Source organism: Streptomyces hygroscopicus subsp. hygroscopicus (assembly GCF_030269125.1).
GTDB lineage: Bacteria > Actinomycetota > Actinomycetes > Streptomycetales > Streptomycetaceae > Streptomyces > Streptomyces hygroscopicus_C.
The window spans coordinates 57,672-114,788 of sequence record NZ_BSSM01000023.1 but is presented as its reverse complement, the minus strand read 5'-3'; the positions used below and the strand labels follow the sequence as shown (position 1 = coordinate 114,788).

Below are 57,117 nucleotides of genomic sequence, written 5' to 3'. Positions count from 1 at the left end.
TGGTGAACTCGTCCGTGTTCACGATGATCTCGGCGCCCCGCGGCAGATCGCCGACGTTGGCCTTCAGCGCGGCCGGGTTCATCGCGACGAGGACGTTCGGCGCGTCGCCCGGCGTGAGGATGTCGTGGTCGGCGAAGTGGAGCTGGAACGACGACACCCCGGGCAGGGTCCCGGCGGGCGCCCGGATCTCCGCGGGGAAGTCCGGCAGCGTCGAGAGGTCGTTGCCGAAGGAAGCGGTCTCCGAGGTGAAACGGTCCCCCGTCAGCTGCATACCGTCACCCGAGTCCCCCGCGAACCGGATGACCACCCGGTCGAGGGTCCGGGTCCGCTTGGGACCGCGGGTCTGTTCGAGGCTCCGCTCGCGCCGAAGTGCGGCGGGCTCCACGGCGATGGTCACGACGTCCCCTCGTGGTCGGTCTCACCGAACACGGTGAGGAAGTAGTTGATGTCTCCGGTCAGATCGGCGAGGAGCGAGCGGAGACCGGGGTCCGCGGCGCCGCCGCCGGTTCGGGCGTCGCGTCGCAGCAACGCGTCGTTACGGCGCAACGCGCGCCCGGACAGCGGCAGCGACCCTGCGGACAGATAGCGGATCGCGCCCTCCGCGTCCCGCTTCGGGATGACCTCCGACTTCGCGTAACGGCTCGCGCTGAACGGGATGTCCAGCGTGCCGCGCTCCAGCGCGTCCGCCACGGCGGCCTTCAGGTCGGCCTGTTCCAGCAGGGGTTCGACGATGTCGGCGACCTCGGCGAGGATCCACTCCAGCTCCTCGGCGACCCGGTCCGCGTCCACCGCGACGAAGTCGAGCAGCGGGGAGTTGGCGCGGGCGGCGAGCCGGAGGCCCTCGATGTTGGCCCGGGTGTCGGGGATGCCGTACGCCTCCTGGTACGTCTTGGTGATCAGTTTGGAGGCGCCGCCGAGCCGGGCGACGAGGGCACCATAGAAGATGAGGTCCTCGGCGTGGGCACGGCCCTTGGGGAAGACGCCCATGAACTCGTGGAAGACGGCGTGGACCTGGACGCCGGGCGGCAGATAGCGGCGGGCCAGCAGCGGGATGCTGCGCAGCGCGGCGACGTCCTGGACCAGATGGCCGCTCTGCGGGTAGGCGACGGAGATGCAGCGCACCCCGGCGCGGGCGGCGAGCACGGCCTCCACGACGCTGATCGCGAGGCTGATCGAGGGCGGGACCAGGACGGCCGTCAGCGTGCCGAACAGCTCCCGGTCGACGATCAGGCCGAGTTCGGCGAGCCGGCCGCAGACCCGGTCCACCTCCTCCCAGGCGGCGAGGGACTCCGCGACCGGGACGGCCTTGGAGTAGGGCAGGTTGTACGAGATGCCGCCGCCCTCGAACGAGGTGATCCCGGAGGCCACCGAGACGTCGAAGAGGGCGCGGGCGTCGGGCGAGCCGTGGCGGATCTCCAGCGGTGCGGCGACGGACTCGTTCAGGTCCCGGCCGCGCTGCCAGCCGTGGGTGACCAGCGGGTAGCCGTTGAGGTCCTTCGGATCGCGGTTCAGGGTGCGCAGGGCCTGCTCGAACCGCTTGAGCCGGGTGTGGGAGTCGATGGTCAGGGTGAGGAGGTCGGGCGCCGCCTCGGTCTCCAGGTCCCGCAGCAGGGCCTTCATCTCCTCGTGGCCGCCGACGCCGCACCGGGGCTGGATGGCCACCCGGCCCGACTCGCGCGCCTTCTGGAGGACCTGGGCGGCGGTGGGCTTGCCGAGGCCGGCGACGTAGGCGACGGACTCCTCGAGGGAGGGCAGGGCCCGGTTGCCGTGGGGGGCCTCCCCGGCGCGGTCCGCGCCGAGGAGGACGACCTTGCCGCTCATGACACGGCCAGCAGCGGCTCGGCTGCCGAGCGGGCGGCGCGCAGCTCGTCGAGGACGGCGGGCAGCGCGGCCGGGTCGCTCACGATGCGGTCGACGCCGAGCCGGCGGAGCCGCTCCAGGGCGGAGGGGTCCTTCCTGCTGCCGACCGACAGGTTCCCGCCGACGACGACGGGGCACCGGATCGCGCCCTCGGCCTTGGCCGCAGCCAGATCGCGCAGGTCCTCGTGCGCATGGCCGTTGAGGCTGCCGATGACCACCGCCTCGGCATCGGGATGCTCACGGCAGGCTTCCGCGAACTCCTCGACCGGGGTGCAGGTGCCGAGATTGACGACGGTGTATCCGATACCGCGCAGGGCGTGGGCGATCAGATGGTTGGCCACGGCGTGGGCGTCGCTCGCGGCCACTCCCAGGATGATCTTCCGCTGCTGCATGGGTACTCCTCCGGTGGGGGGGGTGGTTGGCTGGCGGTGCGGATCGGGGTGGCGTGCGGTCGGCCGTGCGCGTCCGGGGTGGTGGACGGTCGGCCGGCGCGGTGCGCGTCTCAGTCGTCGAAGGCCGCGAAGAGCTCGCGCTTGCTCACCTGCGGGAGCCGGGCGATGTCGTACTCGGCCGGGTCGGCGCCCGCCAGGGAGTCGAAGACGTGGTTGATGGCGGGGACCAGTCCCCACACCTCGCGGTACTCCGGCCATCCCTTGTGGCCCGACTCGATGTCCCGCTTGCGGGCGAAGAGGTAGTCGGCCCAGTCCCGGCTGGACGGGTAGCGGTGGTGGAAGTCGTGGACCACGGTGTCGCCGGTGAGCACGAGGTAGCGGGTCGGGGCGTGCACGAAGAGCATGCGCAGCGCCCAGCGGGTCCAGGCGAGGGCTCGGTGACCGGCCGGCAGCGCCGCGGACGGCGCGGGCTCGCCGATGAAGATGGCGTTGGTCAGGCCCGCGAAGTAGTCGCGGCCGCGCCGGACTTCGGTGCCGGCCTCGGGGAAGGTGTGCTTGACGCACAGCCGCAGGGTGTTGCTGACCTGGAACAGCGGCAGCAGCGGAACGAACCAGGCGAGCAGCAGGGCGGGCCAGGTGCCGGTGGCGATGGTGGCGGCGGCCAGGGCCGCGTAGAGCGTCACGGCGGTGACCTTCTCGCTGCGCGCGGCGGTGCTCCAGAAGGAGCGCACCCGGGAGACGGAGAAGGCGAGGTGGAAGCGCGGGGACAGCAGCTTGCCGGTCACCCGGCGCCACATCTGGCCCCGCGTCATCCCGGGACGCAGTTCGAGGCTGACGAGGAACGCCTGGACGGTGGGGTCGCGCAGCGTCATGTGGTGGGCGGCGTGGTGGTCGCTGACGTGTTCACGGCTGTAGCGCTCGAAGTTCTGGATGACCAGCAGGCTGGAGATGGCCCGTCCGATGGCGGTGTCCAGTCGCCTGCGCCGGTACATGTTCCGGTGCGAGCACTGGTGGTAGACCATCATGCGCAGGTTGCGCAGTCCGTGCAGGGTGAGCGCCCAGCCGGGCAGCAGGGCGAGGAGCCACCAGCCGCCGAGCGACCAGGCGGCCGAGGAGACGGCCGCGCCGGCGAGCATCGCGAAGGCCGCCGCCGCCAGGTGGAAGGTGGGGGTCCACGGCAGCCGGGTCTGCTCGGCCAGCGGTTTGCCGGTGAAGACGGTGAGCGGGTACTGGAGGAAACCGGGCAGGGCCCGCATGGTTTCCCGGGGGTCGGCGGGTTCGGGGGCGCCGTCCGAACGGGCGCTCCTGATCTCGACATCGGTGAGGGACACGCGTCATCTCCTTGTCCGGGGAGTGTGCGTTCCGGCAGCGCAGACCGAAATGGCTGCGGAATTCCGCGAGGGAATGGAAAAGGGAACTCTGCCGACGGCGTCCTACGAGTGGCGCCGCGACAACAGGCGGGCCAGGAAGGCATGATGAGCCCCCTGGCCGCCTCGGGGACGGCTCAGCCGCTCCGACGCGATCCGGAGTGGTGCGCCGGGAACCATTTCTATCCCGAGTGCCGCGGGCTGTGAATTGGACTTTCGTTCATGACGCGGTAGGCGTGTGCGACGAGACCCGCCTGCAGCCGGGATTCCACCCGGAGTTTGCTGAGGACCTGGGCCACATGTGCCTTGACGGTGCGTTCGGTCACCCGGAGCCGCGCGGCGATGCTGCGGTTGGAATGGCCGGCGCCGAGCATCAGGAACACCTGGTGCTCGCGCGCCGAGAGGTCGACGACCCCGGCGAGCGCGTCCGACCAGTCGGGCAGCGCGTCGACGGGATCGGCGCCGTAACCGGCATACGCGACGACTCCCGACCTTAACGGCGCATCAGACATCATTGCTCCCCCGTCGTGGTCTGCTGGGCATTAATAAACGCCGAGGCAAGCGTAGACTGCCATGCATAAGAAGACGCAAGTACAAGTTCCTGGTGACCTGGGTCACAGTACAGAGTTCTGGAAACCGGGCATAGCTGCATGAATCACCACAGCACGTCTCGCATGTTGAGACAGATCCTGAGACATGGTCATGAGCCTCTGGGTCAATCTTGGTTGGCGGTGTAACTTTGCATCGCACTTGCACCGCGCACCTCAACCCGCCTTGCCCTCCTGCGGCGAGGCGGTCGTGTCTGTTCTCATCGGCTCTGATCGAAGGTGAACGTACGTGGAGCGCTTCCCGTGCGCAGGTGGCGTCCCCATAGCCGTCGTCGGTATGGGGTGCCGTTTTCCTCGCGCCAACAGCATCGAGGAATTCTGGGATCTCCTGATGGCCAACTCCCAGGCCGTCTCCCGGATTCCCGAGGACCGATTCAACATCGACGACCATTACGCCGGCCGGTCCCCCTCTCCCGGCAAGACCGTCTCCCGGGACGGCGGTTTCCTCGACGACGCGTTCTCGTTCGACGCGGGATTCTTCGGGATTTCGCCGGTCGAGGCCAGAAGCATGGACCCCCAGCAGCGGATCCTGCTGCACGTCGTATGGGAGGCGCTGGAATCGGCGGGAATCGCGCCGGCCGGTCTGGCCGGTTCCCGCACCGGTGTCTTCGTCGGCCAGGCCACCGCCGAATACGGCGAGTCCGGCTGCCCGGACGAGGGCCCGGGAGTCCGAGACACCGTGGGCGGCCGGCTGCGGGCGGTCACCGCCGGCCGGGTCTCCTACGCGCTCGACCTGCGCGGCCCGAGCCTGGTGCTGGACACCGCGTGCTCCTCCTCGCTGGTGGCCGTGCACGCCGCCCGACAGAGCCTGTTGACCGGGGAGAGCGGCCTGGCCATCGCCGCGGGCGTCAACATCATCGTGTCCCCGCAGGACTCCATCGCCTACTCGCAGGGCGGCATGCTGTCGCCGGACGGGCGGTGCCGGTTCGGGGACGCCGCGGCCGACGGGTTCGTGCGCAGCGAGGGTGTCGGCGCGGTCGTCCTCAAGCCGCTGCCGGACGCGCTGCGCGACGGCGACCCCGTGCTCGCCCTGCTGCTCGGCAGCGCCGTCACCAACGACGGCCAGGGCAGCGGGCTGTTGCTGAAGCCCGCGGTCTCCGGCCAGGCCCAGATGCTCCGCGACGCCTGCCGCAGCGCGGGCATCGAACCGTCCCAGCTGGACTACGTCGAGGCGCACGGCACCGGGACGCCCACCGGCGACACCGTGGAACTGCGGGCGCTGGCGGAGGCGGCGGGCGGCGGGCGGCCGCTGCGCTGCGGTTCGGTGAAGACCAACATCGGGCACGCCGAGGCCGCCGCGGGCATCGCCGGACTGATCAAGACGGTGCTGATCGCCCGCCACGGCGTCATCCCCGCCTCCCTGCACCTGTCCGACCCGCACCCGCTGCTCACCGGCGAGCGGCCGGCCGTCTCCGTCGTCACCGAGAACACCCCGCTCGCCAAGGCCGGCCCCAAGGGGCTGCTGGGTGTCAGCTCCTTCGGCCTGTCCGGCACCAACGCACACGTCGTCGTGGGCGAGTTCGTCGACGACCGGCACCCGGCGGAGCGGCGGGCGCCCGAGGGCCCCCACCTCCTGGTCCTGTCCGCCCGCTCGGCCGCCGCGCTGCGCCGGCTGGCGGGGTCGTACGCGGACCACCTCGGTCCGGACGGCGCGGGCCGCGACCAGGCGCTCGGCGCCGTCTGCGCGACCGCGGCGACCCGCCGCGACGCGGGCCCGCACCGGCTGTGGGCCACCGGCACCTCGCACGACGAACTGGCGGCCGTACTGCGTGCGCTGGCGGCGGGTGAGCAGACCGCCGACGGCGGTGTCGGCGAGGCGGGCTTTCGCGGCCCCCGCCGTTCCGTCTTCGTCTTCTCCGGCCAGGGCTCGCAGTGGCTCGGCATGGGCCGCGGCCTGCTCGCCTCGAACGAGGCCTTCCGCACCGCGCTGCGCGCCTGCGACGAGGCCGTCCGCGAGGAACTCGGCTGGTCGGTCGAGGAGTTGCTGACCCGGGACGCCGACCGCTTCCCCGGCGGGGTGGAGGTCGTCCAGCCCACGCTGTGGGCGGTGCAGGTGGCCCTGGCGGCGGCCTGGCGGGACCTCGGCGTCGAGCCGGAGATGTGTGTCGGGCACAGCATGGGGGAGGTGGCGGCGGCCTGCGTCAGCGGCGCGCTGTCGCTGCGGGACGCCGCCGCGGTGATCTGCCGTCGCAGCCGGCTGATGCGGCGCGTGGCGGGCGGAGGCGCCATGCTCGTCGTGGAGCTGTCCGCCGACCGGGCCCACGAGGCCGTCTCCCGGACCCCGTCGGTGTGCGTGGCCGCCGAGAACTCCCCTACCTGCACGGTGCTCGCGGGCGACCCGGACGCCCTCGCCGGCCTCTCGGCCCGCCTGGAGGCGGAGGGGGTGCTGTGCCGGCTGGTGGACGTCGACGTGGCCTCGCACTCACCGCAGATGCGGCCGCTGCACGCCGAACTGACCGCCGACCTCGCCCACTTGAACGCGATGACGGCCCGCACCGGACTGTTCTCCACGGTCCGCCGCGCGCCGGTGGCGGGACCCGAGCTGGACGCCGGGTACTGGGCGGACAACCTGTGCGAACCCGTGGAGTTCCGCGCGGCGGTCCGGCAACTCGCCACCGAGGGGGAGGCGTCGGAGAACGTCTTCCTGGAGATCAGCCCCCACCCGGTGCTCACCACCTCGGTCCTCGACACCCTCGCCCACGACGGGGCGCCCGGCACCGCCGTGCCCTCGCTGCGCCGCAACACCGACGAGGCGGCCGAACTCCTGCGTGCCGCGGGCCGGTTCTTCGCCGCGGGCGGCCGGGTGGACTGGACACGGTGGTACGGCCGTCCCGTGCGACCGGTACCCCTGCCTCACTACCCGTGGGAGCGCACCGAGTTCCGGCGGGCACCGGCCGTCCCGCGCCCGGCGCCGAGCGCCCTGACCGGCCGGGTGGAGCTGGGCCGGTGGGGCATCGCCGCCTGGGCGGAACAGCTCAGCGTGGCCGGAACGACCGCCCTGCCGCCGGCCGTCCAGGTCGCCGCCGTCCTCGACACGGCCGCGCGGAACCTCCCCGGGACGTTCGCGGTACGGGACGTACGGCTCGCCCCCGCCCCGGTCCTCCTCCCGGACCCCGACGCCGCCGTGCTCACCGTCGCCCTGGAACGGTCCGGCGGCGACACCTGGCGGGCGGTCGTGGAACTGGAGCAGCCGGACGGTGCCGAGCGGGTCTTCTGCTCGTCCGCGTCGCTGTGCCCGGTGGACGACGGCGCCGGGCGCCGGGCGCCGTCCGCGCTGGACCAGGCCCTGGCCCGCTGCCACGGATACCTGTCCGCCGCCGGGTTCCGCGAACTGGCGGGCGGTTACGGGCTGGAGATCGGCGAGGCGTCCGGCGCGGTGGAGCAGCTGTGGCGCCGACGCGGTGAGGCGGTGGCGCGGATCCGGCCGGCCAAGCCGGCACCGGGACTGTGGGAGACGGCGCTGCTGCCGCTGGTGGCGGCCTGGCCCGAGGCGCGGCGCGCGGGCGGGGAGGATCTCGGCTTCCTGCCCACCGCCATCGACAGCGTCCAGCTCTACGGCGAACTGCCGGACGACTTCTGGAGCCTGGCCGTCGTCACCCCCGGGCCCGACGCGGGTCAGGTGCGCGGCGAGGTGCTGGTGCTCGACGGGGACGGACGGGTGCTGGCGGAGTTCCGCGGGATCACCCTGCGCCGCCCGGGACACCCGGAACACCCCGGACGATCTGAGCGCCCGGCCCTCCCGGCGGCGGCCTCCCTGGTCCGCGCGCTGCCGGCCCGGCTGGGCGCGCCCCGGCTCGGGCCCGCGCGCCCGCTGCTGTCCCGGTTCGCCACCATGATCCGGCCCGCCGCGGCCCGGCGGGGAATCCGGCTCGGCGGCCGGCCGGCGGAGCCGGCCGCACCGCGCCGGGCGGAGCACCGCGCCCCGTCCCGGGCGGTGACCACCGCGAACACCGAGGCGGCGCACGCGGTCACCGCGAACACCGGCACCGCGCACCTGGTCGCCGCCCGCACCGAGCCCCCGGGCCCGTCCCCCGTCGACGCCGTCCTCGCCGCCGCCTCCGAGGTGCTCGGTGTCGCGCGGGCCGATCTCGACCCGCGCCGGTCGCTGCGTGACCTCGGGCTCGACTCGCTCATGGCGGTCCAGCTGCGCAAACAGCTGAAGACCGGCTGCGGTGTGGACGTCACCGCGGGTCGGCTGCTGGGCGCGGAGAGCCTGGAGCGGATCGCGCGCAGCGTGACGCTGGAGGCGGCGCCCGTGTGAGCGGGCCGGGCAGCAGCGTTCGTTGGGGGGCCGTCGCGCCGAACTGGCGTGACGGCCCCGGCGCTTGTCGTGAAGTCGAACTCGCTCCCATAGTTAGACTGTGGTATAAAAATCGTGTCGAAGCCTCGATACTTCCAGTCGTTGTCAGCCCCGTGAAGCGGAGATGAACATGGCTCCTGGTCCGTCAGGCGGGACGCAGTCGCCCGGTCGACGCGAACGCAACAAGCAACGCGTCAAAGAACGCCTCTACTCGTCCGCGCTGGCCCTGTTCACCGAGCAGGGCTACGACCGCACATCGGTGGACGAGATCGCCGAGCGCGCCGACGTCGCCCGGGGCACCTTCTTCAACTACTTCCAGCGCAAGGAAGACGTCATCAGCGCCTGGGGGGAGGAGCGGCGAACCAAGTTGCTCAGCTATCTGGAACAGGAAGACGTCCACAGCTCGCACGCCGTCGCCCAACTGGTGCGATGCATGTCGGTGCTGGCCCGGATCAACGAGGAGGAGCAGGAGGTCACCGCGGCCATGCTCTCCGCGTGGGTGAAGGCCGGGCGGCCGCTGAGCGAGGAGCCCTACGTCGCCCAGATATTCGCCGACATCGTCGAGTCCGGCGCCCGATCCGGCGAACTCGACCCCGGCCTCGTGCCCGAACGCGTCGGCAACCTCCTGCGGGACGTCTACTTCGGCGCGCTCTACCGCTGGTCGCAGCACGCGCAGAGCGGCAGGGCGGGCGAACTGGACGACGAACTCCAGGCGGTCCTCAAGGTACTGCTGCACGGCATCGCCACCGTGGAGCACGTCTGACCGGCCGAAGTCCCCTTCGGGTGCGGCCGGTCGGGGTGCGCCGCGCCCGTCAGAGCGTTCGCGGCACCCACTCGGGCAGCGCCTCGGCCCGCTGCGTCCACTCGGCGGGCGGTGCCCCCGTGTTGCTCGCGGCGAGCACGCCGCCCACGATCGCGCAGGTGGTGTCCACATCGCCGCCCACCCGGGCCGTCGTCCAGAACGCGGTCTCGAAGTCGCCGAGCCCCCGCGCGGCGGACCACAGGGCGAAGGGCACGGTGTCGTGGGCCGTCCTGCGGCGGCCGCAGCCCAGCACGGCGGCGACGGTGACGGCGTCGCCGTAGTCCAGCATGTCCCGGGCGCGGCGCAGGCCCTGGCCGACCGCGCTCTTCGGAACGAGCGCGACCACTCCGTCGAGGAGCGCCTCGGGCGCGGGCGGGCCGTCCGGCGAGCCGACGAGCGCCGCGGCCGCGGCGACCGCCATGGCACCGACGACCGCCTCCCGGTGCTGGTGCGTGGCATAGGCCGAGATCTCCGCCTGGTGGGTGGCCTGCTCGGGGTCGTCCGCGTACCAGGCGCCCAGGGGCGCGGTCCGCATCGCCGCGCCGCTGCCCCAGGAGCCCCGCCCGTGGAAGAGGGCGGCGGCGGGCCCGCGCCAGTCCTCGCCCTGGCGGACGAGGCTCAGCAGCCGGCTCGCCGTGGGGCCGTAGCCCCGGTCCGGGTCGTGGTGGTCGGCGAAGGAGCGGGCCAGGGCGTCCTGATCGATGCGCTGGTGCGCGGCGAGCACGGCGACCACGGAGCAGGCCATCTCGGTGTCGTCGGTCCACGGCCAGGGCCCGGCCGGCAGCTCGCGGCGCTTCAGCAGGGCGTGGTGGGCGGGGACGAAGAACTGGGCGCCCAGGGCGTCGCCGACGGCCAGTCCACGCAGGCTCGCCAGGGCGCGCTCATGGCGTGCGCGGGGGGAGAAGTGTGCGGTCATCGCTCTGCCACTCTATCCGGTGGCCCAGTCAGGCACCGGTTCACGCCAGCGTTCGAAGGGCCGGTCGAGTGTGTAGCGGCCGTCCTCGCCGAGCACCAGCATCCGCATCTCGGCGTTGCCCGGGTTGGACAGCGACTCGAATTCCGCGACGGTCCAGTGGAACCAGCGCATGCAGAACAGCCGCATCGCGAGCCCATGGGTCACCAGGAGCACGTTGGGCGGGTGGTCGGGGGCCTCGAAGCTGCGGAAAAGACTCTCCAGGAAGCCGCCGACCCGGTCGTAGACGTCGGCGCCGGACTCGCCCTGCGGGAACCGGAAGAAGAAGTGGCCGTAGGCGTCCCGGTACGCCTTCTGCAGGCGTACGTCGTCGCGGTCCTGCCAGTTTCCCCAGTCCTGCTCGCGCAGCCGGGGCTCCTCGCGGACGCGTATGAGGTCGGGGTCGAGCCGGAAGGCGCGGAGGGTCTCGTGGGTACGGCGGTAGGGGGAGACGTACACGCTCACGCGTTCGGAGCCGAACAGCTCCTGGAGGCGTTCGCCGGTCTCCTCGGCCTGCCGCCGGCCGAGCTCGGTCAGCGCCAGGGCGTGGTCCGGTTCGCGCTCGTACACGGAGTCGTCGGTGTTCCCGGTCGACTCGCCGTGCCGGACAAGGACGATGCGCCGTGGTCGTGCCATGCCGAAACCCTAGAGCGAGCCGCCGCGGACCGAGCACCCGTACCGGTCTTGTACGGCGTAAATCACAGGTTCGGCTTCCGGGCCGGCCGGCTTCCCGGTGCTAGACCGTCCAGGTCGGCTCCAGGTCCACGATGTCGCCGGAGAGGGCCGCGATGTCGGCCTCGGTCTGGGCGCGCAGGGCGAGGCGCTCCACCCGTTCGGTGCGGTACTTGCCGTGCTCGGCGGCCGCCCGCCACATCGACAGGATCAGGAACTCCTGCTCGGGGGCCTCGGCGAACATGCCGCGGATCATGCCGGGCGAGCCCGCCATGGCGGGGTTCCAGACCTTCTCCTGCATGAGGGTGAAGTGTTCGACCCGCTCCTCGTGGACCCGGCACAGGGCGAGCCTGAGCAGGTCGGCGTCGGTGAAGCGGGGCTCGAAGCCGGTCTTCACGTCGAAGCGGTACTCGAACAGTTTGACCTGGGCGTCCTTGAAGGTGCCGACCTGGGCGGCCGCCAGCCGGTCGTGGGAGCGGGCCATGAAGGAGTCGTAGAAGGCGCGGCTCTCCCAGAAGGCGACGATGTGCGCCACCTCCGGCCGCCGCCGGCTCCAGCCCCCGCCCTGTCCCCGGAAGCCCGGCTCTCCCGGGAGCCCCGCCCATTTCCGCTGCCCCCGCTCGAACCCCCGGCGGTCCACCACGGTGCAGCGAATCCACTTGACCAGCACCGCGCCATCGTAAGGCCACCGGGCGTGGCGCCGGTCACGCTCCGGTGGAGTTCGTCCGCGCGCGGGGGCCCGGGTACGTGGCACGATGGGCAAGGATCCTCGACCGCACGGGAGTTGGGGACGTGGTGTCCACAGGGAAGGGGAGGCCCGGTGACCGGTTTCAGCAAGGGGATGCGCAAGGTCGAGGTCGCAGTCAAATGGGACCCCAGTCCCGCGGGTACGGCGCCCACCGATCTCGACATCATCGCCGCGACGTTCGAGACGCGCGACCCGTACGGCGCCCCGGCCTACCTGGTGCACTTCGACAGCCGTTCGCCCGACGGCACGATCTTCCTCAACCGCGACAGCACCGACGGCCGGGGCTTCGGCTGGGACGAGGTCATGACCCTGGAGGTCGACCGGCTCAGCGAGCGCTTCGCCCGTGTGGTGGTGGGCGTCGTCATCCAACAGCAGCCCGCTCCCCGGACGTTCGCGGGCGTGCTCAACCCGGCGATGCGCGTGCGCGAGGGCTACACCGTCCTGTCCGAGGACGACTTCACCTCGGTGCACGACGCCACGGCCGCCACCATCGCCGAGTTCGTCCGCAACGACTCCGGCGAGTGGATCTTCCACCCCGGTGTCCGCGGTTTCCACGAGGACCCGGAGACCTTCACCCGCGTCATGGGCCGCGCCCACTGACGCGGGGCGCCGGCCAGGGGACCGGCGCCCCGCGCCCCCTCCGGTGCGCAGCGGGCACCGCGGTCCCGGCTCCGGCGCCCGGTGCTCCGCGGGCCACCGCGTCCGCCCGCCCCGCCGCGCGAGCGCCGACCGCGACCCGCGTCCACGCGTCGCGGTCGGGCACGCGGACGTGCCGCGCGCGGATCTCCTCGCGCTGCTCCGCGGTGCGCCCGGCGGCCTCGGCAGGCGTCGCGCCGAGGCGCTCGGCGGGCAGGGCGCCCATGAGGTACGGCCCGACCGCCGGACCGCGCGAGCCCGCGGCACGGGGGCGCCGCGAGGACCGCGCGGGTGCGGGGAGCGGGCGAGGAGGCGCCCCGTCCCTCCGCGATCCCTCGTCGCGCGCGGCGGCCGGCCGGCGCGGTCGGTCGTCTCGACGTCGGCACCGGACTCCCGATCGCCGCGTGGAGCCACGCGGCCGTGGCGCCCCGCCCGCGAAGTGCCCGTCGAGGAAGTCTCCGGCGCGGGCCCCGCCCGGCGGCCACCGCCGGACGGCCGGACCGTCCCGTCGGCACAGCGCCTCCACGACGTGGACTGCCCCCCACGTGGCGACCCGCTCGACGAGCCGGGCCTCGGCTCCTCCCGGCGCGCGCCACCACGAGCCCGAGGTGAGTCGGGATGCGGACGTCGTGGAAGGTGCCGTACGCCCCGGGGCCCGTCCTCGGGCCCCGGCCGGTGCAGCCGCGGCGCCTGTTCGAACGAGGCGGCCGGCGATCCGGGTGCTACCGCGGCGTCCCGCTCGGCGGCGGACGGCGGACCCGTCCCTGTCCGCGGACGACGGCGAGGGGCGCCGGCCCGAAGGCCGGCGCCCCTCGCTTCGGCGTGCCGCTCGGGGAGCGTCAGCTGCAGCCGCTCGTCGAGCCGCAGCCCTCGCAGATGTAGCAGGAACCGGCGCGCTGCATCTTGGTGCCGCAGGAGAAGCAGAGCGGGGCGTCGGCCTGGATGCCCAGCTGCATCTCCACCAGTTCGGCGCTGGTGTGGGCCTGCTTCGGGGCCGGCTCGGCGGACCCGGCCTCGGCCTTCGGGACCGCGATGGCCTTCGGCTCCTGCGCGCGCGGCGCCGACTGGGCCAGGCCCTCGACGTCGACCTCGTCATCGTCGAGGGACTGCTCGTAGGAACCGGTCTCCAGGTGCCGCTGGCGCTCCTCGGCGGAGTGGATGCCGAGCGCGGAGCGGGTCTCGAAGGGCAGGAAGTCCAGCGCCAGGCGGCGGAAGATGTAGTCCACGATGGACTGCGCCATCCGCACGTCCGGGTCGTCCGTCATGCCGGCCGGCTCGAAGCGCATGTTGGTGAACTTCGAGACGTACGTCTCCAGCGGCACGCCGTACTGGAGGCCGACCGAGACCGCGATGGAGAAGGCGTCCATCATGCCCGCGAGGGTCGAGCCCTGCTTGGACATCTTCAGGAAGACCTCGCCCAGGCCGTCGTCCGGGTAGGAGTTGGCGGTCATGTAACCCTCGGCGCCGCCGACGGTGAACGACGTGGTGATGCCGGGACGACCCTTCGGGAGGCGCTTGCGGACCGGGCGGTACTCGACGACCTTCTCGACCGCGGTACGGATCGTGCCCTCGGCCTTCTCCGCGATCTCGGCCTTCTCGTCCTCCTTCTTCTTGGCGGAGAGCGGCTGGCCGACCTTGCAGTTGTCGCGGTAGATCGCGAGCGCCTTGACGCCGAGCTTCCAGGCCTCGTAGTAGATCTCCTCGACCTCCTCGACGGTCGCCGTCTCCGGCATGTTGACCGTCTTGGAGATGGCGCCGGAGATCCACGGCTGGATCGCGGCCATCATGCGGACGTGGCCCATCGGGGAGATGGCCCGCTCGCCCATGGCGCAGTCGAACACCTCGTAGTGCTCCTGCTTGAGACCGGGGGCGTCGATCACGTTGCCGTTCTCGGCGATGTGGGCGACGACCGCCTCGATCTGCTCCTCCTGGTAGCCCAGGCGGCGCAGGGCCTGCGGCACGGTGCCGTTGACGATCTGCATCGAGCCGCCGCCGACGAGCTTCTTGAACTTCACGAGCGCGAGGTCGGGCTCGACACCGGTGGTGTCGCAGGACATCGCCAGACCGATGGTGCCGGTCGGGGCGAGTACGGACGCCTGGGAGTTGCGGAAGCCGTTCTTCTCACCGAGGCGGACCACGTCCTGCCACGCCTCCGTCGCGGCGGCCCACACCGGGGTGTCCAGGTCGTCCATGCGGACGGCCTTGCCGTTGGCGTCGGCGTGCTGCCGCATGACCCGCTTGTGGGCGTCGGCGTTGCGGGCGTAGCCGTCGTACGTGCCGACGACGGAGGCCAGTTCGGCGGAACGGCGGTAGGCGGTGCCCGTCATCAGGGAGGTGATGGCGCCGGCCAGGGCGCGGCCGCCCTCGGAGTCGTACGCGTGGCCGGTGGCCATCAGCAGGGCGCCGAGGTTGGCGTAGCCGATGCCCAGCTGGCGGAAGGCGCGGGTGTTCTCGCCGATCTTCTGGGTCGGGAAGTCGGCGAAGCAGATCGAGATGTCCATCGCGGTGATGACCAGCTCGACGACCTGCTGGAAGCGCTCGGTCTCGAAGGACTGGTGGCCCTGGCCGTCGTCCTTCAGGAACTTCATCAGGTTCAGCGAGGCCAGGTTGCAGGACGTGTTGTCCAGGTGCATGTACTCGCTGCACGGGTTCGACGCGGTGATCCGGCCGGACTCGGGGCAGGTGTGCCAGTTGTTGATCGTGTCGTCGTACTGGATGCCCGGGTCGGCGCAGGCCCACGCGGCCTCGGCGATCTTGCGGAAGAGCGCCTTGGCGTCCACCTGCTCGATGACCTCGCCGGTCATCCGGGCGCGCAGCCCGAACTCGCCGCCCGCCTCGACGGCCTTCATGAACTCGTCGTTCACGCGGACCGAGTTGTTGGCGTTCTGGTACTGGACGGAGGTGATGTCGTCCCCGCCCAGGTCCATGTCGAAGCCCGCGTCGCGCAGGACGCGGATCTTCTCCTCCTCCTTGACCTTGGTCTCGATGAAGTCCTCGATGTCGGGGTGGTCGACGTCGAGCACGACCATCTTCGCCGCGCGGCGGGTGGCACCACCGGACTTGATGGTGCCGGCGGAGGCGTCGGCGCCGCGCATGAAGGAGACCGGGCCGGAGGCGTTGCCGCCGGAGGAGAGCAGCTCCTTGGAGGAGCGGATGCGGGAGAGGTTCAGGCCGGCGCCGGAACCGCCCTTGAAGATCATGCCCTCTTCCTTGTACCAGTCGAGGATCGACTCCATGGAGTCGTCGACGGACAGGATGAAGCAGGCCGAGACCTGCTGGGGCTGCGAGGTGCCGACGTTGAACCAGACCGGGCTGTTGAAGCTGAAGATCTGGTGCAGCAGCGCGTAGGCCAGCTCGTGCTCGAAGATCTCCGCGTCCGCGGGCGAGGCGAAGTACTTGTGGTCCTCACCGGCCTTCCGGTACGTCTTCACGATGCGGTCGATCAGCTGCCTGAGGCCGGTCTCGCGCTGCGGGGTGCCGACGGCACCGCGGAAGTACTTGCTGGTGACGATGTTGACCGCGTTCACCGACCAGAAGTCGGGGAACTCGACGCCACGCTGCTCGAAGTTGACCGAGCCGTCGCGCCAGTTGGTCATGACGACGTCACGGCTCACCCACTCGACCTCGTCGTACGGGTGTACGCCGGGGGTGGTGTGGATGCGCTCGATGTGCAGTCCCTTGGATCCCGCCTTGCCGCCCTTGGCTCGGGAACCTCGTGCCGGACCGCTCGCCGTCTCTGTCATGCCGCCTCCCTGTACGGGCAAAAACGCCCTGAAGTGCCCCGATTGTTCCCGTGGCACGGTGTTCTGTCTGGTGTTGCGGGCACCCTCAGCTGCCACCCGCAACAGGTCTTCGGTCGCCGCCTCGCGGCTGGAGTCGGGGCCCTCTCCCCGTCTCCGCGCGCCGGTCAGTCGGCGGCGTGCGCGGGCTGGGGGACCTGGGTGGTCCCGCCGGTCCCGCGTTCGTCTTCCTGGCTCCCCGCGGCCGTCCCGTCCGCCTCGCCCGCGGCGGGGCCGTGCGTCGCCTGCCTCAGCTCCGCGATCGCGGCCTCGAAGTCCTCGAGCGAGTCGAACGCCCGGTAGACCGAGGCGAACCGCAGGTAGGCGACGAGGTCGAGCTCCTGCAGCGGACCGAGTATGGCCAGACCCACGTCATGGGTGGTCAGCTCGGCGCTCCCGGTGGCCCGCACCGCCTCCTCGACCCGCTGGCCGAGCTGGGCGAGCGCGTCCTCGGTGACAGGCCGTCCCTGGCATGCCTTGCGCACGCCGTTGATGACCTTGGTACGGCTGAAGGGCTCGGTGACCCCGGACCGCTTCACCACCATGAGCGAGCACGTCTCCACGGTCGTGAAACGACGGGAGCAGTCGGGGCACTGGCGGCGCCTGCGGATCGACGTGCCGTCGTCGGTCGTACGACTGTCGACCACACGGCTGTCGGGGTGCCTGCAGAAGGGGCAGTGCATGATCTCCAACCCTCCTCACAGCAGACTCAACAGCCTCGCCGAGCCCCAGGGGCCCCGCGAAGCAGCCCTAAGCATAGGCGATCGTGGAGCCGCCCCCGACCGAGGTCACCACAACTTGTGGGCCGCTGTAGCCATCCAACCACTAGATGTGGGGATCGGCCCATTCGCCGAGGCCGGGGCGCGTGTCGAGGGAGAACGGCGCCCGAAGCGCCCTCACCGCCGTCCGAAGCGCCCGCGCGGCCATCCGGACAGCCCGAGGCCGGCCCCCGGCACTCGCCCGCCGGAGCACGGCGGACACCGGGCCGCGGGGACACGCGGGCGCACAACCGTGTCGCCGTGACGCTTGCGGAGATACCGTGGGCGCCGCACGGAGGACGCGTAGGACTCCGGCGCAGAACGGACCCCTCGTCCCGGCGGACCGGGTCCCGGATGGCAGGATGGGGAAGCGCCCACGAGGCCGACAACCCCGGCGGGAAAGAGTACAACGACCCACAATGAACGCTTTCGCCCGCCGGATGCCGCGTCAGCCATACACCCAAGCACGCGATCGCAACAGGTGAATCGCACTTTTTCACTCGAACGTGTGTTTGGCGCAACCTTTCGAAAGCAACTACCGTTGTCCAGCAGGGAGACCATCGAGAGGGGCCGACGTGACCACCACCGCAGACAGTGCCACCATCACCGCCCAGGACCGCTCCCAGGGCCGAGTCGAGCCGGTACACGCGATGAACGAAGCCACGAATCCCGAGGGGCAGCGGCGCTCCCTGCCGGGCCGACCTCCAGGCATCCGGGCGGACAGCTCCGGACTCACCGACCGGCAGCGCCGGGTGATCGAGGTCATCAGGGACTCCGTGCAGCGGCGCGGATACCCGCCGTCGATGCGCGAGATCGGCCAGGCCGTCGGCCTCTCCAGCACCTCCTCCGTGGCACACCAGCTGATGGCACTGGAGCGCAAGGGCTTCCTGCGTCGCGACCCGCACCGCCCGCGCGCCTACGAGGTGCGCGGTTCCGACCAGGCGGTGTCGGTGCAGCCCACGGACACCAGCGGCAAGCCCGCCGCGTCGTACGTCCCGCTGGTCGGCCGGATCGCCGCCGGTGGCCCGATCCTCGCGGAGGAGTCCGTCGAGGACGTCTTCCCCCTCCCCCGCCAGCTCGTCGGCGACGGTGAGCTGTTCGTCCTCAAGGTCGTCGGCGACTCCATGATCGAGGCCGCGATCTGCGACGGCGACTGGGTCACCGTCCGTCGCCAGCCGGTCGCGGAGAACGGCGACATCGTGGCCGCCATGCTGGACGGCGAGGCCACGGTGAAGCGCTTCAAGCGCGAGGACGGCCACGTCTGGCTCCTCCCGCACAACGCGGCCTACGAGCCGATCCCCGGCGACGACGCCACCATCCTGGGCAAGGTGGTCGCCGTACTGCGGCGCGTCTGACGCCCGCGGCGAGCGGACCCGCTCGCTCCCTGACCGGGCCCCGGAACCCCTGCGCCGGTTCCGGGGCCCTGCCCGTTTCTCAGGGCACGCTCGGGCGCCTCCCGCTCACTCGGCCTCCGCCTGCTTCGCCGCCGCGTCGATCGCCGAGAGCGACCTGCGGACCTGGTGGGGGTCCGTGGTGTACCAGAAGTCCGGCAGGGACGCCTTGAGGTATCCGCCGTAGCGCGCCGTCGCCAGCCGCTGGTCCAGTACGGCGACCACGCCCCGGTCCCCCGACGCGCGGACGAGACGGCCGGCGCCCTGCGCCATCAGCAGGGCCGCGTGAGTGGCGGCCACCGCCATGAAGCCGTTGCCGCCCGCGTCCTCCACCGCCTTCTGGCGGGCGCTCATCAGCGGATCGTCGGGGCGCGGGAACGGGATCTTGTCCATGACGACCAGCTGACAGCTGGGCCCTGGTACGTCCACGCCCTGCCACAGCGACAGCGTGCCGAAGAGACAGGTCTTCGGGTCGGCCGCGAAGTTCTTGATCAGCTCGCCGAGCGTCTCCTCGCCCTGGAGCAGGATCGGGTACTCCGGGATCCGCGAGCGCAGCTCCTCCGCGGCGAGCTGGGCGGCCCGCATGGAGGAGAACAGCCCGAGGGTACGGCCCCCGGCCGCCTGGATCAGCTCGGTGAGCTCGTCGAGCATGTCGCCGCGCTCGCCGTCCCGCGCGGGGCGGGCCAGATGCTTGGCGACGTACAGGATGCCCTGCTTGCGGTAGTCGAAGGGGGAGCCGACGTCGACCCCCTTCCACTGCGGCAGGTCCTCGCCCTCGACGCCCTCGGGGCCGAGGCCCAGGGAGGCGCCGACGCCGTTGAAGTCACCGCCCAGCTTGAGGGTCGCGGAGGTGAGGACGACGGCGCGGTCGGCGAACAGCTTCTCGCGGAGCAGGCCCGAGACCGACATGGGGGCGATGCGCAGGGAGGCGCCGAAGCGGTCGTGCCGCTCGTACCAGACGACGTCCCACTCCGAGCCGTTCAGCACCCGCTCCGCCACGTCGTGGACCGTCTCGACCGAGGCCAGGGCCTGCTTGCGGACGGCGTCCTCGTCCTGGACGGACTTGTCGCGGGTGGCGCCGATGGCGGAGATGACCGTACGGGAGGCGTCCCGCAGGGTCATCAGGGCGTAGCCGAGGTCCTCCGGGATCTCCTCCAGGCGGCCCGGCAGGGCCAGCTCCATCAGCCGCTCGAAGCCCTCGGCGGCGGTCTGGAGCTGGTCGGCCGCCTTCTCGTTGACCAGTTTCGCGGCGCGGCGCACGGCGCGGTTGACCTGGCCGGGGGTCAGTTCGCCGGTGGCGACACCGGTGACCCGGGAGACGAGTTCATGGGCCTCGTCCACGATCAGCACCTCGTGCTGGGGCAGCACCGGGGCGCCCTCGATGGCGTCGATGGCCAGCAGCGCGTGGTTGGTGACGACGACCTCGGCGAGCTTGGCGCGCTCGCGGGCCGCCTCCGCGAAGCACTCGGCGCCGTACGCGCACTTGGTGGCGCCCAGGCACTCCCGCGAGGACACCGACACCTGCGCCCAGGCGCGGTCCGAGACACCCGGGGTGAGGTCGTCCCGGTCGCCGGTCTCCGTCTCGTCGGACCAGTCGCGCAGCCGCAGCAGGTCCTGGCCCAGCTTGCTGGTGGGCACGGCGGCCTCGAACTGGTCGAAGAGGCCGTCCTCCTCGTCCTGCGGCATGCCTTCGTGCAACCGGTGCAGGCACAGGTAGTTGGAGCGGCCCTTGAGCATGGCGAACTCGGGGCGGCGGCGCAGCAGCGGGTGCAGGGCGTCGACGGTGCGCGGCAGGTCGCGCTCCACCAGCTGGCGCTGGAGGGCGAGGGTGGCCGTCGCGACGACGACTCTCTCCCCGTGCGCGAGCGCGGGCACGAGGTAGCCCAGCGACTTTCCGGTGCCGGTGCCGGCCTGGACCAGCAGGTGGGATCCGTCGTCGATCGCCTCGGCGACCGATTCGGCCATGGTCACCTGGCCGGGGCGCTCCGTGCCGCCGACCGCGGCGACGGCGGCGTGCAGGAGTTCGGGGAGGGAGGGCTTCGTCATAGCCCGACCACCCTACGGCCCGGGACCGACAAACGGAGGCGGTTCACACCCATGGTGAGACCCCGCTCACTCGACGCTACAGCACATCGCGCAGCACCCGGTCCCGGATCATGAGCGCGGCCCGCTTGCCGGGCAGCTCGACCTCGGCCGCGTACCGGAAACCCGCGCCGAGGAACGCGGCGAGGGACGGCGTGTTGCGGTGATCGGGTTCGGCCACGACGCGGGCGCAGGCGGGGCGCCGGTCGAGCACGAGGTCGGCCACGGCCCTGAGCAGGGCGGAGCCGAGCCCCCGGCCGCGGTCGCCTGCCGCGCCGAGGAGCAGGTGGATGCCGGTGTCGTGGGGCAGCACGGGGTAGTGCAGGGCCAGGGGATCGAGGTCGGCCCGGTAGATCTCCCAGTAGCTCATCGGGGTGCCGTCCAGGACACCGAGGCAGGGCACGCTGCGGCCGTCGCCGTCGAGTTGGGCGCGCAGGTGGCCGGCCGTGCGGTGCCGGGGACCGGCCAGCTCCCAGAACTCGGCGACGGCGGGGTCGTTCATCCAGCGGTGCACGAGCGGCAGGTCCCGGTCGAGGCGCACGGGCGTCAGCCGGAAGGTGCCGACGGGGGTTCGCGCCGGCCCCCAGGCGTGGAGGCCGTCGAGGGCGTCGTTGGCGAACTCCGCGGACCGGCCGGTGAACTCCGCGGCCCGGCCGGTGAACTCAGTGGTCCCATCGGTGAACTCGGCTGTCCGGCCGGTGAACTCGGTGGTCCCGTCGGTGAAGAGGTCCAGGAACTCGGTGGGGGCGGTGCGCACGTCGGTGGGCGGCACGGCGGGTTCCTCTCTGCGCTGAGAAAGGGCCTTACGGGTGAAGGGGGTTGGCGATGGTGACGTACACGGACTGGGTGTCGACCGGGCCGACGAGTTCGTCCAGCCCGTGGAGCCTGGTCAGCAGGTTGGCCTTGCAGCGCAGGACGGGCGAGTCGAGCAGCCGGGCGGGCAGGGGGGTGCGCAGGGCCGCGGGGCCGGTGGCGAGGCCGGTGAGGAAGCGGCGGAACGCGGCGAGGAGAAGCCGCTCGTCGGCGAGGTGCTGGGAGCCGAGGGCACCGATCAGGCCGAAGACGTTGTTGACCGCGAGGTAGTAGGCGAAGCGCTCGTCGGTGACCTCGTCGGAGACGAAGGTGTCGCTGTGCTCGCCGATCCCGGGCAGCCGGGCGTCGAGTTCGGCGCGGCGGGAGGCGCGGAAGTAGTAGCCCTGGTTGTCCCGGTAGCGGCCGCCCGCGGGCCAGCCGTCGTGGTCGAGCAGGACGAGGGTGTTCTGCTGGTGGGCTTCGAGGGCGATGCCCGCCTCGGCGTCCAGCCAGAGAACGGGGCGGACGACCTGCTCCAGGTAGCGCAGGAACCATTCCGTGGCGACGGCGGGGAGGGGGCGGCCGGTGCGGGTGGCGAGGCGCCCGAGGAGATGGGAGAGCCGGGACCGCATGGGCGCAAAGGGGCCGGTGGGACGGGTGCCGGGGGTGGGCCCGGGGTCGGCGCGGGGGGCGGCTTCGGCGAGCGGCCGGGGCGAGACCAGTCCGGCGAGACAGCCGACGTCGTCGGCCGGGGTGAAGGGGTTGTGCCGGATCACGACGTCGAGTCCGGGCAGCGGCAGACCGTCGGGGTCGTCCACGGCGAGCCACGCCGGGTCGCGCACGATGTCGAAGCGGGGGTGGACGGCCCGCCACTGCGGGAACAGTCCCGTGCGCAGCAGCCGGTGCACCTCTACCCCGCGCCGGAGTTCCTTGCGCAGGTTCTCCCGGCGGGAGTTGGTGATGCGCAGGCCGAGCGACAGCTTGAGCATGGCGGGAGCGCCGGAGCGGTACACGGTGCGCACGGAGGAGGTGGGGTGCCAGGCGGGGCCGTGCGGACCGAGGTCCCTGAGGAGTCCCGCGTCGAGCAGCGCGGCGACGGGGGCGCGGTGCCGTACCTCGCGGGCCTGCCAGGGGTGCAGCGGGAGCGCGGTGTACCCGTCGGGCAGGGGCAGGGCGGTGCCGGCGAGACGCCGGGCGAGGTGGTCGGCGGGGACGAGGCGGCCGCGCTCGGTCCAGGCCGAGTCGGTGGCGAGCAGCGCGGGGGCCACGGCCATCCAGTGCAGCGGGAAGGAGCCGCGCGACTCCGGTGAGTAGTGGGGGGTCTCCTCCTCGGTCAGGCCCTCGCGGCTCTTGGGGGTGGGGTGCAGGGGGTGGCCGAGGAGGAGGGCCTGTTCGGCGCCGAGGAAGAGGTCGGGGCCGTCGGCGGGGTGTGCGCGCCGGTCGCGGACGAAGGTGGCGGTGCGCCGGAGGGAGTCGGCCACCCTCGCCACGAGGTCCCCGTCGTCGCCCGCGCTCTCCCGGGCGAGCAGCGCGGCGAGGGTGGCGGCGTCCACGGCCGGCGCGGAGTCGGGCGCGTCGGCGAACCGGGGCGGTCCGAAGCGGTGCCAGCCGGTCGGGGACCAGTACCGGACCGGTGCGAGCAGGCACGTACCGCTGGCGGGCAGCGCGATGCGCAGGGTGCCGGTCACCGGAGCGCGCAGCCCGGTCTCCCGTACCCAGCAGCGCAACAGGTTCTCCACGGCGGCGGCCCGCGCCGCGGTCCCGGCGTCGGGATCGTCCAGCGGCTCCGCCCCGGGCCCGGTCGGCCGGGTCGGATCCGGGACCCGCGTGCGCTGCCGCGGTACCGCCTCGGCGAACGGGGCGCCGGCCCCGTGTTCGTCGGGACCGCCGGAACGGCCGTCGGGGGTGGGGGTGGCGTTCAAGACGGCTCCTCGGGGGGTGCGGGGCGGTTCGGCGGGGCCGGAGGCCGGCGGTGTCGGGGGAACGGCGGTTGCTGCGCGCGGGAGGGGTCTTCAGGCCGGCCCGCTCGACCGTCCCGGCGGCCTCGGCGGTGGGGCCGGTCGGGTACGGCTGCCGTGCCGGTCACAGCGGGGCGGGATCGTGTCCCCGTGCCGCGTGCGGTCCCCGTGTCCCGTCCTCCCGGGCCACCGCCCCCACCGCGTCGGTCAGCCGGTCCACCACGGCCGCCGCCTGCTCGTCGCTGATCGTCAGCGGCGGCAGCAGCCGCACCACGCAGGAGTGCCGGCCGCCGAGTTCCACGATGAGCCCCCGCCGCAGGCACTCGCGCTGGACGGCTCGGGCGAGTTCGGGGGCGGCGGGGCGGGGAGCGGGGGCGGGGCCGGGCGGCGTCCCGTGCGGGTCGGGACCCCCGGCGGTACGAGCCGCACCGGGGACGGGGCCGGCGGACCACGCGTCGAGCGGCGACGCCGCGTCCGGGCCCTGCCCGGCGGACCCCTCGCCGGGCCGCCTCACCCCCGCGCCGCGGCCCGCGGACCACCCGCCGGCCGCCGCCTCCGGGACCCGGGCGGCCGGCCCTTCGCCATCCGGCCCGTCCGGCTCCGGCCGCACCATCTCCACCCCGATCATCAGCCCCCGCCCCCGCACCTCCCCGACGCACGCCAAGCCGCCGAGGTCCGCGCGCAGTCGCTCCGTCATCCGCGCACCGAGCCGGCCCGCCCGTTCCGCCAGCCCGTTCTCCCGGACGAACGCCAGCGTCGCGGTGCCCGCCGCCATCGCCAGCTGGTTGCCGCGGAACGTGCCCGCGTGCGCGCCCGGTCGCCACAGGTCGAGGTCGTCGCGGTAGACGATGACGGCCAGCGGGAGGCTGCCGCCGACGGCTTTGGACAGGACCATGACGTCGGGGGTGATGCCGCTGTGGTCGACGGCCCAGAAGGCGCCGGTGCGGCCGACGCCGGTCTGGATCTCGTCGGCGATCAGGGGGATGGAGCGGTCCGCGGTGACGCGGCGCATACGGCGCAGCCAGTCGTCCGGGGCCGGGAGCACCCCGCCCTCGCCCTGGACCGGTTCGAGGATCATCCCGGCGGGCAGCGGGACGCCCGACTTGGGGTCGTCGAGGAGGGATTCGGTCCAGCGCGCGGCGAGTTCGGCCCCGTGGGGGCCGCCGACGCCGAAGGGGCAGCGGTAGTCCTGCGGATAGGGCAGCCGGGCCACCTGCACCTCGGGAGCGCCGCCGGAGACGGCCAGCGCGCCCGCGGTCATGCCGTGGTACGCCCCGGTGAAGGCGAGGACGCCGGTGCGCCCCGTCGCGGCCCGGACCAGCTTGAGCGCGGCCTCGACCGCGTCCGTCCCGGCCGGCCCGCAGAACTGCACCCGCGCCCGCCCGGCGAGGTCCGGCGGGAGGGTCTGGAACAACTCGGTGATGAACGCGTCCTTGACCGGCGTCGCGAGGTCCAGGACCGACAACGGCGCGCCGGAGTCGAGGACTTGGCGGACGGCCTCCAGCACCACCGGGTGGTTGTGGCCGAGCGCGAGGGTGCCCGCGCCGGAGAGGCAGTCCAGGTAGCGGCGGCCGTCCGCGCCCTCGATGGTCAGCCCGCGCGCCCGCACGGGCACGATGGGCAGGGCCCGTGCGTAGGTGCGCGCCGAGGACTCGCGCGCCGACTGGCGGCGCAGGATCCCCTCGTGCACGGCACCCGCCGGTCCGTGCGCTTCTTCCGCCAACGACTCGGTCACGGCCACGGCTGGCTGTCCTCCCGCTGTAGACAGGCGAGTTGCTCCACGGGGACCGGGGCAGGCAGCGGACCCCCCGCCTCCTACAACCGCGCACCGCACCACGGGGTCACGGCCTGACCCCGGATCGATGTGGCGGCCGGGACACCGCTCGTAGCGAAACCGTTGCCGTTCCGGCGGAAGTCCCGCATGCCGACCGCATAGGGTGTGATGCCGTTCCGAAAGGTCATGGGACCGGCCCGAACTCTCCGTGGGAGGGCCGCCGATGCCATGGCCGCGCGCCGAAGTTCCGTCACCACACGGGGAGTCAAGAACATGCGATCCATACGGCCGTCGTCCACCAGCCCGCGAGAAAGGGGCGCCCGCACCCGCCGCGCCTCGACCTCGCTGGCGGCGGTCGCCCTCGCCTCCGCGCTGGCGCTGACCGCCACCGCCTGCGGCGGCGACCAAGCCGACGGCAACCCGTCCGCCTCCGCCGCCGCGGCCGGCACCGGCGACGGCAAGATCAAGATCCCGGACGACCTGCGGCAGAAGCTGAAGGAACACGGGATCGACATCGACAAGTGGAAGAACGGCGCCTGGAAGGACTGGAACCGCAAGGACTGGCTGCGCGAGGCCAACGACTTCATCAACCCGATCATCAAGGGCCTGTGGGACCCGAACCGGATGCGGCACGCGGGCGACCCCGACAAGGGCGTCGACGACAACGACATCTCCGGTGACCAGGGCGTGACCGACCCGACGCCGCAGCCGGTGCAGGCGCGGCAGGTCGCGGCGCCGTACCACGCCAACGCGGCCACCTCGGGCAAGGTGTTCTTCGACTCCCCCGAGGGCCACATGGTCTGCTCGGGCACGGTCGTGGAGGACCCCGCGCACCCCGGCAAGTCCAACCTCGTGTGGACGGCGGGCCACTGCGTGCACGCGGGCAAGAGCGGCGGCTGGTACCGCAACCTCGCCTTCGTGCCGTCGTACAACAACGCGGCCAAGTCGGTCGACCAGTTGCAGAACGCCACCCGGGAGCAGATCGCGCCGTACGGCGTCTGGTGGGCGGACGCGGCGCAGACCTCCCAGCAGTGGATCGACAAGGGCGGCGAGACCGGCGGCGACGGCGCCCCGTACGACTTCGCGGTCATCCATGTGACGCCGGAGCAGGGCAACGGCGGCAAGTCGCTGGAGGAGACCGTCGGCGGAGCGCTGCCGGTGGACTTCGACGCGCCGGCCGTGCCGAAGGTGCGGCACATGACGGCCTCGGGCTACCCGGCGGCGCCGCCGTACGACGGCCAGCTGCTCTACCAGTGCCAGGACAGGCCGGGCCGGCTCTCGCTCAACCAGGACGACCCGACGATGTACCGGATCGGCTGCACGATGACCGGTGGCGCGTCCGGCGGCGGCTGGGTGGAGACCGGCTCGGACGGCAAGCCGGAGCTGGTGTCCAACACCTCGATCGGCCCGGTGACGTCCGGCTGGCTGGCGGGTCCCCGCCTCGGCGACGTGGCCAAGGGCGTGTACAAGTCCGTGAGCGACAAGTTCGCCGGGCAGTGACCGGCTGAGCCGCGCACGGCGTCACGGCGAAGGCCCGCCGCCCCCGAGGGGGGTGGCGGGCCTTCGCGCGTGCTGCCGTGGCTCAGGCCGCGGAGACCGCCGTGTACGGCGCGAGGTCCGCCGCCAGTTCCTCGTGCACCCGGACCTTGAGCAGGGTGCCCTCCGCGGTGTGCTCCTCGGAGATCACCTCGCCCTCGGTGTGGGCGCGGGCCACGAGCTTGCCGTGGGTGTACGGCACCAGCGCCTCGACCTCGACCGAGGGGCGGGGCAGCTCCTCGTCGATGAGCGCGAGCAGCTCGGCGATGCCCTGGCCGGTGCGGGCCGAGACCGCGATGGAGCGCTTCTCGACGCGCAGCAGCCGCTGGAGGACCAGCGGGTCGGCCGCGTCCGCCTTGTTGATGACGACGATCTCGGGCACGTCGGTGGCGCCGACGTCCCGGATCACCTCGCGCACGGCGGCGAGCTGCTCCTCGGGGACCGGGTGCGAGCCGTCCACGACGTGCAGGATCAGGTCGGAGTCGCCGACCTCCTCCATGGTGGAGCGGAACGCCTCGACCAGGTGGTGGGGCAGGTGCCGGACGAAGCCGACGGTGTCCGCGAGCGTGTACAGGCGGCCGCTCGGGGTCTCCGCGCGGCGCACGGTCGGGTCCAGGGTCGCGAACAGCGCGTTCTCGACCAGGACGCCCGCGCCGGTGAGCCGGTTGAGCAGGGAGGACTTGCCGGCGTTGGTGTAGCCCGCGATGGCGACCGAGGGCACCTTGTTGCGCCGGCGCTCCTGGCGCTTGATCTCACGGCCCGTCTTCATCTCCGCGATCTCCCGGCGCATCTTCGCCATCTTCTCGCGGATCCGCCGCCGGTCCGTCTCGATCTTGGTCTCACCGGGGCCACGGGTGGCGAGGCCGCCGCGGCCACCACCCATCTGCCGGGACAGCGACTGACCCCAGCCGCGCAGCCTCGGCAGCATGTACTGCATCTGCGCGAGCGCGACCTGCGCCTTGCCCTCCCGGGACTTGGCGTGCTGGGCGAAGATGTCCAGGATCAGGGCGGTGCGGTCGATGACCTTGACCTTGACGACGTCCTCCAGCTGGATCAGCTGGCCGGGGCTCAGCTCACCGTCGCAGATCACGGTGTCCGCGCCCGTCTCCAGGACGATGTCGCGCAGCTCCAGGGCCTTGCCGGAGCCGATGTAGGTGGCCGCGTCGGGCTTGTCGCGGCGCTGGATGACACCGTCGAGCACGAGCGCGCCCGCGGTCTCCGCGAGGGCGGCCAGCTCCGCGAGGGAGTTGTCGGCGTCCTGCACGGTGCCGGTGGTCCATACGCCGACGAGCACGACCCGCTCCAGGCGGAGCTGTCGGTACTCGACCTCGGTGACGTCCTCCAGCTCGGTGGACAGACCCGCCACGCGGCGCAGGGCCGCGCGCTCGGAACGGTCGAACTGGTCGCCGTCCCGCTCTCCGTCGATCTCGTGGCTCCAGGCGACGTCCTCTTCCATCAGGGCATCGGCCCGAAGACCCTCGGGGTAGGCGTGCGCCATGCGCTTGGCGTCCTGGGAAGGGGAAGAAGAGGAGGTCATTGGATCCTTACGTCGATGGGTGTGCCGTGACGGCGTCGGTACGGCGGCCCGGCGAGGCCGCTCGTGAGGGTCAACGCCCGGGTACCCCGGGAGATTCCCGTGTCCCGCGCGGCGCCGACCCCACGATGGTCGCACGAGGGGGCGCGTCCCGTCACCGTGTTATCACGGGGCCCGGAACGGTGGTCGTCGCGGGCCGGGGCGGCGCCGGGACCTCGGAGCCCCGGCGTCCGGGCGCCGCCCGCCGCCTCATCCGCGGGCCGGCCGCTTGGCCGCCTTCCCCTCCTTCCGGGGCGGGTCCGCCGGCTTCCAGTCCGGGTGCCCCGGCATCGGCGGGGTCTTCACGTCGTACAGCCAGGCGTGCAGGAAGCCGCCGAGGTCACGACCGGCGACCTGGGAGGCCAGGCTGATGAAGTCGCCGGTGGAGGCGTTGGCGTCGCGGTGGTCGCGGACCCAGATCCGCTCCAGGCGCTCGAAGGCCGGGCGGCCGATCTCCTGCCGCAGGGCGTAGAGGGCGAGGGCCGCGCCGTCGTAGACGCTGGGCCGGAAGATGCTGATCTTCTGGCCGGGCTCGGGCTCCTTGGGCCGGGCGGGCGGACCGCCGGAGGCGCGCCAGCCGTCGGAGGCGCCGTAGGCGGCCTTCATCCGGTCGATCATGGGCTGGTGGCCCCTCTCCTCCGCGTACAGGGCCTCGTACCAGGTCGCGTGTCCCTCGTTCAGCCATACGTCGGACCAGGAGCCGGGGCTGACGCTGTCGCCGAACCACTGGTGGGCCAGCTCGTGCACCATGACCGACTCGACGTACCACGTGGGGTAGGCGGGATCGGTGAACAGCTGCTTCTCGAAGAGCGAGAGGGTCTGCGTCTCCAGCTCGAAACCCGTGGTGGCGTTCGCCATGAGCACGCCGTACGTCTCGAACGGGTACCGGCCGACCTTGCCCTCCATCCAGGCGATCTGGTCGGGCGTCCTGGCGAGCCAGGGTTCGAGGGTCCTGCGGTCGGCGCTGGGCACCACGTCGCGCAGGGGCAGTCCGTGGGGGCCCACGCGGCGCGGCACGGCGGAGCGGCCGATGGACACCTGGGCCAGCTCGGTGGCCATGGGGTGCTGGGTGCGGTAGGTCCAGGTGGTGTTGCCGCCGACCCGCTCGGAGCCGGTGGGCAGGCCGTTGGCGACCACGGTGTAGGCGTTCGGGGCGGTGACCCGGAAGGTGAACATCGCCTTGTCGGACGGGTGGTCGTTGCACGGGAAGACCAGATGGGCGGCGTCGGCCTGGTTCGCCATGACGAGGCCGTCGGTGGTGGGCACCCAGCCGCCGTCGCCCTTGTGGTCCTCGCCGGGCCTCGGGTCGCTGGTGTGCCGCACGGTGATCCGGATCCAGTCGCCCCGGCGCAGCGGCCGGACGGGGGTGACGACCAGGTCCTCCCCGGCGCCGGCGAAGTCCGCGGGCACGCCGTCGACCTCGACAGAGCGGACGGTTCCGTGCGCGAAGTCCAGGTTGAGGCGGTCCAGGTCGGCGGTGGCCCAGGCGTCGATGGTGGTGACGGCCTCGAGCGGCTTGTCGTCGGCACCCGGGTAGGTCAGGTCCAGGTCGTACGACGCGACGTCGTAGCCGGGGTTGCCGAGCGTCGGGTAGAGCCGGTCACCGACGCCGAGCGGCACGGGCGGGGCGGCGGCGCCGAGCAGGCACAGGGAGCAGAGGGAGGCGGCGGAGGCGAGGAGGACGGCCTTGCCGCGGCGGCGGGCCGCCCGGCGCCGGGGGGTGGAACCCGGGGTGACTCGGTAGCGGGGGTTGAGCAGCATGGACCACCGCTACCAGCGCCCGCGCGCCCCGCGGCGGCGACGCGCGCCCGACCCACCCGAACGGGTCGCCCGCCACGGGGTTCGCAGGGCGCCGCCCGCTCAGAGGCGCGACTCGCGTCGTACACACGCTCCATACCGCTCCGGCCCCGACACGGCCCCGCGGCGACGCGTCCCGTCCCTGCCGCGCGCGGGAGCGTGGCCCGGCCAGGGGTTCAGGGGGCCGGGGCCTGGTGTCGGGCGCGGCTCACGTCGTAGACGCCCGGTACGTCCCGCATGGCGCGCATGAGGGCCGGCAGGTCCGCGGCGTCGGGAAGCTGGAGGGTGTAGGTGTGGCGCACCCGCTGCTCGCTCGGCGGCTCCACCGTGGCGGAGACGATGTCGCCGCCCGCGAGGGCGATCGCCTCGGTGAGATCGGCGAGCAGACCACGGCGGCCGAACGATTCGGCGACCAGGGTGACCCGGCACGCGGTGGTGTCCCCCCAGTGCACCCCGATCTCGGCACGCCCCCTGCTCTTCATGTGCGCCACCGCCGCGCACTCCAGGCGGTGCACGGTCACCACTCCCCCGCGCACCGGGAAGCCGGTGATCTCGTCGGGCGGCACGGGCGTACAGCATCCGGCGAGGCGTACGGCGGCGCCGGGGCGGTCGGTGCGGACGTCGGTGCCCTGGGTGCGTCCCGCGGGGCCGGCCGCGAAGGCGCGCCGTTCGGGGAAGTCGGCGTCGGCGCGATAGCCGGCCGGTTCCTCGGCCGGGGTGCCCCCGCCGGGGTGCGTGGCCAGCCAGCGCTGGATGGCGATGCGGGCGGCGGGGGTGTGGGCGTGCTCCAGCCACTCGCGGGAGGGCTCGGAGGCGGGGTCCTGGCCCATGAGGAGTTCGACGGTGTCGCCGTCCTTCAGGACCGTGCTCAGCGTGGCCAGGCGGCCGTTCACGCGGGCCCCGAGGCAGGCGTGCGCGTCCTCGCCGTACTGCCCGTACGCGGCGTCCACGCAGGTGGCGCCCTCGGGCAGGCCCAGGGTGCCGCCGTCGGGGCGGAAGACGGTGATCTCGCGGTCCTGGGCGAGGTCCTCGCGCAGGGTGGACCAGAAGGTGTCGGGGTCGGGCGCGGCCTGCTGCCACTCCAGGAGCCGGGACAGCCAGCCGGGGCGCGTGGGGTCGGCGCGCTCGCCGTCGGCGGGGTCGTCGGCACCGGAGGCGTCGGCGGCGTAGGGATTCCCCAGCGCGATGACGCCGGCCTCGGCGACCTTGTGCATCTGGTGGGTGCGGATGAGGACTTCGACGATCTGTCCGTCCGCGGGGGTCCCCCCGGGCGAGCCGGTTCGGGTCCGGGGGAGGGCGACGGCGGTGTGCAGCGACTGGTACAGGTTGAACTTCGGTACGGCGATGAAGTCCTTGAACTCCGAGACCACCGGCGTCATACAGGTGTGCAACTCGCCCAGTACGCCGTAGCAGTCGGCGTCCTCGCCCACCAGCACCAGGAGCCGGCCGAAGTCGGTGCCCCGCAACCGTCCGCGTTTACGGGCCACTCGGTGCACGGAGACGAAGTGGCGTGGCCGGATGAGGACTTCGGCGGACAGGCCGGCCTCGCGCAGCACCGCGCGCATCTCCTCGGCGACCACGGCGAGCGGGTCCTCGGGGCGCGCGGCGTTCTCCGCGATGAGTTCCCTGGTGTGCTCGTACTCCTCGGGGTGGAGGATGGCGAAGACCAGGTCCTCCAGTTCGGTCTTCAGTGCCTGCACGCCGAGGCGTTCGGCCAGCGGGATCAGGACGTCCCGCGTGACTCCCGCGATCCGCGCCTGTTTCTCGGGGCGCATCACGCCGAGGGTGCGCATGTTGTGCAGCCGGTCGGCGAGTTTGATCGACATCACCCGCACGTCGCTGCCGGTGGCCACCAGCATCTTGCGGAAGGTCTCGGGCTCGGCGGCGGCCCCGTAGTCGACCTTCTCCAGCTTGGTGACGCCGTCGACCAGGTAGCGGACCTCCTCGCCGAACTGCTCGCGCACCTGGTCCAGCGTCACCTCGGTGTCCTCGACGGTGTCGTGCAGCAGCGAGGCCGTCAGTGTCGTGGTCTCGGCGCCGAGTTCCGCGAGGATGAGGGTCACGGCGAGCGGGTGGGTGATGTACGGCTCGCCGCTCTTGCGCGTCTGGCCGCGGTGCGAGGACTCGGCCAGGACGTAGGCGCGGCGCAGGGGTTCCAGGTCGGCGTCGGGATGGTGGGCGCGGTGTGCCTCCACCACGTGGCCGATCGCGTCGGGCAGTCTGTCCCGGGCGGTGGACCCGAGCAGCGCGGCCCGGCCGAGCCGGCGCAGGTCGATCCTGGGCCGGGACTTCCGGCGCACCGTCGCGGGCGCCCCGGCGGCCGTCGCCGCCGTGGGCACCACCGGGACCGGGGTCGGGGGGTTCGTGGCCTCCGCACTCATGGGCACCTCCGGCTCGTGGACCGGCGGACGGAGCCCCAGGGCATGCGCGGCTCAGGGATGCCGACGCTCCCCCGTCCGTGCCGGTGCTTGATGCTATCGAGCCCACCACGTGCGACCGACCGCCTCTCGCCGAGCGTGAAACGGATCACCCATTCGAGCGACGAAAAGGAGGTTTAAGTTTTGCGCCACCTGCCCTGGGGTCGCCCGTGGATTCGATCGGGCCCGGGGCTGGGGAACCGCTGCTCCGGGTGCCCGGAGCCGCCCCGTAGACGGTTTCGACAGGTCAGCGAAGCGCGTTTTCCAGCCACTCGCCGTCGATCTCGCCCTCGGCGACGATCACCGCGGGTCCGGTCATCTCGATCTGGCCGTCCGGCCGTTCGGTGATGACGAGGCGCCCGCCGGGCACGTCCACGGTGTACGTCGCGGGGGTGCCGGTGACGGCCGGGTCCGCGCCGTCGCGGCGCGCGGTGGCCACCGCGACGGCGCAGGCACCGGTGCCGCAGGAGCGGGTCTCGCCGGAGCCGCGCTCGTGCACGCGCATCGCGACATGGCGGGGGCCGCGGTCCACGACGAACTCGACGTTGACCCCCTCCGGGTAGGCGCTCTCGGGGCTGACCGGCGGCGGGTCGCACAGGTCGCCGGCGTGCGCGAGGTCGGCCACGAAGGCGATCGCGTGCGGGTTGCCCATGTTGACGTTGCGCGCGGGCCAGCTGCGCTCGCCGACGCGCACCGTGACGTCCCCTTCGGGGAGGCGTGCGCTGCCCATGCCGACGGTCACGTCCCCGTCCTTGGCGATGTGGACGCTCTTCACGCCGCCGCGGGTGGCGATCGCGAGGTCGCCCTCGGCGGCATGGCCGGCGTGCTGGAGGTAGCGGGCGAAGACCCGGACGCCGTTGCCGCACATCTCCGCGATCGAGCCGTCGCTGTTGCGGTAGTCCATGAACCACTCGGCCTCGTCGGCCATCCGCCGCGCCTCGGGGTGCGCGGCGGAACGCACCACGTGCAGCACGCCGTCGCCGCCGATGCCGGCCCGGCGGTCGCACAGGGCGGCCACGGCGGCCGGGGACAGCTCGATGGCGTTGTCGGGGTCCGGGACGATCACGAAGTCGTTCTCGGTGCCGTGACCCTTGAGGAAGGCGATCCGCGTGCTCATTCCTCGATCGTACGGGGTGGGTACGGCAGAGGTTCCACGACGGCTTCCGCGGGCCCCAGGGGCGGTGCCGCGTCCGCTCGGGCGCCCGGCCGGGGCCGACGGCCGGCCGTCAGCCGTCAGCCGTCAGCGCAGCCTGGCCACGCGCCAGACGGCGAGGACGGCCACCACGGCGACCAGCAGCACATAGCCGAGGACGACGCGCCAGTCCGGACGGCGGCCGGAGCCGCGCGGGGGCAGGCCCGGCCAGGTGTAGCCCACCCGGCGGGCGGCCATCATGCCCCAGCCCGCCGCGCAGCAGCAGAGAAGCAGGCCGAGCATGGCGATGACCGCGCCGCTGTCGCCGTCGAAGGCGAGCGGGAAGGCGAACATCAGGGAGCCGAGGGCGGACAGGCCCACGATGGGCGCGAGCTGCCAGATGCGCAGTCGGCGCTGCGGCCGCAGCTCGACCTCGACCTCGGGGCCGCCGGAGTACATCTCCTCCGGCGCCGGGCCGTCGGCGGTCACGCCGTCCGTGGTCTCGTCGGGCCCGTCGTCGGTGAGACGGTCCTCGGCCTCGGTGTCGGCCTCGGCCAGGGAGTGCTCACCGTCGGCGAGCGGGTACTCGCTTCCGGCCGAGCGGTGCTCGCCCTCGGTCCGAAGGTCCTCGTCCCGGTCCGGTCGGTCACCCTCGGTGGTGACGTGCTCGGCACCCGGTGCGGTGTCGCGAGGGCCGGCCTCCATCGCCACGCGCCCTCCCAACTAGGACTCCACTTGGTCGATCGAAGCTCGATGATGGCACGGCACCGAAGGCGCCGATGACCGGCGGCGCATCCCGATGCCATCACGTGATCAGGCTGTAACCGGTCGTTCGACCAACGTCAGGGCCTGCTGCGGAAGTTCCCCGCGGTCCGCCTCGGCGCCGCTCAGCCAGTGCACACGGGGGTCGCGGCGGAACCAGGAATCCTGCCGGCGCGCGAAGCGCTTGGTGGCGCGCACGGTCTCGGCGCGCGCCTCCGCTTCGGTGCACTCACCGGCGAGCACCGCGAGCACCTGCTGGTATCCCAGCGCGCGCGAGGCCGTGCGCCCCTCGCGCAACCCCCGCGCCTCCAGCGCGCGCACCTCGTCCACGAGGCCGGCCTCCCACATCCGGTCGACACGCCGGGTGATCCGGTCGTCCAGCTCCGGCCGGGCCACGTCGACGCCGATCTGGACGGTGTCGTAGACCGAGTCGTGACCGGGGAGGTTGGCGGTGAAGGGCTGGCCGGTGATCTCGATCACCTCCAGGGCGCGCACGATGCGGCGGCCGTTGCTGGGCAGGATGGCGCGGCCGGCCTCCGGGTCGGCGGCGGCCAGGCGGGCGTGCAGGGCGCCGGAGCCGCGCAGCACCAGCTCCTCCTCCAGGCGGGCGCGGACCGCGGGGTCGGTGCCGGGGAACTCCAGGTTGTCGACGGCGCCGCGGACGTACAGCCCGGAGCCGCCGACGAGGACGGGCCAGCGGCCCTCGGCGAGCAGCGCGTCGATGCGGGCGCGGGCCAGCTTCTGGTACTCGGCGACCGAGGCGGTGACCGTGACGTCCCAGACGTCCAGCAGATGGTGCGGCACGCCGCCGCGCTCCTCGGGCGTCAGCTTGGCGGTGCCGATGTCCATCCCGCGGTAGAGCTGCATCGAGTCGGCGTTGACGACCTCGCCGCCGAGCTGCTGGGCCAGGAAGACGCCGAGATCGGACTTTCCGGCCGCGGTGGGGCCGACGACGGCGATGACGCGGGGGGCGGGGGGTGCGCTGCTCACCGCACCAGTCTCGCAAACCTCGCGGCGGGGTCTCCAACGAGCCGCGCGACGAAGGGGTCCGACGGTTCGTCGCCCGAGGTGAGGTGCCGTGCGCGGACCGTACGGGGCGGTGACCCCGGCGGCGCGACCGTACGCACCGGGTGACGCGCGAAAGCGTCCGCGCGAGTACCGTATGGAGTGGATAAGGGCGTGTTCACTCGATTTGTGGACCGACGTCCCGTCGGCAGCCCGCCGAGGGTGTCCACGAGTGATCGCTCCGCGAGGGAAGGTGGATCATGGGTCTGTTGGACAACATGAAGGCCAAGCTCGGCCCGGCCAGGGACAAGGTGTCCGACCTCGCGCGCCAGCACGGCGACAAGGTGCACCACGGCCTCGACAAGGCCGCCAAGGCCGTCGACGACCGCACCAAGCACAAGTACAGCGACAAGATCCACGCCGGCACGGGAAAGGCGAAGGAGGCCATGGACCGGCTGGCCCACAGGGACGAGCACCCGGAGGGCACACCGGGCGCGCGGCCCAATCCCCCCACGCCGCCGCAGGGGCCGCCGCCGGCTTCCTGAGGCGAACGGCCGACGCGGGCACACCGGGAACGGCTCGGTGCGCCCGCGACCGGCGCGGCCCCTGCTAGGCCCACGTCGCGACCACGTACCCCACCCCGTACGGCGCGTCCTCGTACAGCAGGGAGCCGCCGAGGTCCGCCCCCTCGGCGGCTCCCGCCAGGATCTGCCACGGGGCGCGGCCGGATGCCTTCAGGGTGCGGGCGAGGACGGGGTCAAGGGCGCGGACGGCCGGGAGGTCCGCCGCGGCGAGGGCCCGGGTGACCGCCGTGTCGAAGGGGGCCGCGCGCTCGTCCAGGTAGCCCGGGGCCTTGACCGTGCGGCAGGCGCTGGCGTCGCCCATCACCAGGAGGGCGACACGAGCGGCGCGGGCGCCGATTCCCCGGCCGGTCTCGGCGCACTGTTCCGGCGTGAGCGTGTCCTCCGCGCCGAGGCCCTCGACGGGAGCGGCCGTCCAGCCGGTGCGTTCCAGCAGCCAGGCGCCGACGGCCAGGGAGGACGGCAGCCCGCGCCCCCCGACCGCGGCCTCGGCCGGTCCGAGGCGCACGTCCCCGGCGACGCCGAAGCCGCGGAACGAGCCCCGGGCGCCCTGCGGGAACGTTCCGCCTTCGCCCGGACCGGCGGGGCCGACGACCACCAGCAGGTCGGGGCGGGCGCCCGCGAGCACGCCGAGCGCGTCCGCGCAGGCCGCGCGCGCGGTGTCCATCTCGGGTGCGGCACCCGCGGCGACCTCGGTCACGAGCAGCGGCGGGCAGGGGCAGACGGCGGCGGCGACAAGCATGATCGGCAGGGTAACCCGGCACCGGAGCGCGCGGGAGCCCGGCCGGGGCGCGGACCCCGGCCGGGCTCAGGGGCTCAGTACCGCTTCACGGCCCGACCCGCCGCGCCGGGGCGGCGAGCCGTACGCACCCGTCAGTCGCAGCCGCACCCGCTCGCCGCCGGCAGCGGCTCGGGGACGCCGATCCTCGGCAGGCCCAGCATCACGCCGGCCGGCTTCGCGGCCTCCTCGGCGGTGCGCTTCTCCCACGCGTCACCGGCGCGCGTGCGGCGCACGGCGAGGACCGGGCCCTCGGCGAGGAGGTGGTGCGGGGCGGCGTACGTCACCTCGACCGTGACCACGTCACCGGGCCGCACCTCCTGCTCAGGCTTGGTGAAGTGGACCAGCCGGTTGTCGGGGGCGCGCCCGGACAGCCGGTGCGTGGCGCCGTCCTTGCGGCCCTCGCCCTCCGCGACCATCAGCTCCAGCGTGCGGCCGACCTGCTTCTTGTTCTCCTCCCAGGAGATCTCCTCCTGGAGGGCGACGAGCCGCTCGTACCGCGCCTGGACGACCTCCTTGGGGATCTGGTCCGCCATGGTCGCGGCCGGGGTCCCGGGGCGCTTGGAGTACTGGAAGGTGAAGGCCTGCGCGAACCGCGCCTCGCGCACCACGTGCAGCGTCTGCTCGAAGTCCTCCTCGGTCTCGCCCGGGAAGCCCACGATGATGTCGGTGGTGATCGCCGCGTGCGGAATCGCGGCACGGACCTTCTCGATGATCCCGAGGTACCGCTCCTGACGGTACGAACGGCGCATCGCCTTCAGGACCGTGTCCGAGCCGGACTGGAGCGGCATGTGCAGCTGCGGCATCACGTTCGGCGTCTCGGCCATCGCCGCGATGACGTCGTCGGTGAAGTCGCGCGGGTGCGGCGAGGTGAAGCGGACCCGCTCCAGGCCCTCGATGGTCCCGCAGGCACGCAGCAGCTTGCTGAATGCCTCGCGGTCGCCGATGTCGGAGCCGTACGCGTTGACGTTCTGGCCGAGCAGCGTGATCTCGCAGACGCCCTCGGCGACCAGCGCCTCGACCTCGGCGAGGATGTCGCCGGGCCTGCGGTCCTTCTCCTTGCCGCGCAGCGCCGGGACGATGCAGAAGGTGCAGGTGTTGTTGCAGCCGACGGAGATCGACACCCAGGCCGCGTACGCGCTCTCGCGCCGCGTCGGCAGGGTGGAGGGGAACGCCTCCAGCGACTCGGCGATCTCGACCTGCGCCTCCTCCTGGACGCGGGCGCGCTCCAGCAGGACCGGCAGCTTGCCGATGTTGTGCGTGCCGAAGACGACGTCCACCCAGGGCGCCTTCTGCACGATGGTGTCGCGGTCCTTCTGCGCGAGGCAGCCGCCGACCGCGATCTGCATGCCGGGGCGGGACGCCTTCCTCGGCGCGAGCCGGCCGAGGTTGCCGTACAGCCGGTTGTCGGCGTTCTCCCGCACCGCGCACGTGTTGAAGACGACGACGTCCGCGTCGCCGTCGGCGTCCTCCGGCGCCCGCACGTACCCGGCCTCTTCCAGCAGCCCGGCCAATCGCTCGGAATCGTGGACGTTCATCTGGCACCCATAGGTGCGGATCTCGTAGCTCTTGGGTGCGGGCACGTCCACTGCGGGGCTCCGGTCGCTGCTGCTGGTCATGGCTCAAGGGTAGGCGGTCCCGGGAACCGGTTCACCGCCCCGCTTCGGGGGGTCCTCTTCCGGCCATCGGGCGGGCAAAGAACGCTCCAGGAGACACGGCGGCCCCTCCGGTCCCGTCCGGAAAGCGGAATGCACCCGCGCCGGGATGCGCCCACCGGGCCCCGATTTCCGGAATCGCCAGCGGGACAGGAATGCCCGGTTTGGGGCAGCCACGGGTTCTCGCCAATGACATATTCGACCGCTTGACCGCCTTCGGCGGGCGCTGCTTGGCTTCACCGGGCTTACCTGGCCAGACCCGTTATCCAGGGAGTTTTGTGAGTACGCGGGGAAATTCACGAACCTCTGCCGGCCCGCGCCACCAGGAGTTCTACCTGTCTCCGGGCCGCGCCGCGGAAGAATATGCCGCCGAGCGCATGGACGATGAATCGCCGACGGCCTGAGTGACGTATCCGGCACATGTTCGGCATTCCGCCGCCCTCGCCCCGCACTCGGATTCCGTCTTCTTCCGGCCCGGAGTGCACGCGCACCCCACCCGCACCTTCGCGCACCGTCCCACCGGCACAACTCGTCTGTGACCTCTAGGGAGAGGGAGCTCCATGAAGGTCCGCAATTCCATGAACGTTCCCGGAGAGGAACGGTTCGAGCCGTTCCCGCTGACCGAGATCCAGTACGCGTACTGGGTCGGCCGGGGCCCCAACTTCGTCCTGGGGAACGTGGCCCCGCACGCGTACTTCGAACTGGAGGGCCGCCGCCTCGACCCCGAGGTGCTGTCCGCGGCCTGGCGCCGGCTGGTGGCACGGCACGACATGCTGCGCGCGGTCGTCGGCCCCGACGGGCGCCAGCAGGTGCTCCGGACCGTGCCCCGCTTCGAGGTCCGATGTACCGACCTGCGCTCCGCCTCGGACGAGGACAGGGAGCGCGCGCTGCTCGACACCCGGGAGGAGATGTCGCACCGGGTGTACACGGCGTCCGACTGGCCGCTGTTCGACCTGCGGCTGAGCCGGCTGCCCGGCCACGACCGCCTGCACGTCAGCGTCGACCTGCTGATGGTCGACCTGGCCAGCCTCACCCTGCTGTTCAGCGAGTGGAGCGCGCTGTGCCAGGACCCCGGCCTCGAACTGCCGCCGGTGGACGTCACCTTCCGCGACTACGCGCTGGAACTGCAGCGTGGCTCCCAGGCGCCCCGCTACCAGAAGGCGCTCGCCTACTGGACGTCCCGGGCCGCCACCCTCGCCCCGCCGCCCGAACTCCCCCTGGCCAAGTCGCCGGTGAGCGTGCACCGGCCGCGCTTCACCCATCGCGAGTTCCATCTGCCCGAGGACAAGTGGCGGTCGCTGCAAGGACGTTGCGAGGACCGGGGGCTGACCCCGACCGCCGTACTGGCGGCCCTGTTCTCGGAAGTCCTCGCCGTCTGGGGCGGCTCCCGCCGCTTCACCCTCAATCTCACCCTGTTCAACCGGCTGCCGCTGCTGCTCGCCGAGACGGAGAACGGCGGGCGCACGGTCCATCCCCACCTGCGGCGCATGGTCGGCGACTTCACCTCCATCTGCCTGCTGGAGACGGACGCCTCGACGGGCCGTACGCTCGCCGAGCGGGTCGAGGCCACCCAGGCGCAGTTGCAGCACGATCTGCGGTACCGGCAGGTCAGCGCGCTGGAGGCGCTGCGCGAACGCCGTCGCCTCGGCCTGCAGAGCGGGTTCGAGACGATGCCCGTGGTCTTCACCAGCGGCCTCGGCACCGCCGCGGACGTCTCCGGGCCGCTGAGCTACTTCGGCGACATCACCTACCGGGTGAGCCAGACCCCGCAGGTCTGGCTGGACCACCAGGTGGTGGACCTCACCGGCTCGCTCGACCTGACCTGGGACTGCGTGGAGGAGCTGTTCCCCGAGGGCCTGCTGGACGACATGTTCGCCGCCTACACCTCGCTGGTCGCCCGGCTCGCCGACGACGACGCGCTGTGGGCCGAGGAGATCACCGTCGAACTGCCCGGACACCAGCTCGCCGGCCGCGAACGCGCCAACGACACCAGCGGCGAGCGCCCCTCGGGCCTGCTGCACGAGCCGTTCCTCGACCGGGCGGCCGAGCACCCGGAGCGGCCCGCCGTCCTCACCGGGTCCGGCGCCCTGACCTACGGGGAACTCGCCGCGCGGGCGCGGGCGGTGGCCGAGGAGGTGGCCGCACTGGGCACGGACGGCCTGCGCGACCGCCTGGTGGGCATCGGCCTGTCCAAGGGCGCCGACCAGATCGCCGCCGCGTACGGCGTGCTGCTGGCCGGCGGCGCCTACCTGCCCGTGAGCCCGGCGCTGCCCGAGCGGCGCCGGGCCCGGCTGCTGCACGACGGCCGGGCGCTCGCGGTCCTCACCGACGCCGCGACGGACGCGCTGGGCTGGCCCGAGGGCCTTCCGCGCCCGCGCGTCGACGAGGCGCGGCCCGAGGCGGCGGAGGGCCGCCGGCTGCCGGTACCCGCCGAGCCCGGCGACCTGGCGTACGTCCTCTACACCTCCGGCTCCACCGGCAGCCCCAAGGGCGTGATGATCGAGCACCACGCCGCCCTCAACACCGTCGCGGACATCAACGAGCGGTTCGCCGTCGGCCCCGAGGACCGCGTCTTCGGCCTCGCCGACCTCGGTTTCGACCTGTCGGTGTACGACACCTTCGGCGCGCTCGCCACCGGGGCGGCCCTGGTCCTGCCCGACCCGGAGCTGCGCTCCGAGCCGGCCCACTGGTCCAAGCTGATGAGCGAGCACGGCGTGACCGTGTGGAACTCCGTCCCGGCGCAGATGCAGATGCTCGTGGAGCACCTGGAGGTGGGCGGCGAACTCCCGGACCGGCTGCGGCTGGTCCTGCTCAGCGGCGACTGGATACCCGTCGACCTGCCCGACCGGATCCACGGCCTGTGGCCCGAGGCGCGGGTCGTCTCGCTGGGCGGCGCGACCGAGGCCTCGATCTGGTCGATCCACCATGTCGTCGACGAGGTGGAGCCGGGCGCGAAGACCATCCCGTACGGCGTTCCGCTGCGCAACCAGACCTTCCATGTGCTGGACGCCCGCATGGACCCGTGCCCCGTGTGGACGCCGGGCGAGCTGTACATCGGCGGCGTGGGCCTGGCCCGCGGCTACTGGGCCGACGAGGAGCGCACCGCGGCGTCCTTCGTGGCGCACCCGCGCACCGGGGAACGCCTGTACCGCACGGGCGACTTCGGGCGTTACCGGACCGACGGCACGATCGAGTTCCTGGGCCGCCGGGACGGCCAGGTGAAGATCAACGGGCACCGGGTGGAACTCGGTGAGATCGAGGCGACGCTCACCGCGCATCCGGGGGTGGACAGCGCGGTCGTGGTGAAGTCCTCCGACCAGGACGGCGCGGCCCGTCTGCTGGGATATGTCGTCCCCACCCACGACGACACGCTGTTCGTGACCGAGCGGGCGGACGAGGCGCTGCGCGAGACGCAGTGGCAGGCCCTCGCCGGCACGGCCGGGCGGCCCGCCCAGGGCCCGTCCCCGAAGGAGCTGCGCACCGTCTGGGACGCGCTGAACGAGGTGTACGTCACCGCCACCGCGAGCGCCTTCCGCGCCTTCGGCCTGCCCCGTCTGCCGGGCGAGCCCTTCGACCCGGCGGCCCTGCGCGGCGTCGGGGTGGCCCCCCGCTACGAACGCTGGCTGGCCCGTGCCGTGGCCGCCCTGGAGGAGGCGGGGTATCTGCGGCGCACCGGCGGCGGCCTGGTCGTGGACCGTGAACTGCCCGACGGCCTGCCGGAGTCGCTCGGCGCGCGGGCCCGCGACGCCCTCGGCGGGCTGCTGGGGGTTCCCGAGGACGTCACCGACTGGATGCTCGGCCTCGCCGGGAACCTGTCGGGCGTGCTGACCCAGAGCGTCCACTCCGCCGAGCTGTACGCCTCCGACCGCACCCCCGGCGTCTACGCCCGCCTCTTCGGGCCGACGTACGCCGCCGCGACCGCCGCCGTACGGGCGATGGCCGAAAGCCGGCCCGCCGACCGGCCGTTGAACGTGCTGGAGGTCGGCGCGGGTTACGGCTCGCTCACCCGGCACCTGCTGCCGCTGCTGCCCGCCGACCGCACCGAGTACCTCTTCACCGACGTCTCCCGCTACTTCCTCGACCGCGCGGAGACCGAGTTCGCCGCGTACCCCTTCCTCCGCTGCGACTTGTTCGACCTGGACCGGCCGCCGGCCGCGCAGGGTCTCGGCGGCCGGTCGGCGGACCTCGTCATCGCCGCCAGCGTGCTGCACGACATGCGGCAGGTGCGCCGCACTCTGGCCGCCCTGCGCTCGGTGCTCGCCCCCGGCGGAGTCCTGCTGCTCGTCGAACAGACCACCTTCCACCCGTGGTTCGACCTGGTCATGGGCTTGCAGCAGGGCTACGACAACTTCGAGGACACCGAGCTGCGCCAGGCGCACTGCCTGCTCGACCGCGCCCAGTGGCAGCAGGAGCTGACCGCCGCCGGGTTCACGCGGTCGGCGCTGCTGACCACCACGGGCGGCCCCGCGTCGGTCGGCTTCGACGTGCTCGTCGCCCAGGGGCCGTCCGTGCAGCGCCGGTTCGCCCCCGAGGAGCTGCGCGCCTTCGCCGCCGAACGGCTCGCGCGGCACATGGTGCCGGCCCAGCTGTTCGCGCTGGACGAGCTGCCGCTGAGCCCCACGGGCAAGGTGGACCGCGCCGCGCTCGCCCAGGCGGGCCGGCGCGGCAGCGTGCGCGGCAGGGCCGCCCGGCCGCCGCACACCGACCGCCAGCGCAAGCTCGTCGACATCTGGAAGGAGGTGCTCGGCCTGAGCCAGATCGACCTGGCCGACGACTTCCTGGAGCTGGGCGGCGACTCCCTGCTCGCCGCGCGCCTGGCGGCGCAGCTCCAGTCGGCGTTCGGCGTGCCCGTCCCGGTCCGCACCGTCCTGGAGTACACCACGGTCGAGGCGCTCGACGGACACCTGGAGCAGCTTCTCGGCCCGTCCGAGCCCATCACCGAGGAGAGGTGAGCACCGTGACCACCACGGCTTCCCCGCACACCCCGCAGTCCGCCGTCGACTGGCTGGTCGGCTTCATCGCCGAACTGCTCGACGTGGCACCGGACCGGATCGACCCGGCGACCGAACTGGGCCTGCTCGGCGTCGATTCGGCCACCACCCTGGTCATCTGCGCCAAGGCCCGCGACGAACTGGGCGTACCGCTCCGCCCCAAGGAGGTCTTCGACCACTTCACGGTCGACGCCCTCGCCGCGCATCTGGCCGCACGACGCCCGGCGGGAGTGTGAGTTCCGTGCCCGACTGGTTGCTCAGCGGGGCACCGCGCGCCGCCGCCTGCGACCTGTACTGCTTTCCGCACGGGGGTGGTACGGCCGCCGAATATCTGCGCTGGGCCCGTGATCTGCGCACGGCGCGGGTGCACGCGGTCCAGCTGCCGGGGCGCGTGCCGCGGCTGACCGAGGCCGTGCCCGGGTCGATGCGGGAGCTGGTCGAGGCGTTCGTCGCCGAAGCACCCCTCCCGGCGGGCCGGTTCGTCTTCTTCGGCCACAGCCTGGGCGCGCTGTTCGCGTACGAGGTGACGCGCGCCCTGGCCGCCGCCAGCCGGCCGCTGCCGGCCCGGCTGGTCGTCTCGGGCTTCCGGGCGCCCCATCTGCCCTATCCCGGGGGGCAGTTGCACCGGCTGCCCGACGACGAGCTGCTCGATGCCGTCGCCCGGCTGCACGGCGGGCTGCCGGACGAGGTGCTGGCCTCGGCCGAACTGCGCGAGTTGGCCGCCGGCGCGCTGCGCGCGGACTACCGGGTCCTGGAGACGTACGCCTGGCAGGCGGGGCAACCGCTGCCGGTGCCGCTCACCGTGTTCGGCGGCGAGGACGACCGGATCACGGCGGACGAACTCGCGGCCTGGGACGAGCACACCTCGGCCGGGACGGACGTGCGCCGCTTTCCCGGCGGGCACTTCTATCTGCGTGAACGGCCGGTGCCCGTCCAGCGGGCGCTGGCCGCGGTCCTCGCCACGGTCCGCGCGGAGCGGAGCACACCGTGCTGACCTTCGCCGCGGCCTGTCTGGTCCTCATCGTGATCCCGGGACCCGACCAGGCCCTGATGACCCGCAACGCGCTGGCCGAGGGGCGCAGGGCCGGGCTGCTGACCATGCTCGGCGGGGTGCTCGGCCTCAGCGTCCACGTCTCCGCGGCCTCGCTCGGCATCTCGGCCCTGCTGCTCGCCTCCGCCACCGCCTTCACCGTACTGAAGGTGGTGGGGGCGACGTACCTGGTGTGGATGGGCGTCGCGACCCTGCGCGGTGCCCGGCAGACCCTGCGGGAGGGCGTGCCGGACGACGAGGCCGCGGGCGGTGCGACACCCCGGGCGGGCCGGGGCCGCCGGATGCTGCGCCAGGGGTTCCTGTCCAACGCGCTCAACCCGAAGGTGGCCCTGTTCTTCGTCACCTTCCTCCCGCAGTTCCTGCCGGCCCGGGGCAGCGTGCTGCCCCGGGCGCTGCTGTTGTCCCTGGTGTTCGCGATCCTGTACCTGCTCTGGTTCACGCTGTACGTGACCAGCGTGGACCGGCTCGGCCGGATACTGCGCCGGCCGCGGGTGCGGGCCCGCATCGAGCAGGTCACGGGGCTGCTGCTGATAGGTTTCGCGGCCCGGCTGGCCTTCCAGTAGCCACGGTCCGGCGGGGAGCGACGTGTGCGCCGTGCCCGGTGCGGGCGCCGCTCCCGCCGGACCGCCGCGAAAAGCCGGTGGTGCGCCGCGCCCCGACGCGCCTATGGTCGCCGGATGAGCAACCGAACCTTCCGCATCACCGTGCGCGGTGTCTTCGACGGCCTCACCGACGACCAGCGGGCCGCGCTGCTGGCCGACGCCGCCGACCATGACGTGCTGCGCGCCGCCTTCACCCGCGAGGGCAGCCTGACCTACGACATCGCCGCCCGGTCGGCCTTCGTCTTCCGCTTCTCGGACACCGGGGAGGAAGAGGAGGACATCCTGGAGGCGACCGAGCGCGCCGAGGCGGCGGCCCGCGCATGGCTGACCGGGCGCGGCTACGGCTTCAGGAACCTCCGCTCCTCCGCCGAGGACCTGTCCCAGGCTCCCCTGAGCAAGCGCCAGCGCCGGGCGGCACGGGCGGCCGACGCGTAGCGCCTTCGCGGGAATCCGGGCCATAAACTTGACTACTCAAGGAACTCGCAAGGAGATACCGGATGGACGCACGCCATGAGTGACGCCCTGGACGCGGCCCTGCGCCTCGTGCGGGCCCAGGCGACTCTCACGCGACGGTTCGACGCCCGGCTCGGCGGGCTGCACGGGGTGAGCCTCGCCGACTTCACCCTGCTGCTCCGGCTGGGGCAGGCACCCGGCGGCCGGATGCGCCGGGTCGACCTCGCCGAGGCACTGGGCCTGACGGCCTCCGGGGTCACCCGGGCGCTGGCCCCCCTGGAGCGGATCGGCCTGGTGACCCGGGAACCGGACGCCCGGGACGCGCGTGTGGCCTACGCCTCGCTGACCGGGACGGGCCGGGAGCGGCTGAAGGAGATGCTGGCCACGGCCGAGGAGACGGCGGACGGACTCTTCGCCGCCCCGGTCTGGGGTGAGGGGGAGGTCCCCCTGCTCGTGGAGCTGCTGACCCGGCTGGGCGGCACGGGTCCCCGCGCCTGAGGCGACATGGCCGTACGGCGAGGCGGCCCCCCTCTTGCATGTTCTATGCCATACACCTTAAGTTACCGGCGAGTAGAACATCGGGGCCGCCTCGCGCCCCCAGGCGGGGAGGAGGTGGCGGGTGCGTCCGCGCACGAGCGACAGCCGTGACCGGACGGTGCTCAGCGCCGCCGCCCTGCTGCGCGAGTACGGGGCGAGCGGCACGAGCGTCGACAAGGTGCTCGCGCACAGCGGTGCCCCGCGCGGCTCGGTGTACCACCACTTCCCCGGCGGGCGGGCGCAGCTCGTCGACGAGGCGGTGGCACTCGCCGGGGACTTCGTCGCGGGGCTGATCGACCCGGCCGCGCGGGCGGGCGATCCGGTCGCGGCCGTCGACGCGTTCTTCGCCCTGTGGCGCGACCAGTTGGCGGGCAGCGACCTCAGGGCCGGCTGCCCGATCGCGGCGGTGGCCGTGGAGACCACCGACGACGCGCCCCAGCTGGCCCGGTCCGCGGCCGCCGTCTTCGGGCGCTGGCAGGAGGCGCTCGCCGCCCTGCTCGTCCGGCACGGCCTGACCGAGGAGCGCGGCCGCAGGCTGGGCGCCTTCGTCATCGCCGCGGTCGAAGGCGCGGTGATCATGTGCCGTGCCGAGCGGAGCACCGCCCCGCTGGAGGCGGCCGCCGCCGAGATCCACGAGCTGCTCGTCCACGCCCTGAACCCCGGGACGTGACCGCGGAGCCGGCCGCCCCACGCCCCCGGAACCACCACGCCTCAGCAGTACCCCCGTTCGGCCAGAAGGAGTCGTCATGCCCTCGCTCGACCGTCAGGACAACGTCTTCGTCCTCGACCTCGGAGACGGAGAGAACCGCTTCCACCCCGACTGGCTCACCGCCGTCGACGCCGCGCTGACAGAGGTGGAGAAGGCGGAGGGGCCGCGCGCCCTGGTCACCACGGCCACGGGCAAGTTCTGGTCCAACGGGCTCGACCTGGACTGGCTGTTCGCCCACGCCGGGGAGCACCTGGAGTACGTCGTCTCCGTGCACGGGCTGTTCGCACGGACGCTGTCGCTGCCCCTCGTCACCGTGGCCGCGCTCCAGGGGCACACCTTCGCCGCCGGCGCGATGTTCTCCCTCGCCCACGACCTGCGGGTCATGCGCGCCGACCGCGGCTTCTGGTGCCTGCCCGAGGCGGACATCGACATCCCCTTCACGCCCGGCATGTCCGCCCTCGTCCAGTCCCGGCTCGCGCCCCGGACCGCCCACGAGGCCATGGTCACCGCCCGCCGCTACGGCGGGCTGGACGCCGCGGCCGCCGGCATCGTCGACCATGCGGTCGCCGAGGAGGACGTACTCGCCACGGCCGTCGAGACCGCCCGGTCGCAGGCGGCCAAGGCCGGCGACACCCTCGGCACCATCAAGGCCCGCATGTACGCCCCGGTCCTCGCCGCCCTGCGCGACACCGTCGCCCCCCTGGGCTGACCCCCGGCCCGCGCTCCCGGGTCACCCCGCCCGGGGCGCCCGTGCCGAGACTGCGACGGCGGCGGCCTGTTCGGCGGGCTGGCGCACGTCGCGGAACCTATCGCGAGGGGCATTGCGCGAAAGCTGTTCTGCGAGGGGTTGTGAGAACGAGGATCAGGGGCAAACCGGACACGGTCCGGCGGAGGTCTGTGGTCTCTCGGAACTACTCGTCCATGAGAGAGGCGATCGGTGCCGCACGGGCTGCCACGCCGTGTGCGGGAGGCTTCAGACGCTCATGCCGGGGCCGGGGCCGCACAGGCCCGGCCCCGGCATGATGGCGTCACCCCGGAACGGAAACCGGCCTCGGCGCCAGGTATCCGGTCTGGTGCAGTCGCGCCACCAGCCCCGCGCACGCCAGCCCGGTGGCGGCCAGCACGGCCCACGGCAGCCAGCGCACTCCGGTGTCGAACAGCGCGCCGACGGCCAGGTTGCCCAGGGAGACGGCGATGCCGGAGGCGGTGTTGTAGGCGCCGTAGTAGGTCGCGACGAGCCTGTCGCCGGAAAGGCGTACGACGGTGTCCATCTCGAACGGGTAGAGCAGCGCCCCGCCCCAGGCCAGCAGGGCGGCGCACAGGACGAGCGCAAGGACGCTCGCCGTGCGACCGAGGGTTCCCGGGTACGGGCCGGGGAGCAGTGGCACGAACGCGGCCCCCATGACCACGAGGCCGTAGGCGATGGCCTGTGGTCCGGCCAGGGTCCGTCTCGCCCATGTGGTCAGTTTCAGCTGGCCGGACAGCGCGGCCAGCGCGGAGATGGCGAAGACCGCGCCGGTGACCAGTCCGGTCTGGTCACCGAAGAGGTCACGGGCTCTGAGCGGCAGGGCGAGGTAGACCTGGAAGGCCAGGACGTAGGAGCCGGTCATCGCCGCGGTGAAGAGTACGAAGGGCCGGTTGGCGGCGATGGTGCGCCAGTCGGCGGCGACCGCCCGCCAGGCCGGTTCGGTGCTCCGGCCGGCCGGGGGTCGTGCGGGCAGGGCGCGGGCCTGGAGCACGGCCAGGGCTGCGAAGATGGTCGCCGCGACCGTACAGACGGCACGGAAGTCCCAGGCCAGCAGGGTGAGGCCGGCGAGCGGGCCGATGAGGATGCCGGCCTGGTAGAAGACGTTGAAGGTGGCGAAGGCTTCCACGCGCCGCTCTTCGCCGGCGTCGTCGGCGAGGTAGGCGCGGACGGCCGGATTGAACAGGGCCCCGGCCAGTCCCGTCAGTGCCGAGGCGCCGAGCAGGGCGGGCAGGGATGCGGCCGACGCCAGCAGCCCGAAGGCGGCCGTGCGCAGCACGCAGCCGGTCAGGATCATGGGCTTGTAGCCGTAGCGGTCGGCGAGGGTTCCGCCGATGAGGAACATGCCCTGCTGGGAGAGGTTGCGGACGCCGAGGACCAGGCCCACCGCCCAGGCCGCGAGCCCGAGACCGTGGGCGAGATGGTCGGCCAGGTAGGGCATGAGCATGTAGAAACCGAGGTTGATGGCGAACTGGTTGGCCATCAGCAGCCGCGCCGGCCGGTCGAAGGAGGCCACCTGGGCCCGCAGGCCCCTCATCGCAGGCCCGTCTTCGCGAGATCGCGGCCCAGCGGGTCACGGACCTGGCTGCACCGGGTCCAGCTGGTGACCACGCATTCGTCCGGCTCGGCGATCTCGTCGGGTTCGTCCGGTGGCGTGGTGCGCAGGACCTCGTGCTCGCGGCACCAGGCGTCGTTGTAGACGGTGTCCAGGTAGCGGTGCGGGCCGTCGGGGAAGATCGCGGCGATCCGGGTGCCGGCGGGGAACGTACCCGCCGCCCATCCGGCGACCAGTGCGACCGCGCCGACGCTCCAGCCGCCGGAGGTGCCGTGGCGCCGGGCCAGTTGGCGGCAGGCCCATACCGCCTCGGCCGGTCCGACCCAGTGGACCTCGGTGAAAGCGCCGTAGTCGACGTTCTCGGGGTGGATGCTGGAGCCCAGCCCCCGCATGAGCCGGGAGGCGGCGGGCTGCCCGAAGATCGTCGAGCCGACCGCGTCCACCCCGATCAGCGTCAGCCCGGGAAGCGACTCGCGCAGTCCGGCCGCCACACCGGCCGAGTGGCCGCCCGTGCCCACGGCCGCCACCAGGACGTCGATGCGGCCGAGCTGGGCGAGGAGTTCGGCGGCGAGCGGCCGGTAGGCAGCCCTGTTGTCGGGGTTGTGGTACTGGTCCGGGCAGTAGGCGCCCGGCGCACGCGTCAGCCGTTCGGCCACGCGCTCGCGGCGGGCCTCCTGCCAGCCTCCCTCCGGATGCGGGGCGGTGACCTGGTCGACCTGTGCGCCCAGGGCGGTGAGGAGACGGACCATGGAGGGTTCCATGCCCGGGTCGGTGACGACGGTGACCGGGTGGCCGTAGGTCAGCCCGGCCAGGGCGAGCCCCAGGCCCAGGGTGCCGCTGGAGGATTCGACGATCGGCGCGCCCGGCGCGAGGTCACCGCGCCTGCGCGCTTCGGCGACCATGTGGAGGCCGGGCCGGTCCTTGATGCCGCCCGGGTTGGCGCCTTCCAGCTTGGCGTAGAAGCCCCGGCCGGGCGGGGCGAAGGGTTCGTCGATCCACAGGACGGGTGTGTTGCCCACGAGTTGGGCGGGCCTGCGGGCGATCACGGGCAGCGGGGCGTGCGCCCCGAGGGGTTCGAGCAGAGAGAGGTGCATGTGCGTACGGCTCCTTCGCACCCCCGCGTCGGTGCGTGGGGTGCGTGGTGACGGGTCATGGGCGCGCGGGCACGCCCCGGGCCGGTCGCCGGCCGGGGGGACGTGCGGGTGCGCCTACTGACGCCGGACGCAGTGCAGCGTGAGGGTGGACGGGCCGTCCGGGGCGCGGGCGATGCCGTTCGGGCATCGGATGGCGGGCCCGGCAGGACAGGGAGCAGCGGCTGGGACCAGTGCGGATGCGTCGTGCTCGGGCTTGCCGACCGCGTCGTCGGCAGCGGCCCGGGGTCGGTCCACCGCGTGATCGGTGTGACCGTCCATCTCGTGCTCATGCCCGGGGGGTGGTCCGGGGCCGTCCTGGCTGTCGTGCGCACTGATCTCAAAGCGGTCAGCGAGGCCGCCCACGTGCGGACCCGTGAAGGCGGAGCTGTGCACCGTGCCCGCCAGATGCGCGGTGATAAGTACGACGAGGCCGAGCAGCAGCCCGACGCGCACCGGAAGAAACCTGCGCACCGCCGCACGGCCTCGCCACCCAGTCACCTACGCAAAGTATTCCTTCGGGCACGCTGTGTCATATCGGGACGGGTCGTGCACCCGCCGTCAGACCGAACGGTCTCGCCCGCACGACGGTGGCACCGGGCCGGGGCGCCGCACGGCATGCGCGCGCACGCGTCCCGGGTGCGTGCCGCCCTCACGAGCCGCGTCAATCATGGGGCGGCAGGTGCCCGATCTGGTGATCGGCGACGCTCAGCGCCTCGTCGACCAGACGGCGCAGATGCCCGTGGCGCAGGCCGTAGACGACCCGCCGCCCCTCCTTGCGCGTGGTGACGAGCCCGGCGAGGCGCAGCCGGGCCAGATGCTGGCTGACCGAGGTCCGTGTCGCATCGGTCGCCCCGGTCAGGGTCGTGACGTCGGCCTCTCCCTCGCCCAGGCGCCGCAACAGGGCCAGACGGGTGCGGTCGGCGAGCAGGCCGAGCACCTCCACGGCCACCGCGAGGCGTTCGCCTTCGTCTGGCTGTTGCGAGGGGTGCGCACCTGATAGATGCATGCGTGCGTTCATACGCACATAATGAGGGGAGAGCAGTCCCGGAGTCCAACGCGACCCGGCCCATCGTCCGAAAGGCACGCGACCGTGAGCGAGCAGTCCCACACCCATGAGCCGCACGACCGCGGCCACGGCGGCAGCGACCACCCTCATCCGCACGCCGACGACCACCACGACCACGGTGACCACGAGGGCGGCGGACACGACCACGGGCACCAGCACGGTGACCACGGGCATGAGCACGATCACGGCGGCGGCCGGTGGGCCAGGCTGCGCCACCAGCTCGCGCACCTGGTCACTCCGCACAGTCATGAGGCGATGGACAAGGTCGACTCCGCGATGGAGACCTCCCGGGAAGGTATGCGCACGCTGTGGCTGTCCCTGGGCATCCTCGGACTGACCACGGTCATCCAGGCCGTGATCGTGGCCGTATCCGGCTCGGTGGCCCTGCTGGGCGACACCATCCACAACGCCGCCGACGCGCTGACCGCCCTCCCCCTCGGCATCGCGTTCGTCCTGGGCCGGCGGGCCGCGAACCGCCGCTACACCTACGGCTACGGCCGCGCCGAGGACCTGGCCGGCATCGCCATCGTGCTCACGATCGCCGCCTCCTCCGCCCTGGCCGCCTACGAGGCCGTCGACCGCCTGCTCGATCCGCGCGAGATCACCCACCTGTGGGTGGTGGCGATCGCCGCGGTGGTCGGTTTCATCGGCAACGAGTGGGTCGCCCGCTACCGGATCACCACCGGCCGCAAGATCGGCTCGGCCGCGCTGGTCGCCGACGGCCTGCACGCCCGCACCGACGGCTTCACCTCCCTCGCGGTCCTCCTCGGCGCCAGCGGCGCCGCTCTGGGGTGGCGCTGGGCCGACCCGGTGGTCGGGCTGCTGATCACCGCCGCGATCCTGATGGTCCTCAAGGACGCCGCCCGCGAGGTCTACCGGCGCCTGATGGACTCCGTCGACCCGAAACTGGTCGACGCGGCCGAGGCGGCCCTGCGCGACGTCGACGGGGTCCTGGGCGTCGGCCAGGTCCGCATGCGCTGGATCGGGCACGCCCTGCGCGCCGAGGCCGACATCGTCGTCGACCCGCATCTGACCGTCGTCACCGCCCACCAGGTGGCGGTCGCGGCCGAGCACGCCCTGATCCACGCCGTCCCTCGGCTGACCGCCGCCACCGTCCACACCGACCACACCGACCACGGCAGCGACCCGCACGCCGCCCTCGCCCACCACGCTGCCGCCCGCTGACATCGCGGCCGGTCCGGCGACGGTCCTGGTGCGTACCAGCGGTGTCCTGATGAAGTGATCAGCCGACGTGACGGATACCGCCGCGCCCGGCGGGAAGGCGTCGGCGCTGATGGCGTGCAATACAGGTAGATGTCGACGAGCAGGGCCGCGAGCGCGGCCAGGGGCCCGACGGCCGCGGCCAGCGCACCGGTCGCGATGACCGCGCGGCTGCGGCCCCGGGAAAAGGTGATCAGGACGGCGGCGAAGACAGCCGACGGCACCGCGCCATAGACGATCTGGCCCAGCCGATCACGACATGGGAGCCAGCGCGGTCGCGCTGAGGGCAGGACGCAGTGCCCTGGCCAGGGTGACGCCGTCACCCGTGGCCCAGAAGTGCATGTAGAACAGGCGCGGCTGGTCGTTCAGCGTGTGGTTGTGCAGCTCGACGATGTCGATGCCTCCCTTGCGCAGCGCGCGGATGACCTTCTGCACCTCCGGTGCGGTCATCACGAAGTCGCCGTTGATGGCCGCCTTGTCGCCCCCCAGGGGCTGGAAGTTGACGGCGGTGGTGATGCCGAGCGCGGGCGGCAGCACGTGCGTGCCGTCGGTGACGGTGTCCTTGCGGGCGAGGGAGAACTTGTAGATGCCGCCGTCGGCGGTGCCCTTGCGGCCGATCGCCCTGTCGATGCCGGCGGTGTCCAGATCGACGGGCGGCTGGGTGGCCGCAGCCGGCGAGGCGGGCGGGGTGGCGGTGGCGGCCAGCGCGGACTTCAGGCCCTTGGCCAGGGTGACCGGGTCGCCCATGGCGTGGATGTGCGTCCACCAGATCGCCGGGGACTGCTGCAGCAGGTGCTTGTGCAGCGCGGTCTGCTCGATCCCGGCGGCCTGCAGCGCGTCGGTGACCCCGGGCAGCTCGTCCTCGGTGACGACCAGGTCACCCATGAGCATGGTCCCGTCGCGGTACTTGGCGAAGGTCGCGTAGCCACCGAGCGCGAGGCCCGGCTTGACGGCGACGCCCCGGGTGGTGACCTTGAGGTCCTTGCGGGGCAGCGAGACGCGGTAGACGGTGCCCTTCATCAGGGTGCCGGTGCGACCGAGGGCGTCGGCGAGCGGCTTCCAGTCGGCCTTCGTGGTCCGCACGGGCTGCCGCGCCTGACCGCCGGTGGCGGTCGGGGCCGCATCCGTCTGCGTACCGCCCCCCGCAGGGCCCCCCGCCGCTGCGGCGCCGCAACCCGCCAGCAGGCCGGAGACCGCTGTCAGAAGACACGCGGCCGCCGCCCCGGCGACCGGCTTCCTACGTGAACGGGGTGACATGGCCACTCCTCGTCGAGCCTGTGATCGATGGTGTGCGTGTCGCCAGACAAACCGCCGCCACTGAAGTCGGCATACGGAGCGCTTCCAACCGGGTGAGGCCATGCCGCCTTCGCCGCCGGCGTGGGCTCACGACCCTCGAACTCAAGGTCGACTGCATCCGCGCGGCGCGCACGGACGGACGGACCCTGACCGCGGAGGGCACGGTCGTCCACGCCGGCCGCCGCACGGCGACCGCGGAGGGGAAGGTCCTGGACGAGCAGGGCAAGCTGGTCGCCCACGCCACCACGACCGGCATCATCCTCCAGAGCTCCCGGAGGAAGCCTCCGGGGACCTACCGGGCGCCCGCCTCCGCGGCCGTGTCCCGCGCCGCCGGGACCCAGCCCTGGCGGCGCAGGACCGACGACACGTCCGGAGCCCGGTAGTGCTCGCCCTTGAGGACCTTGCCGTCGGCGCGGCGGCTGACCTGTCCGTCGGGGCCGAGCTTGCTCATGTTGGCGCGGTGGATCTCGGCGATCACCTCGTCCAGGTCGATGCCGTGGACCAGGGCGGTGCCGTACGCCACGTACACCACGTCCGCCAGTTCGTGCGCCAGCTTGTCCAGTGGGCCCTCGACCGAGACCTCGCCGACCTCCGCCGCCTCCTCGGCGAGCATGTCCCAGCGGTGGGCGGCCAGTTCGGGCGGCACCTCGGTGGGCGTGCTGCGGGCGTCCAGGCCGAAGGCGCGGTGGAACTCACGGACGAGATCGACGGGCGAAGTGCTCATGCGACGACTGTAACCGCCCCCACCGACAACACCCGCGGGCCGATCTCGCACCGCCTCCGGACCACCGGACCGCCCCGCCCCGGCTCCGCCCGCGTCCCACCTCACAGCCCCGGCCCTGGTCAGCGCCGTACGTCGCCTGGCAGGATCGCCGCATGTCCAAGCTGTTCCCCCGCGTCGCCGGGCGCCGGGCGCTGCCGGCCGCGGCCGCCGGCGTCCTCGTCCTCGGTCTGCTGCTGTGGTGGCTGCTGCCGCTGGGCGAGAAGCCGCCGAGCGGGACGATCGTCTTCAGCACCGGCACGCCCAAGGGCGTCTACCAGGAGTACGGCGAGCGGCTGCGCACCGAGCTGGCCAAGGACATGCCCGGCCTGAAGGTGAAGCTCCTCAACAGCGCGGGCTCGCAGGAGAACGTCCAGCGGGTGGCGACCGGCAAGGCCGACTTCACCATCGCGGCGGCGGACGCCGTGCAGACGTACGAGCTGGAACACGGCAGCGGCGCCGGGCGACTGCGCGGGGTGGCCCGGCTCTACGACGACTACGTGCACCTCGTCGTGCGCGGGGACTCGGGCATCCGCGGCATCGAGGACCTGCGGCACAAGCGGGTCGCGACCGGCCTGCCCGACTCGGGGGTGAGGCTGATCGCCGACCGGGTGCTGCGGGCCGCGGGCATCGATCCGCGCCGGGACATCACCCCGGCCGCCGACGGCATAGACACCGGTCCCGACCGGCTGGAACGGGGCGGGATCGACGCGTTCTTCTGGTCGGGCGGCCTGCCCACCAAGGGCCTGGCCGCACTGGCCAGGAAGGGCGCCTTCCGGTTCATCCCGATCGACGCCGGCCTGGTCGGCAAGCTGCACGCACAGGGCGATCAGACGCGCTACTACCGGGCCACCAACCTGCCCGAGTCGGCGTACCCGGGCGTCCAGCAGGGCGAGGAGGTGCCGACGATCGCGGTGTCCAACCTCCTGATGACCCGCGCCGACGTGGACCCGCGGCTCACCGAGTGGGTGACCCGCACGGTGATCAAGAGCCGGGACGGCATCGGCGCGCACGTCCACTCCGCCCAGCTGGTCGACCTGCGCACCGCGATCTACACCGACCCCCTCCCGCTCCAGGAGGGCGCCCGGCGCTACTACCGCTCGGTCAAGCCCTGAACCTCGGCACCGAGACCGTCACCCGCAGCCCCCGCGGTTCGTGGTGGCCGTAGGCGATCGAGCCGCCGCCCGCCTCCAGGAGCGCGCGGGTGATGGACAGGCCGAGCCCGGAGCCCTTGACGTTCTGGTGGCGGCCGCTGCGCCAGAAGCGGTCGCCCACGCGCGCGAGCTCGTCGTCGGTGAGGCCGGGTCCGGTGTCGGTGACGACGACCCTCGACGTCTCGCCCTCGAAGGAGACGGCGACCTCGACGGCGCCTCCCTCGGGGGTGAACTTCACCGCGTTGTCGATCACCGCGTCCAGCGCGCTGGAGAGGGTGATCGGGTCGGCCCAGCCGGTGGTGGCCGGGCAGTCGCCGGTCAGCCGTACCCCCTTGACGTCGGCGGCCGGCGTCCAGGCGGCCAGCCGTTCCTCGGCCAGCGCGCCGATGTCGGTCAGGCTGAGATCGGCCTCGGCGTGCTCGGCGAGCGCCAGGTCGAGCAGGTCGTCCAGGACCTGCGCGAGGCGCTTGCCCTCCGTGCGCACCGAGGCGATCTCCTCGTTGTCCTCGGGGAGTTCGAGCGCGAGCAGTTCGATGCGCAGCAGCAGCGCCGAGAGCGGGTTGCGCAACTGGTGCGAGGCGTCCGCGACGAAGGCGCGCTGCTGCTCCAGCACCTCCTCGACATGGTCCGCCATCTCGTTGAACGACCGGGCCAGACGTCTGAGTTCCGGCGGCCCGCCGGCGGCCGCCACCCGGGACTTCAGGCGCCCGGTGGCGATGTCGTGGGTGGTGGCGTCCAGGACCCGTACCGGCCGGAGCACCCAGCCGGTCAGCCGCAGGGCCGCGCCGACGGCGAGCAGCATGGCCGCGACCTCACCGGCCCCGATGAACAGCCAGTCGTGCAGGATCCGCCACCGCAGCGGTCCGGTGGGCGAGTCGGTGACGACGACCGCGACGACGTCGCCGTCCCGGATCACCGGCGAGGCGACCACCAGTCGGCTGTGCTGCCACGGCCACGCCTGCCGCGGGTCGTGGCTGCGGCGGCTGAGCAGCGCCTCGTCGAACGCCTCCCGCAGCTCCCCCGTACGCGGTACGAACCAGTCGCCGGGCGCGTTGGCCATGGCGGAGCCGTTGCGGTAGAAGACGCCCGCGCGGATGCCGTAGACGCCGTAGTAGTTGTCCAGCTCGCTGCGCAGGGCCTGCCAGCGCTCGTCGGTGCTGGTGCGCCGGGAGCCGCCGGGGACCTCGGTGACGAACTGGGCGAGCGCGGCGAAGCGTGCCGTGTCGTCGATCCGGTCGACCACGACCCGCTGCTGCTCGGCGGCGGCCATGCTGACGGCGAGCGGCACGCCGAGGGCGAGGAGGACGGCCGCCATCAGGACGATGAGCAGCGGCAGCAGCCGTGTGCGCACCCGGCCCCGCTAGGCGGCCGGGGCGACGAGCCGGTAGCCGACGCCGCGGACGGTCTCGATGAGCGCGGGCAGGCGCAGCTTGGCCCGCAGGGAGGCGACGTGCACCTCCAGGGTGCGCCCGGTGCCCTCCCAGCTGGTCTGCCAGACCTCGCTGATGATCTGCTCCCGCCGGAAGACCACTCCGGGGCGCTGGGCGAGCAGGGCCAGCAGATCGAACTCCTTGCGGGTGAGCTGGACGACCGAGCCCTCCACGCTGACCTGGCGGGTCGGCAGTTCGATGCGCACCGGGCCGAGGCGCAGCAGGTCCTCGCCGCCCTGGGCGCTCTCCTCGTGGGCGGTGCGCCGGCTGACGGCGTGGATGCGGGCGAGCAGTTCCCCGGTGTCGT

47 protein-coding genes (1 of these 47 cut by a window edge) are annotated in these 57,117 nt (G+C 73.0%); 17 read left to right on the top strand and 30 right to left on the bottom strand.

What is annotated here, in order from left to right; genetic code table 11:
* From QSK45_RS35050 to QSK45_RS35030, 5 genes are all read right to left on the bottom strand, one after another.
* On the bottom strand, positions 1–391 hold a 391-nt coding region (locus QSK45_RS35050), incomplete at its 3' end, for a 2-oxoacid:acceptor oxidoreductase family protein (RefSeq protein WP_490993663.1).
* Between the two features lie 2 nt (positions 392–393).
* Positions 394–1,821, bottom strand: a complete 1,428-nt coding sequence (locus QSK45_RS35045; RefSeq protein WP_285562965.1) for a methylaspartate mutase — start codon at positions 1,819–1,821, stop codon at positions 394–396.
* The gene (locus QSK45_RS35040) at positions 1,818–2,252 is read right to left on the bottom strand and encodes a cobalamin-dependent protein (protein ID WP_285562964.1); all 435 of its coding nucleotides are present in this window, start codon (positions 2,250–2,252) and stop codon (positions 1,818–1,820) included. The genes QSK45_RS35045 and QSK45_RS35040 overlap by 4 nt, the downstream gene beginning before the upstream one ends.
* A 110-nt stretch (positions 2,253–2,362) precedes the next feature.
* A complete protein-coding gene (locus tag QSK45_RS35035; RefSeq protein WP_285562963.1) occupies positions 2,363–3,583 on the bottom strand; it encodes a fatty acid desaturase in 1,221 nt (406 codons plus the stop codon).
* A 218-nt stretch (positions 3,584–3,801) separates the two neighbouring features.
* Positions 3,802–4,131, bottom strand: coding sequence for a helix-turn-helix domain-containing protein (locus QSK45_RS35030; protein ID WP_285562962.1), 330 nt, complete (start codon positions 4,129–4,131; stop codon positions 3,802–3,804).
* A gap of 325 nt (positions 4,132–4,456) precedes the next feature.
* On the opposite strand from QSK45_RS35030, the gene QSK45_RS35025 reads away from it, so the two are divergent.
* A complete protein-coding gene (locus tag QSK45_RS35025; protein ID WP_285562961.1) occupies positions 4,457–8,488 on the top strand; it encodes a type I polyketide synthase in 4,032 nt (1,343 codons plus the stop codon).
* Positions 8,489–8,657: 169 nt separating this feature from the next.
* A complete protein-coding gene (locus QSK45_RS35020) occupies positions 8,658–9,290 on the top strand; it encodes a TetR/AcrR family transcriptional regulator (protein ID WP_285562960.1) in 633 nt (210 codons plus the stop codon).
* A 49-nt stretch (positions 9,291–9,339) separates the two neighbouring features.
* On the opposite strand, the gene QSK45_RS35015 is transcribed toward QSK45_RS35020, so the two are convergent.
* From QSK45_RS35015 to QSK45_RS35005, 3 genes are all read right to left on the bottom strand, one after another.
* Positions 9,340–10,245, bottom strand: coding sequence for an ADP-ribosylglycohydrolase family protein (locus QSK45_RS35015; RefSeq protein WP_285562959.1), 906 nt, complete (start codon positions 10,243–10,245; stop codon positions 9,340–9,342).
* Positions 10,246–10,257: 12 nt separating this feature from the next.
* Positions 10,258–10,917: a histidine phosphatase family protein gene (locus QSK45_RS35010; protein ID WP_285562958.1), complete on the bottom strand. Its 660-nt coding sequence runs from the start codon at positions 10,915–10,917 to the stop codon at positions 10,258–10,260.
* Between the two features lie 100 nt (positions 10,918–11,017).
* On the bottom strand, positions 11,018–11,623 hold the full coding sequence (locus tag QSK45_RS35005; RefSeq protein WP_285562957.1) for a YdbC family protein: 606 nt from the start codon (positions 11,621–11,623) through the stop codon (positions 11,018–11,020).
* 150 nt (positions 11,624–11,773) lie between these two features.
* Between QSK45_RS35005 and QSK45_RS35000 the strand changes: the two genes are divergently transcribed.
* A complete protein-coding gene (locus QSK45_RS35000) occupies positions 11,774–12,301 on the top strand; it encodes a TerD family protein (protein WP_285562956.1) in 528 nt (175 codons plus the stop codon).
* An 875-nt stretch (positions 12,302–13,176) separates the two neighbouring features.
* Here QSK45_RS35000 and QSK45_RS34995 read toward each other — a convergent pair.
* Together QSK45_RS34995 and nrdR are read right to left on the bottom strand one after the other, a co-directional pair.
* Positions 13,177–16,080 (bottom strand): vitamin B12-dependent ribonucleotide reductase, encoded by a 2,904-nt coding sequence (locus QSK45_RS34995; protein ID WP_285562955.1) that lies wholly within the window; start codon positions 16,078–16,080, stop codon positions 13,177–13,179.
* Positions 16,081–16,244: 164 nt separating this feature from the next.
* Positions 16,245–16,799, bottom strand: a complete 555-nt coding sequence (gene nrdR, locus QSK45_RS34990; protein WP_285562954.1) for a transcriptional regulator NrdR — start codon at positions 16,797–16,799, stop codon at positions 16,245–16,247.
* 650 nt (positions 16,800–17,449) lie between these two features.
* Between nrdR and lexA the strand changes: the two genes are divergently transcribed.
* Positions 17,450–18,229, top strand: coding sequence for a transcriptional repressor LexA (gene lexA, locus QSK45_RS34985; protein ID WP_285562953.1), 780 nt, complete (start codon positions 17,450–17,452; stop codon positions 18,227–18,229).
* 105 nt (positions 18,230–18,334) lie between these two features.
* On the opposite strand, the gene QSK45_RS34980 is transcribed toward lexA, so the two are convergent.
* The 4 genes from QSK45_RS34980 to QSK45_RS34965 form a co-directional block, all read right to left on the bottom strand.
* Positions 18,335–20,311 carry an ATP-dependent DNA helicase gene (locus QSK45_RS34980; protein ID WP_285562952.1) on the bottom strand — a complete coding sequence of 659 codons (1,977 nt, stop codon included), beginning with the start codon at positions 20,309–20,311 and terminating at the stop codon, positions 18,335–18,337.
* A gap of 76 nt (positions 20,312–20,387) precedes the next feature.
* Entirely contained in the window at positions 20,388–21,119 is a 732-nt protein-coding gene (locus QSK45_RS34975) for a GNAT family N-acetyltransferase (RefSeq protein ID WP_285562951.1), read from the bottom strand.
* Positions 21,120–21,150: 31 nt separating this feature from the next.
* Positions 21,151–23,061 carry an IucA/IucC family protein gene (locus tag QSK45_RS34970; RefSeq protein ID WP_285562950.1) on the bottom strand — a complete coding sequence of 637 codons (1,911 nt, stop codon included), beginning with the start codon at positions 23,059–23,061 and terminating at the stop codon, positions 21,151–21,153.
* Positions 23,062–23,221: 160 nt separating this feature from the next.
* A complete protein-coding gene (locus QSK45_RS34965; protein ID WP_285562949.1) occupies positions 23,222–24,838 on the bottom strand; it encodes a diaminobutyrate--2-oxoglutarate transaminase family protein in 1,617 nt (538 codons plus the stop codon).
* A 306-nt stretch (positions 24,839–25,144) separates the two neighbouring features.
* Between QSK45_RS34965 and QSK45_RS34960 the strand changes: the two genes are divergently transcribed.
* Positions 25,145–26,371: a trypsin-like serine peptidase gene (locus QSK45_RS34960; protein ID WP_285562948.1), complete on the top strand. Its 1,227-nt coding sequence runs from the start codon at positions 25,145–25,147 to the stop codon at positions 26,369–26,371.
* 82 nt (positions 26,372–26,453) lie between these two features.
* On the opposite strand, the gene hflX is transcribed toward QSK45_RS34960, so the two are convergent.
* From hflX to miaA, 6 genes are all read right to left on the bottom strand, one after another.
* The gene (gene hflX / locus QSK45_RS34955; RefSeq protein ID WP_285562947.1) at positions 26,454–27,944 is read right to left on the bottom strand and encodes a GTPase HflX; all 1,491 of its coding nucleotides are present in this window, start codon (positions 27,942–27,944) and stop codon (positions 26,454–26,456) included.
* 246 nt (positions 27,945–28,190) lie between these two features.
* On the bottom strand, positions 28,191–29,741 hold the full coding sequence (locus tag QSK45_RS34950; RefSeq protein WP_285562946.1) for a M1 family metallopeptidase: 1,551 nt from the start codon (positions 29,739–29,741) through the stop codon (positions 28,191–28,193).
* A 212-nt stretch (positions 29,742–29,953) separates the two neighbouring features.
* The gene (locus tag QSK45_RS34945) at positions 29,954–32,158 is read right to left on the bottom strand and encodes a RelA/SpoT family protein (protein ID WP_285562945.1); all 2,205 of its coding nucleotides are present in this window, start codon (positions 32,156–32,158) and stop codon (positions 29,954–29,956) included.
* A gap of 283 nt (positions 32,159–32,441) precedes the next feature.
* Positions 32,442–33,311 (bottom strand): diaminopimelate epimerase, encoded by an 870-nt coding sequence (dapF, locus tag QSK45_RS34940; protein WP_285562944.1) that lies wholly within the window; start codon positions 33,309–33,311, stop codon positions 32,442–32,444.
* Positions 33,312–33,434: 123 nt separating this feature from the next.
* Entirely contained in the window at positions 33,435–34,031 is a 597-nt protein-coding gene (locus QSK45_RS34935) for a hypothetical protein (RefSeq protein ID WP_285562969.1), read from the bottom strand.
* A 108-nt stretch (positions 34,032–34,139) separates the two neighbouring features.
* A complete protein-coding gene (gene miaA, locus QSK45_RS34930) occupies positions 34,140–35,078 on the bottom strand; it encodes a tRNA (adenosine(37)-N6)-dimethylallyltransferase MiaA (RefSeq protein ID WP_285562943.1) in 939 nt (312 codons plus the stop codon).
* Between the two features lie 275 nt (positions 35,079–35,353).
* Here miaA and QSK45_RS34925 point away from each other — a divergent pair, with 275 nt between their 5' ends.
* Positions 35,354–35,638 (top strand): antitoxin, encoded by a 285-nt coding sequence (locus QSK45_RS34925; protein WP_285562942.1) that lies wholly within the window; start codon positions 35,354–35,356, stop codon positions 35,636–35,638.
* Between the two features lie 64 nt (positions 35,639–35,702).
* On the opposite strand, the gene QSK45_RS34920 is transcribed toward QSK45_RS34925, so the two are convergent.
* Complete coding sequence (locus QSK45_RS34920; RefSeq protein WP_285562941.1) at positions 35,703–36,416, bottom strand: class III extradiol dioxygenase subunit B-like domain-containing protein; 714 nt, start codon at positions 36,414–36,416, stop codon at positions 35,703–35,705.
* Between the two features lie 131 nt (positions 36,417–36,547).
* The gene (miaB, locus tag QSK45_RS34915) at positions 36,548–38,071 is read right to left on the bottom strand and encodes a tRNA (N6-isopentenyl adenosine(37)-C2)-methylthiotransferase MiaB (RefSeq protein WP_285562940.1); all 1,524 of its coding nucleotides are present in this window, start codon (positions 38,069–38,071) and stop codon (positions 36,548–36,550) included.
* A gap of 614 nt (positions 38,072–38,685) precedes the next feature.
* Here miaB and QSK45_RS34910 point away from each other — a divergent pair.
* From QSK45_RS34910 to QSK45_RS34875, 8 genes are all read left to right on the top strand, one after another.
* The gene (locus QSK45_RS34910) at positions 38,686–43,059 is read left to right on the top strand and encodes a non-ribosomal peptide synthetase (protein WP_285562939.1); all 4,374 of its coding nucleotides are present in this window, start codon (positions 38,686–38,688) and stop codon (positions 43,057–43,059) included.
* 5 nt (positions 43,060–43,064) lie between these two features.
* Positions 43,065–43,334 (top strand): acyl carrier protein, encoded by a 270-nt coding sequence (locus QSK45_RS34905; protein ID WP_285562938.1) that lies wholly within the window; start codon positions 43,065–43,067, stop codon positions 43,332–43,334.
* Between the two features lie 5 nt (positions 43,335–43,339).
* On the top strand, positions 43,340–44,092 hold the full coding sequence (locus QSK45_RS34900; RefSeq protein WP_285562937.1) for a thioesterase II family protein: 753 nt from the start codon (positions 43,340–43,342) through the stop codon (positions 44,090–44,092).
* Positions 44,086–44,712, top strand: coding sequence for a LysE family translocator (locus tag QSK45_RS34895; RefSeq protein ID WP_285562936.1), 627 nt, complete (start codon positions 44,086–44,088; stop codon positions 44,710–44,712). Before QSK45_RS34900 ends, QSK45_RS34895 begins: the two co-directional genes overlap by 7 nt.
* A gap of 114 nt (positions 44,713–44,826) precedes the next feature.
* A complete protein-coding gene (locus QSK45_RS34890) occupies positions 44,827–45,186 on the top strand; it encodes a DUF6204 family protein (protein WP_285562935.1) in 360 nt (119 codons plus the stop codon).
* A 75-nt stretch (positions 45,187–45,261) separates the two neighbouring features.
* On the top strand, positions 45,262–45,702 hold the full coding sequence (locus tag QSK45_RS34885; protein ID WP_285562933.1) for a MarR family winged helix-turn-helix transcriptional regulator: 441 nt from the start codon (positions 45,262–45,264) through the stop codon (positions 45,700–45,702).
* A 121-nt stretch (positions 45,703–45,823) separates the two neighbouring features.
* The gene (locus tag QSK45_RS34880) at positions 45,824–46,411 is read left to right on the top strand and encodes a TetR/AcrR family transcriptional regulator (protein WP_285562932.1); all 588 of its coding nucleotides are present in this window, start codon (positions 45,824–45,826) and stop codon (positions 46,409–46,411) included.
* Positions 46,412–46,487: 76 nt separating this feature from the next.
* The gene (locus QSK45_RS34875; RefSeq protein WP_285562931.1) at positions 46,488–47,159 is read left to right on the top strand and encodes an enoyl-CoA hydratase-related protein; all 672 of its coding nucleotides are present in this window, start codon (positions 46,488–46,490) and stop codon (positions 47,157–47,159) included.
* Positions 47,160–47,478: 319 nt separating this feature from the next.
* On the opposite strand, the gene QSK45_RS34870 is transcribed toward QSK45_RS34875, so the two are convergent.
* The 4 genes from QSK45_RS34870 to QSK45_RS34855 all read right to left on the bottom strand — a co-directional run bounded on the left by QSK45_RS34870 (position 47,479) and on the right by QSK45_RS34855 (position 50,901).
* The gene (locus tag QSK45_RS34870) at positions 47,479–48,732 is read right to left on the bottom strand and encodes an MDR family MFS transporter (protein WP_285562930.1); all 1,254 of its coding nucleotides are present in this window, start codon (positions 48,730–48,732) and stop codon (positions 47,479–47,481) included.
* Positions 48,729–49,844, bottom strand: a complete 1,116-nt coding sequence (locus QSK45_RS34865) for a PLP-dependent cysteine synthase family protein (RefSeq protein ID WP_285562929.1) — start codon at positions 49,842–49,844, stop codon at positions 48,729–48,731. The genes QSK45_RS34870 and QSK45_RS34865 overlap by 4 nt, the downstream gene beginning before the upstream one ends.
* Positions 49,845–49,958: 114 nt before the next feature.
* Positions 49,959–50,381 carry a hypothetical protein gene (locus tag QSK45_RS34860; protein WP_285562928.1) on the bottom strand — a complete coding sequence of 141 codons (423 nt, stop codon included), beginning with the start codon at positions 50,379–50,381 and terminating at the stop codon, positions 49,959–49,961.
* A 163-nt stretch (positions 50,382–50,544) separates the two neighbouring features.
* Positions 50,545–50,901: an ArsR/SmtB family transcription factor gene (locus QSK45_RS34855; RefSeq protein ID WP_285562927.1), complete on the bottom strand. Its 357-nt coding sequence runs from the start codon at positions 50,899–50,901 to the stop codon at positions 50,545–50,547.
* A gap of 72 nt (positions 50,902–50,973) precedes the next feature.
* Between QSK45_RS34855 and QSK45_RS34850 the strand changes: the two genes are divergently transcribed.
* Positions 50,974–52,134: a cation diffusion facilitator family transporter gene (locus QSK45_RS34850; RefSeq protein ID WP_285562926.1), complete on the top strand. Its 1,161-nt coding sequence runs from the start codon at positions 50,974–50,976 to the stop codon at positions 52,132–52,134.
* A 288-nt stretch (positions 52,135–52,422) separates the two neighbouring features.
* Here QSK45_RS34850 and QSK45_RS34845 read toward each other — a convergent pair whose 3' ends face one another.
* On the bottom strand, positions 52,423–53,253 hold the full coding sequence (locus QSK45_RS34845; RefSeq protein WP_285562925.1) for a DUF1259 domain-containing protein: 831 nt from the start codon (positions 53,251–53,253) through the stop codon (positions 52,423–52,425).
* 158 nt (positions 53,254–53,411) lie between these two features.
* Between QSK45_RS34845 and QSK45_RS34840 the strand changes: the two genes are divergently transcribed.
* A complete protein-coding gene (locus QSK45_RS34840; RefSeq protein WP_490993662.1) occupies positions 53,412–53,849 on the top strand; it encodes a PaaI family thioesterase in 438 nt (145 codons plus the stop codon).
* On the opposite strand, the gene QSK45_RS34835 is transcribed toward QSK45_RS34840, so the two are convergent.
* Positions 53,759–54,190, bottom strand: a complete 432-nt coding sequence (locus QSK45_RS34835; RefSeq protein WP_285562923.1) for a pyrophosphohydrolase domain-containing protein — start codon at positions 54,188–54,190, stop codon at positions 53,759–53,761. The genes QSK45_RS34840 and QSK45_RS34835 overlap by 91 nt on opposite strands.
* Positions 54,191–54,342: 152 nt before the next feature.
* Between QSK45_RS34835 and QSK45_RS34830 the strand changes: the two genes are divergently transcribed.
* A complete protein-coding gene (locus tag QSK45_RS34830; RefSeq protein ID WP_285562922.1) occupies positions 54,343–55,341 on the top strand; it encodes a TAXI family TRAP transporter solute-binding subunit in 999 nt (332 codons plus the stop codon).
* On the opposite strand, the gene QSK45_RS34825 is transcribed toward QSK45_RS34830, so the two are convergent.
* Both QSK45_RS34825 and QSK45_RS34820 read right to left on the bottom strand, forming a co-directional pair.
* Complete coding sequence (locus QSK45_RS34825) at positions 55,331–56,731, bottom strand: sensor histidine kinase (protein ID WP_285562921.1); 1,401 nt, start codon at positions 56,729–56,731, stop codon at positions 55,331–55,333. The genes QSK45_RS34830 and QSK45_RS34825 overlap by 11 nt on opposite strands.
* 9 nt (positions 56,732–56,740) lie before the next feature.
* Positions 56,741–57,117 carry the 3' portion of a response regulator transcription factor gene (locus tag QSK45_RS34820; RefSeq protein WP_285562920.1) on the bottom strand. Its footprint extends 310 nt past the window's final position, so 377 of the gene's 687 nt are visible here — the last part of the coding sequence; its start codon lies beyond the right edge, outside the window; it ends in the stop codon at positions 56,741–56,743.

Coding starts and splice junctions, on each gene's coding strand:
- QSK45_RS34935 (WP_285562969.1), bottom strand. CDS start 34,031: ATGGAGGCCGGCCCTCGCGACACCGCACCGGGTGCCGAGCACGTCACC.
- QSK45_RS35020 (WP_285562960.1), top strand. CDS start 8,658: ATGGCTCCTGGTCCGTCAGGCGGGACGCAGTCGCCCGGTCGACGCGAA.
- hflX (WP_285562947.1), bottom strand. CDS start 27,944: ATGACCTCCTCTTCTTCCCCTTCCCAGGACGCCAAGCGCATGGCGCAC.
- QSK45_RS34920 (WP_285562941.1), bottom strand. CDS start 36,416: ATGCTTGTCGCCGCCGCCGTCTGCCCCTGCCCGCCGCTGCTCGTGACC.
- QSK45_RS34830 (WP_285562922.1), top strand. CDS start 54,343: ATGTCCAAGCTGTTCCCCCGCGTCGCCGGGCGCCGGGCGCTGCCGGCC.
- QSK45_RS34865 (WP_285562929.1), bottom strand. CDS start 49,844: ATGCACCTCTCTCTGCTCGAACCCCTCGGGGCGCACGCCCCGCTGCCC.
- QSK45_RS35030 (WP_285562962.1), bottom strand. CDS start 4,131: ATGTCTGATGCGCCGTTAAGGTCGGGAGTCGTCGCGTATGCCGGTTAC.
- QSK45_RS34870 (WP_285562930.1), bottom strand. CDS start 48,732: ATGAGGGGCCTGCGGGCCCAGGTGGCCTCCTTCGACCGGCCGGCGCGG.
- QSK45_RS34855 (WP_285562927.1), bottom strand. CDS start 50,901: ATGAACGCACGCATGCATCTATCAGGTGCGCACCCCTCGCAACAGCCA.
- QSK45_RS35040 (WP_285562964.1), bottom strand. CDS start 2,252: ATGCAGCAGCGGAAGATCATCCTGGGAGTGGCCGCGAGCGACGCCCAC.
- QSK45_RS34950 (WP_285562946.1), bottom strand. CDS start 29,741: ATGCTGCTCAACCCCCGCTACCGAGTCACCCCGGGTTCCACCCCCCGG.
- miaB (WP_285562940.1), bottom strand. CDS start 38,071: ATGACCAGCAGCAGCGACCGGAGCCCCGCAGTGGACGTGCCCGCACCC.
- QSK45_RS35045 (WP_285562965.1), bottom strand. CDS start 1,821: ATGAGCGGCAAGGTCGTCCTCCTCGGCGCGGACCGCGCCGGGGAGGCC.
- QSK45_RS34995 (WP_285562955.1), bottom strand. CDS start 16,080: ATGACAGAGACGGCGAGCGGTCCGGCACGAGGTTCCCGAGCCAAGGGC.
- QSK45_RS35010 (WP_285562958.1), bottom strand. CDS start 10,917: ATGGCACGACCACGGCGCATCGTCCTTGTCCGGCACGGCGAGTCGACC.
- QSK45_RS34890 (WP_285562935.1), top strand. CDS start 44,827: ATGAGCAACCGAACCTTCCGCATCACCGTGCGCGGTGTCTTCGACGGC.
- dapF (WP_285562944.1), bottom strand. CDS start 33,311: ATGAGCACGCGGATCGCCTTCCTCAAGGGTCACGGCACCGAGAACGAC.
- QSK45_RS34925 (WP_285562942.1), top strand. CDS start 35,354: ATGGGTCTGTTGGACAACATGAAGGCCAAGCTCGGCCCGGCCAGGGAC.
- QSK45_RS34885 (WP_285562933.1), top strand. CDS start 45,262: ATGAGTGACGCCCTGGACGCGGCCCTGCGCCTCGTGCGGGCCCAGGCG.
- QSK45_RS34960 (WP_285562948.1), top strand. CDS start 25,145: ATGCGATCCATACGGCCGTCGTCCACCAGCCCGCGAGAAAGGGGCGCC.
- QSK45_RS34945 (WP_285562945.1), bottom strand. CDS start 32,158: ATGAGTGCGGAGGCCACGAACCCCCCGACCCCGGTCCCGGTGGTGCCC.
- QSK45_RS34875 (WP_285562931.1), top strand. CDS start 46,488: ATGCCCTCGCTCGACCGTCAGGACAACGTCTTCGTCCTCGACCTCGGA.
- QSK45_RS35015 (WP_285562959.1), bottom strand. CDS start 10,245: ATGACCGCACACTTCTCCCCCCGCGCACGCCATGAGCGCGCCCTGGCG.
- QSK45_RS34835 (WP_285562923.1), bottom strand. CDS start 54,190: ATGAGCACTTCGCCCGTCGATCTCGTCCGTGAGTTCCACCGCGCCTTC.
- QSK45_RS34910 (WP_285562939.1), top strand. CDS start 38,686: ATGAACGTTCCCGGAGAGGAACGGTTCGAGCCGTTCCCGCTGACCGAG.
- nrdR (WP_285562954.1), bottom strand. CDS start 16,799: ATGCACTGCCCCTTCTGCAGGCACCCCGACAGCCGTGTGGTCGACAGT.
- QSK45_RS34980 (WP_285562952.1), bottom strand. CDS start 20,311: ATGACGAAGCCCTCCCTCCCCGAACTCCTGCACGCCGCCGTCGCCGCG.